The following is a 51,504-nucleotide window of genomic DNA, read 5'->3' on the forward strand; positions in this document are numbered from 1 at the left end:
GCCGGGACGGCCCTGGGCGCCCTGACCAGCCGCCCGATCCTGCCCTCCCCCGCCGTCTCGATGCTCGTCCTGTTCGGCGGCTACGTCGCGCTCCTGCTGATCAGCCTCACCCCGGTGGGCCGCCTCGCGGTGCCGATCATGCCCTGGATGCGCGCCGCCAACTCCGGTCTGCTCGGCACCGCCCTGCTGCCCATCTCCGCCGCCACCCTCTTCTGGACCGCCGCGGGCCTCGCCCTGTACACGCGCCTCCGCCGCCTGAACCCCTGAGCGACCCCTCGGCGCCCGACACGGACGCCGAGGGGGCCGTCGACCTGCCGTGAACGGATCGGCCAGGCGCTCACCGGTGCGGGGCAGCGACCTCCCACAGGGCGCTTACCGGCATCGCGCGCATCCGGTCGCCGAACGGGAGCGTCCGCGTTCCCGTGTAGAGGACGATCCCTACCGCGAAGTCGTCGCCGAGGCGGGCCGCCAGATGCCGCAATCCCTTGAAGTCGTCCGGCCGCACCGTCGACGACGCCTTCACCTCTATGCCGACCACCAGCCCCCGACGGTTCTCCAGGACGGCGTCGACCTCCACCCGGTCCTTGGTCCGGTAGTGGAACAGTTCCACGCGCTCGTCCGACCAGGTGAGTTGGCGAGCCAGCTCCATCAGGACGAAGCCCTCCAGAAGCGGACCGAAGACACCCTCGGGACGCACCAGACTTCTGGCGTCGGCTGCCAGGAGGTTGGCCGCGATCCCGGAATCGAACGAATGCCATCGTGGACGTCCCGATCGCACGCCCCCCCAGATTGCGCGACCAGGCGGGGATTCGTTTGATCAGGAAGACCTCCTCCAGCAGCCCCAGGTATCGATGGATCGTGCTCACGGAGAGCCCGATCCCGTCGCTCAGGGATCCCGGGACCAGCAGCCGGGCAGAGCGTCGGGAAGCGTTCGGAGCCCGAGTGCGCGCGCCGATCCTGTCAGCAGGTAGCGGCCGGGCCTCGGATCGCTGTCCACCTGCTCCTTGATGGCGAGCAGCAACTCCGGGACCCGCTGGATCTCGTCGATGACCATGAGTTCGGGGAACTCCACGAAACCGGTGGGGTCGGTGATCGCGGCCTGACGGACGGCGGGGGCGTCGAGGTTGCGCCACTCTCCCGCGCGCTCTTTGGCCAGAAGCCGGACCAGGGTGCTCTTGCCGCACTGGCGTGCCCCCCGTCACGAGGGTGACGCGAGTGTCGGCCAGAGCCTCCTCGACGGCCTTTTCCGCACGTCGTGGAACCACCTTCCCGAGAGGCGTCCGTGAGTCGCTGACCATGGGGTCGGCATGACACACCATGGCTTTGCTGACAGGATGGCCGCCGAAGCGCTGACACAATGGCCGCGGGTTGGCTGACAGAACAGTCGCTCTCCGGACGATTCTCCGGCCGTCATGTCACCGAGGACATGGTCACGAACGCGCTCCGAGATTCCCCCTGTCGCGCGACCCGATATCCTGCCTTACAGGATATGGTGTTCCCATGAGCCAACGGACGATGACGGAACCGGCGTTCCTCGTCCTCACCGCGCTGGTCGACGCTCCACGCCACGGTTACGGGATCGTGCAGGAGGTCGGGAAGCTCTCGGGAGGGCGGGTGGAGCTGAAGATCGGCACGCTGTACGGGGTGCTGGACCGGCTGGCCGCCGAGGAGCTGGTCGCGCTGGACCGCGAGGAGGCCCAGCAGGGGCGGCTACGCCGCTACTACCGGCTCACCGAGTCCGGGGCGCGCGCCCTGGAGGCGGAGGCCACCCGGCTGGCGGAGAACGTCGAGAGCGCGCGCGAACGGCTGCGCGTCCGGCACGCGGGGGGTGTGGCGTGAGCCTTCTGGAGGACCGCTACCGGCGCGTGCTTCGCCTGCTGCCCGCCTCCTACCGCGCCGGGCGGGAGGAGGAGATGGTCTGCGCCTTCATGGAGGGATCGCCCGATCTCACCGACGCCGACGACCCCCGGCCACGCTGGTCGGAGATCGCCAGCGTGGCCGCCCTGTCGCTGCGGGTACGGCTGGGCGGCACGGGCGCGGCACCGCGCTTCCTCGCCTGGGGCCGGGCCGTCCGCCTGGTGGCCGTGCTCGGGTTGCTCTTCCACGCGACGGTGAGCTGCGCCTGGTTCCTGGACATCGTGAGGCGCTCCCTGAGCACCGGCCAGCCCGCCGTCCTCGGCGAGATCGGGTCCGCGCGGTGGTTGTACGACATCTCGGTGATGCTCGGCTACCTGCTGTGGATCGCGGTCTTCGGCACGCTCGTGCGCGGCCACCTCCGCACCGCGAAGATCCTCGCGCTGCTCGCCCTGGTGTCGTTCTACGGCCCGCTCGTCCAGGGCGGGCCCCAGACGGGCGACTCCCTCGTGTACGGCCTGCTGTTCTCGGTCCCCGTCCTGGCTCTGGTGGCCGGGTTCCACCGCGACGCGCCACCCCCGCACCTGCCCCGGTGGGCGGCCGCCCTGCCCGTTCTCGCCGGCGTCCCGCTGCACGTGATCATGAGCGCGCTCGGCTCGCTGGGAATGTCGCAGAACATCGACTGGACCCTCTGGTCGTGGCTGTGGCCGTGGCTGAGCAACTCGGGAATGGCCTGCCTGGCGTTCCTGGTCGCGGGCGCGATCTGCCTGGGAAGACGCCCGAGCGCTCCGGGCGGGCGTGACCCCTCGCTGCCGCTGGCGCTGGCCATCCTGTCCGTGCCGGTGACGCTCGCCCGCGTCACCTTCCTGACCGTCGACGCCGTCGACCCGCCGACCCGCACCATGGCGGCCGTGAACATCGGCCAGCTCGTCGCGGTGCTGCTGTGCGGCCTGGCGCTCGCCCGCGTGGCCATCAGGGCCCTGCCCGCCGTTCCCCCCCTTCCCGAGGCGACCGACGCGCCCCCGTCCCCGCCGCCGTCCTCCGTTTGACGGCCCGGCCAGCCCCCCGATCCGGTTGACGGCCCGTTCGGCCCCCCGACGACCCGACCACCCGGCGGCCCGACCACCCCGCCGCACACGACAGCACGGCCGGACGTGACGGCCGTGAAGACGTCACGGACCCGAAGATCACCCGGCGCCGCGCCGGCCGCTACTCGGCGGCGGCGAGCTGGCCGCAGGCGCCGTCGATCTCGCGACCCCGGGTGTCGCGGACCGTCACCGGCACCCCGTGGAACTCCAGGCGCCGGACGAAGGCCCGCTCGTCCTCCGGACGGGAGGCCGTCCACTTCGAACCCGGGGTCGGGTTGAGCGGGATCAGGTTGACGTGCACCAGCTTGTTCTTGATCAGCTTGCCGAGCAGGTCGGCCCGCCACTCCTGGTCGTTGATGTCCTTGATCAGCGCGTACTCGATGGAGACCCGGCGCTTGGTCCTCGCCGCGTAGTCCCAGGCCGCGTCGAGGACCTCGGCGACCTTCCACCGGGTGTTGATCGGCACCAGGGTGTCGCGCAGCTCGTCGTCGGGGGCGTGCAGCGAGAGCGCCAGCGTGACCGGCAGGCCCTCGGCGGCGAGCTTGCCGATCGCCGGGACCAGGCCGACCGTGGAGACGGTGACGCCGCGGGCGGAGATGCCCAGGCCGTCGGGGGCGGGCTCGACCATCCGCCGGACGGCGCCGATCACCGCCTTGTAGTTGGCCATCGGCTCGCCCATGCCCATGAAGACGACGTTGCTGACCCGCCCCGGCCCCCCCGGGACCTCACCGGCCGCGAGCGCCCGCGCCCCGGCGACGACCTGCTCGACGATCTCGGCGGTGGTCATGTTGCGGGTCAGGCCCGCCTGCCCGGTGGCGCAGAACGGGCAGTTCATGCCGCAGCCGGCCTGCGAGGACACGCACATGGTCGTACGGTCGGTGTAGCGCATCAGGACCGACTCGACCAGCGCCCCGTCGAAGAGCCGCCACAGCGTCTTGCGGGTGGTGCCGGCGTCGGTGGTCATCTCCCGGACCGGGGTCAGCAGCGTGGGGAAGAACGCCGTGGCGAACTTCTCCCTGGCCGCGGCCGGCAGGTCCGTCATCAGCTCGGGATCGCCGGTGAGTTTCTCGAAGTAGTGCCGGGAGAGCTGATCGGCGCGGAAGGGCTTCTCACCCAGCTCGGCCACGGCCGCCCGGCGCTCGGCCATGGTCAGATCGGCCAGGTGGCGGGCGGGCTTGGCCCGGCGCGGCGCCACGAAGGTGAGCTGGCCGGGTACGGGGGTCCCGGGCGGGCTGACACTCGACAAGTCCAACGCCTTCTCTCGACGGTTACGCGAATACTCGGAGCGGCGCCCGACCGTGATCTAGAGTCCGAAGATATGGCGACAAACCGCCCTACGGGAGAGCGGGGAGACGGCGTCGAGGTCATACTCACCGACGTCAATCCCTACGGGAGCCGCACCCTGGTGGTCGAACGCGACGATACTTCCTCGGTAGCTTACCTGTGCGGACCGGGCGGGACGGTGCACGGAGCCGTCTGGCTGGCCAACCACGGCCCGGCACCGGACACGATCGACCCGGCCCGCCTGACCTCCGAGCTGCCCCCGGTCGTCCCCCGGGCCCACACCCGCCACCCCGGCGGCCGAGGCCCCCTGGGCGCGCTGCGGGCCCTGTGGTTCGAGGAGGGCGACGGCGTCGCCCTGTACGAGAACGACGACCTGCTCGCGGTCATTCCGGGCTGGGCGGACATGAGCAGGGGGATGCCCGGCTACGCCCGGGACGCGCTGGGCGAGTCCCCGTTCGCCTGGTCCCTGCAGGAGGCCCACGACGGCCTGGCCCCCCGGATCGCCCAGGCCCGCTCCTACTGGGAGTGGCGCGGCGGCGACGGCGCCTGGGCCACCTTCCAGCAGTTCGTGATGGGCCACCTGGACCGCGCGGTCGGCACCGCCGGCAGGTTCTGGGACGCCGGCGGCCGACGGATGCCCACCGTGGGGATCACCGAACGGCCGCCCGAGCGCGGCAGGGGGCACACGATCCTGTCCACGGTCGGGATGAGCTGCCAGCGGATGCCCACCGTGGAGCAGTACATCGACCGGCCCCACGCCTGCGCACGGGTGGAGCTCGCCGTCGCCACCCCCGGGGACGCCCGCGACGCCGCCCGGCTCTTCCTGTGGCTGGGCCAGTACCCCTGGCACTCGGTCACCTGGCTGGGTCACGGCCACACCGCCCGGTGGTACCACCGGCCCGAGACGTTCCCCCTCGGCCCCGCCTACGGCGGCGTCATCATGCTGAACGGCCTGCCCGGCCTGCCCGACATGTCGGGTTTCTCATTCGGCGGGGACTCTGTCCGGTGGCTCTGGCTCGTCCCCCTCACCCTCGACGAGCTGGACCTGGTCTCGGCGAAGGGCCACCGGGCGGTGCTCCCCGGACTCTCCGCGACCCGGCTCACCGGCCCCGGCTGACCCGTCCCTCCGGCGCGGCCCCGTCCGGGGACCCTCGTCCGGCGCGATCCTCGTCCGGCGCGATCCCCTCCGGGGCCGGAGCCGGGCTCCTCCCGGCGCGGCGCGGTTCAGACCAGCAGCGTGAGCAGGATCCAGACCGGGATCAACGCGGACACCATCGAGTCGAGGCGGTCCATCATCCCGCCGTGACCGGGCAGCACGCTGCCCATGTCCTTGACGCCGAGATCACGCTTGATCACCGACTCGACCAGGTCGCCGAGGGTGGCGAAGACCACCACCACGGCGCCGATCAGGACGCCCTTCCAGATCTCCTCCTGCAGGAGCCACGCCACCAGCCACCCGCCCACCGCCATGCAGGTGAGCGCCGATCCTGCGAAGCCCTCCCAGGTCTTCTTGGGGCTGATCACCCGCGCCATCGGGTGCTTGCCCAGCGAGATCCCGGCGAAGTAGCCGCCGATGTCGCTCGCGGCCGTGGTGGCGATGAAGACCACCACCCGCCCCGGGCCGTCGTCCGGGTCGGCCAGCAGCAGCGCGACGAACCCGGCCAGCAGCGAGGGATAGACGACGACCAGGATCGTCGCGGTGATGTCGCGGACGTAGTTCTCGGTGCCCTTGAACATCCGCCAGATCATCAGCACCAGCACGGCCATCGCGAAGGCGCCGACCAGGAAGGCGGCCCCGCCCCAGGGGGAGCCGGTCAGCTCCGCACCCCAGTACGCGGCGACCAGCATGGCGGCCATGGCGCCCAGCGCCGGGACCAGCGGCACGGTGATGCCCCTGACCTCGAACGACCGGACCAGCTCGGTCACACCGATGCCCACCGCCGCGATCACCACCGCGAGGAAGAGCACCTTTACGAAGTAGAGGGAGAGGATGATGACCGCCGCCAGAGCGAGTCCCACCGCCGCCGCGACGGGAAGATTCCGGCCGGTACGGCTACTGCCCGCCACGGGTTCCACAGGGGTCCTACTTTCCTACACGCACAAAATCCCTGTCCCGCACGGACGCCCGCGCGGGACAAGGATCATGGCTCAGACCTCGAGAAGCTCGGCTTCCTTGTGCTTGAGCAGCTCATCGATCTTGGCGACGTGCTTCTGGGTCAGATCGTCGAGTTCCTTCTCGGCCCGCCGGATCTCGTCCTCGCCGGCCTCGGCGTCCTTGACCATCTTGTCCAGGGTCTCCTTCGCGCTGCGACGGATGTTGCGGACCGAGACCTTGGACTGCTCCGCCTTGTTCCTGGCGACCTTGATGTACTCCTTGCGGCGCTCCTCCGACAGCTCGGGGAAGGCGACCCGGATCACGGCTCCGTCGTTGCCGGGGTTCACCCCCAGGTCGGAGTTGCGGATCGCCTTCTCGATCGCGGCCATCGAGCCCTTGTCGAACGGCTGGATGATGACCATGCGCGCCTCGGGCACGTGGAACGAGGCAAGCTGCTGAATGGGGGTGGGCGTCCCGTAGTACTCAGCGCTGATCTTGTTGAACATCGACGGGGTGACACGGCCCGTACGGATGGCCGCGAAGTCGTCCTTCGCCACCGAAACGGCCTTGTCCATCTTTTCCTCGGCTTCGAGGAGGGTTTCGTCGATCACAGCGGACTCCCTGTCTTCTCGGTCACTCCCCATCCTCACGCACTTCGCGGGACGCCATCACCGCGACGGCCCCGTCCGGGACCTCCACGGCTCGCGTACCACTCCGCTCGCTGCGTCAGGTTCGCATCCTGTCTTCTCGCTCGCTCACCGCTCCGGCGCGCGTCGCTTCCGGCTCCCGCCCGCTCCGCTCGTCCCGGGGGTGCGCTCCCGCTACCGCGCCGGGCTCACCAGCGTCCCGATCTTCTCACCGCGCACCGCCCGCAGGATGTTGCCCTCGCCCATGAGGTCGAAGACCACGATGGGCAGGTTGTTGTCCATGCACAGGCTGATCGCGGTGGCGTCCATGACGCCGAGACCGCGGGTCAGCACCTCACCGTATTCGAGGTGGTCGAACCGGACGGCGTCGGGATTCTTGCGGGGGTCGGCGTCGTAGACGCCGTCCACCTGGGTGCCCTTGAGCAGCGCCTCGGCGCCGATCTCCAGCGCCCGCTGCGCGGCGCAGGTGTCGGTGGAGAAGAACGGCGAACCGAGCCCCGCACCGAAGATGACCACGCGGCCCTTCTCCAGGTGACGGATGGCCCGGCGGGGCAGGAACGGCTCGGCGACCTGCTGCATGGTGATCGCGGTCTGGACGCGGGTGTCGACGCCCCGCTTCTCCAGGAAGTCCTGGAGGGCCAGGCAGTTGATGACCGTGCCGAGCATGCCCATGTAGTCGGCTCGCGCGCGGTCCATCCCGCGCTCGGCCATGGCGGCGCCGCGGAACATGTTCCCGCCGCCCACCACCACCGAGACCTGGACGCCACCGCGTACGGCCTCGGCGATCGAGTCGGCGAGGTGCCCGACGACGCCCGGGTCGATGCCCAGCGGCTCGCCACCGGCGAACGCCTCACCCGACAGCTTCAACATCACCCGCTTCCAGCGGAGCGGGTCCGGATACGAAGAAACCGCCGGCGTAGCGGGTCCTGGATTCTCCTGCACGACGGCGGCCTCCTCGTTCGGTGCTCTGCGAGAGCGGATGTCAGGGACCTGTCGGGGACCTGTGACGGCCCCCCTTGGAACTAGGCCTGGCCGACCTTGAAACGGACGAAGGCCTGGACCTTGACGCCGTTCTCGTCCGCGAACTTCGCCACGGACTTCTTGTTGTCCTTGACGAAGGACTGCTCAAGGAGGGTGAAGTCCTTGTACCAGCCGTTGATCCGGCCGTCGACGATCTTGCCGATGGCGGCCTCGGGCTTGCCCTCGTCGCGCGTCATCTCCTCGAAGAGCGCGCGCTCCTTCTCGACGACGTCGGCCGGGACCTCGGCGGGGCTGAGGTACTTGGGGGCCATCGCGGCGGCGTGCTGCGCGATGTCCTTGGCGACGTCGGCGCCGGCGGTGTCGAGCTGCACGAGCACACCGACCGCCGGGGGAAGCTGGGGGTCGGTCTTGTGCATGTAGGAGCCGATGTAGCCGCCCTCGAGCACGGCGAACCGGCGGACCTCGATCTTCTCACCGAGCGCGGCGTTGGCCTCGTCCAGGTGCGCCTTGACGGACCTGCCGTCGAGGTCGGAGTCGAGCAGGGCGGGGACGTCGACCGGCCGGGCGGCCAGGATGTGCGTCACGACCTGGGCCGCGAGCTCCTGGAAACGCTCGCCCTTGGCGACGAAGTCGGTCTCGCAGTTGAGCTCCAGCAGCGCCGCGGCGGAGTCACCGTCCTGCTTGAGGGCGACCAGGCCGTTGGAGGCGGTGCGGGCCTCACGCTTGCCGACGTCCTTGGCTCCCTTGAGACGAAGGAGCTCGACCGCGCGGTCGAAGTCGCCCTCGGACTCTTCGAGAGCCTTCTTGCAGTCCATCATGCCGGCGGCGGTCAGCTCACGAAGCCGCTTGACGTCGGCCATGTTCACGGAAGCCATTGTCTTTTCCTCGTGGGAATCGTCGTGGATCGAGTGGGTGCCCCGACTGGGCGGCACCCACCCGGAAGGGTCGTGCGGGTCGTACGGCCACCGGGGCCGTACGAGGAGGAACTAGGCCTGCTTCTCGGTCTTCTCGGTGCCCTCGGCGGCCTCGGCGGACTCGGTGCCGTCGGTGTCGCCCTCGGCGGCCGGGGTGGCCTCGGCAGTCTCGGCGGGGGCCTCGTCGGTCTCCGCGGGGGCCTCAGCGGCCGCGGGGGCCTCGGCGGACTCGGTGCTCTCGGCGGTCTCGGCCTCGGCGGCCGGGGCCGTCTCGGCGGGGGCGCTCTCGTCGCTGCGGGTCAGCAGCTCCTGCTCCCACTCGGCCAGCGGCTCGGCGCCACCGGCGACGGCCGGCTTGTCGTCCCCGCCGCGGTTCGCCCCGGCGCGGGCCATCAGACCGGCGGCGACGGCGTCGGCGACGACGCGGGTGAGCAGGCCGACGGCGCGGATGGCGTCGTCGTTACCCGGGATCGGGTAGTCGACCTCGTCGGGGTCGCAGTTGGTGTCGAGGATGGCCACGACCGGGATGTGAAGCTTGCGAGCCTCGCTGATCCCGATGTGCTCCTTCTTGGTGTCGACGATCCACACCGCGCTGGGGATCCGGGACATGTCCCGGATGCCGCCCAGGGTGCGCTCGAGCTTCTCCTTCTCGCGGCGGCGCATGAGGAGCTCCTTCTTCGTGAGCCCCGAGGCGGCCACGTTGTCGAAGTCGAGCTCCTCCAGCTCCTTCAGGCGCTGGAGCCTCTTGTGCACGGTGGAGAAGTTGGTGAGCATGCCACCCAGCCAGCGCTGGTTGACGTACGGCATCCCGACACGGGCGGCCTGCTCGGCGATGGCCTCCTGGGCCTGCTTCTTCGTGCCGATGAACATGATCGTGCCGCCGTGCGCGACGGTCTCCTTGACGAAGTCGTAGGCCCGGTCGATGAAGGCCAGCGACTTCTGAAGGTCGATGATGTAGATGCCGTTGCGCTCGGTGAAGATGAAGCGCTTCATCTTCGGGTTCCAGCGCCGCGTCTGGTGGCCGAAGTGCACGCCGCTCTCGAGCAGCTGTCGCATGGTGACGACGGGGGTGGACATGTGATTGTCCTCCAGGTCGGGGCGCCCATCGCTGGGCGCGGTTCTCGGTTGGACGCGACGGCCAGCGGCCGTCGCCCTGATGCCCCGCACCGGACCCGGCCGGGCTCTCACCCGGACCGAAGGGACCGCGGTTCTCGACGGGGCATGCGAAGTCGGCCCGTGACTCACAGGCCATCAAAAAGTGTACCCGCAACCGGACAGCCCCCTGACCCGCGGCCTCCTGGCCCCCGGGGACACCGGGGACGCCGGGGACGCCGCCCACGCGAGACCGGACCTTCATGGAACGCGGCACGTCGGACCAGGACACCCCCTGGGACATCACCCGCGAGGACGCCCGCTCCGACCGGCGGCCCCGGACGTCTCCGGGCATCGACGAGGAGTGTCCGGCTTCGACCCGATCCGGCCGGACACGCCGAACCCGGGTGCACCTGGACACCGTCCGTGAGGGGGCCCGCTCCGTCCGGGGACGCCGCGCGGCGGACCCGGACGCCTCCGGGCATCACCCTGAGGTGACCGATCCCTTCCGGGACGCCTCCCGGATGGGCCGAGGCATCTCCTGGAGGACCCCGCCGGTCTCCTCGGGCGCCTCGGACATGTCGCGCGGACGGGCTCAGGCGTCCCTGGGGATGCCGTGCGGGCGCCTCCGGGCGCGGGGGAAGAGGCTGACCTGGGCCTCGGCGACCCTGGCACCGGCCGGGGCGTCCGCACGGTCCCTGACCGTGGTCCTGTAGGGGGCGAGCAGCTCGTCGATCCGCTCGTTCAGCCGCTTCAGCTCCTCGGCGTCGACCAGCAGGACGGACCGGTTGAACAACGCCGCCTCCCGCCACTCCCTGGAGTCCCGCTCCAGCGCCTCCAGCCCCCGGGTGGCCTCATCCTCCGCCTGGTCCCGAAAAGCCTTGATCAGGAACTCCTTGGCGGCGCGCACGTCCGGCCCGTCGTCCGGCTCCGGGCTGACGCTCAGGCCCATCGGGCTGGATCGCCACACGCGCTCCCTGCCGTCACCGCGGGCGGGCGCGTCCTCGACGAAGCCGTACTTGGCGAGCATCCGCAGGTGGTAGCTGGCCGCGCTGGGCGTGACCCCGACCACCTCGGCCATCTCGGTCGCGGTGCAGGGCCCCTCGGCCTGGAGCCGGTTCAGGATCGCGAGCCGCGCGGGGTGCGCCAGCGCGCGCATCGCCGTGGGATCGGTGAGGGACTTGCGCTTCGGCACCTCGGTCATGTGCAGACCGTACCCATTCCAGATGTGAAGGATTGCCTTCACATCTGTGAAGGATTACCTTCATAGATGTGAAGCGTATCCTTCAGACCTCTCGCCGGGTTTCCAGGAGCCCGGAGGACCCCGCACCGCCAGCCCTGTCCGTGCCCCCCGCCCCCTCTGCGCCTTCCACGTCCTGCGTGCCTTCCACGTCCTCTGCGACCCCCGCACCCGCCGATCGGCCGGTGCCCCTCAGGAGGCGGCGCGACTACCGGTTGCTGTTCGCCGCCCGCGCCGTCACCGAGACCGGCACCGAGGTATCCCGGCTGGCGGTGCCGCTGACCGCCGCCGCCCTGCTGGGTGCGTCCCCGGCCCAGATGGGCGTGCTCACCGCCGCGACCTCGCTGCCCCACCTGCTGTTCGGCCTCCAGGCCGGAGCCCTCGCCGACCGGCTGAGGCGGCACCGCCCGGTCATGGTCGCCTGTGACGTGGTCTCCGCGCTCGTCATGGCCACCGTTCCGGCGGCCTGGGTCGTGGGTCTGCTGACCGTCCCCTGGCTGGTCGCGGTGGCGTTCGTCGTCGGCACCTGTTCGGCGATCTTCAGGGCGGTCAACTTCCCGCACCTGACCACCGTCGTGCCCGAGAGCCAGCGGCCCGAGGCCCTCGCGGGCTTCCAGTCGGCCTTCGCGGTGGCCACCGTCGGTGGCCCCGGCCTGGCCGGCCTGCTCGTCCAACTGATCACCGCGCCGTTCGCGATCCTGGTCGACGCACTCTCGTTCCTGGCCTCGGCGTTCCTGATCCGGTCGATCGCGGCACCGGAGAACCACGTCCCGGCTCCCCCGCGCGGCATGTGGACCGAGATCCGCGAGGGCCTGAGCGCGGTGGCCCGCAACCCGGTGCTCCGCGCGCTCAGCGGCGCCGGGGTCACGATCAACTTCTTCGGCGGCGCGTTCATGGCACTGTTCGTGATCTACGCCCTCAGCGTGGTCCACCTGCCGGCGGGGCTGGTCGGCGCGGTCACCGCCTGCTTCGGCGTCGGCGGCCTGCTGGGTGCGGCCGTCGTACCGCGCATGACCAGGCGGTTCGGCGAGAACGCCGTCGTGGCCGGTGCCGCGCTGCTCTTCCCGCTCGACTTCGTGATCACCGCCCTGGTCTCGGGCCCGCCCTGGCGCAGCTTCCTGTTCCTGGCCGCCAGCGCGGTGATCTCCGGCGTGGCCGTCGTGGCCTTCTCCGTCTGCCTGGGCACCATCACCCTGCGCGAGGCCCCGGCCGAGCTGCGCGGCCGGGTCAACGCCACGCAGTCGTTCATGATCCAGGGTGTCCTCACCCTGGGCGGTCTCGGCGGTGGTCTCGCCGGTGAACTGCTGGGGATGCGCACGGTCTTCTGGATCTCCGCCGCCGGGGTACTGACGGCGACCGGCTGGATCCTGCTCTCCCCGCTCCGCCACTTCTCGGCCGCGCGCACGCCCTGACCTCCCCGCGTCCCCGGCGGATGGGAGCCGTCCCTTTGCCGCGTCGGGGCAGGCCCGAGGGAAGCGGTGGATCACATCCGTTCACCCCTGCGCGAGCCGGTCCCCTCGAACTCGGCGGACTCGTGGACCCGGGGAGATCACCACCAGGCGGGCGGATGTTCTCCCTGTCGGGGTGGCGGGCTCGACCAGTAGGGCGACCTCCCGCCGACCGTCCCCGGGGGCCGGAGATGGGTGAGGCGGCCGAAGACGCTCTCGGTCTCCTCCAGCAGATCGGTGACGTCCGGCTCCGGTGTGTCCGCGCCGTCGACGCGGCCCAGGCCGTCCAGCCAGTGCGCGGTCCGGGCAAGGGAGAGTTCCACCCGCCAGGAGCCGCCCTCGGCGGACCGGCGGAGCAGCGCGGCCACCGCACCGAAGGCCGCCAGGTGGCCCGTGGCGTGGTCGAGAACCTGGGCGGGCAGCGGACGCGGCCGCGAGCCGTCACCGCCCTCGTGGGCGATACCGCAGGCCATCTGCACCAGGCTGTCGAACCCGCGCCCGCCCGCCCACGGACCCTGCCTCCCGTACGCCGAGACGTCCACGCACACGATGCCCGGCCTGATCGCCGCCAGTTCCCCAGGACCGAACCCGAGCGCCTCCAGCGCCCCCGGCCGGTACGACTGCACGAACACGTCCGCCCCGGCCACCAGGGCACGCAACCCGGCCCTTCCCTCCTCCGTCCTGAGGTCCAGGTGACAGGATCGCTTGCCGAAAGCGGAGCCGATCACCGCTCCGGGCACCTCGGGAAGGTGCTCGGCCCCGACCCTGAGCACCCGGGCCCCGTGCGAGGCGAGCACCCGTGTCGCGTAGGGCCCGGAGAGCACCCTCGTCAGGTCGAGCACCCGGATCCCCTCCAGCGCCCGCCCACCCCCGGCCCCGCCCTTCGCACCGACCCCGCTCCCGACCTCCGCCTCGCCCCCGCCCTTCACCCGGCCCTCGATCCCGTCCCTGACGCGGCCCCCGCTCCCCACAGGGGGCCCGCCTCTCGCGCCGGCCGTCTCCCTCACCCCGACACCTCCGGAGCTCGAGCCGGAGCCGGAGCCGACGAGGTGATCGGATCCGTCGACGCGGGTCAACCGCACGAGGGGTGAGGCGGCCACCGCCCGGAACTGCGGATGCTCCAGCCATCCGGCACGGTCGCGCATGGCCGCGGCGCATCCTCCCGCCCTCGTCACCGCCTCCTCGATCTCGACGGCATCCCGAACGGCGCAGGCATGAGCGACGGCGTCGGGGGCCGCGCCGGCCGGTAGGGCCAGTGCCGCGAGGGCGGCGTCGCGATGATGATCGAAATTGCAGTGCAGCCGGACCCAGCCGTCCGCGGTCCGGTAGTCCCCCGACAGGGGTGCCCACAGATTCACGGCCGTCCCGTCGATCCTGAGATGGCGCTCGTCCCGGAAGGCCACCGCCGCCTCCCGCACGTCGACCGCGGCCTCGCTCCCGTCGCCCCGGAACGCCGCGACCGCCGCGGTGGCGGCTCCGACCGCGACGGCGGCGGCCGTCCCCACCCGGAAGACCGAGGGCAGCACCGGATCGCTCCCGCTCACCCGGAGCGGCGGCACCGTGATCCCCAGTTCGGCGGCCAGCTCACGAACATGATCATCGATCATGCGCTCCTCCTTGCGACAGCCTGTCCACAGAATCGCGTTCGGCGCCATCCTCGCTCCACGGAATGCCCATGCTCACACCCATGAGATCCGTCCACACCATGGGGTTACCGATCCTGCTGTGCCCGCTGGTCCTGGCATCGGCATCGGCATCGGCCGGCGTACACCCACCGTCCGTACGGACCGGCCAGCACACGGCCACCCACGTCGCCGAGCACCGCACGACCGCTCCGATCGGTGCCGTCGAACGAGCGGCCCGCGCACGGACCATCACCGCCCACGACCGGCGCACCGGCACATCCGCCCGCACACCCGATTCGGCAGGAGCGAATGCGGCAGAGACGAACCCGGCAAGGACAAGCCCGGCGGGGACCAGCCGGGCGGGAACGACGCGCCCGGATCGGTGGTCCGCCCCCACCTCACCCTGGAGATGGCCGCTCGCCGGGCGGCCACGGGTGCCGCGCGGATTCGCACCACCGCCGCGACCGTGGCTGGCGGGTCACCGGGGCGTCGATCTCACCGCCTCCCCCGGCGCCGAGGTACGCGCCGCGGGGCCGGGAACGATCGGTTACGCGGGGCAGCTCGCCGGACGGGGAGTGGTGACCGTGCTCCACAGCTCCGGGCTGCGAACGACCTATCTGCCGGTCCGGCCCACGGTCCGGCGCGGGCAGGTGGTCGGCGCGGGAGAGACGATCGGTGTCCTCCAGGACGTCCCGGGCCACTGTGCCGCCGCCTGCCTGCACTGGGGGCTGCTTCGTGACCGGGCCTACCTCGACCCCCTGCTGCTTCTCGGCCACGGCCAGGTCCGCCTTCTACCCCTGCGGCCCGTCCCTCCTGCCGTCCCGTCAGGCGCCTCCGGCGGCACGCCGCTGCCCTGACACCGGAGCCGCCACAGAGACACCGGAGCCACCACGGAACGGCGAAGGCCCCGGACTCTCAGGGAGGAACGTCCCCAAGAGAGAACCGGGCTCTCAGGGAAGGTCGCCCCACAACAGAGGTCCAGGCTCTTGGGGATGGCTGTCCTCTCAAGAGAAATCCAGGCCCTCAGAGAAGGGCACTCTTTTAAGAGAGATCCCAGCTCTCGAAAAAGGGTCGCAGTTCTCCGGTCTCCGGTCTCCGGTCTCCGGTCTCCGGTCTCCGGTCTCCGGTCTCCGGTCTCCGGTCTCCGGAAAGAAGGGTCGCCTCTGAAGAGGGCCCGGGCGCTCGAAGGTGGGTTATCCGCCGGCGGGCCGGTCGGGGCGGAGGCGCCAGCCTCGGGAGACGCGTTCGACGTAGCCCGCGGCGGCCAGGCCGCCGAGACAGGAGAGCGCGGTGTCCAGGTCGACCCCGGCGGCGACCGCGATCGTCGCCGGCCCCACACCGATCCGGGTGGGCATGACCTCCACGACCCGGCGGCTCTCCGGATCGAGCCTGTCGCGGGGAAGCACCGGCCCGCGTGGCTCGGGGGCCAGGTCCGCTCCCATCGCGCCCACGAGCTCGATCACCTCCTCGGGAGAGGTGACGCAGGTAGCCCTGCCCTGACGAATCAGCCGGTGGCACCCGATCGACGCCTCCGAGGTCACCGGGCCGGGGACGGCGGCCAGGTGACGGTTGAGCGCGACCGCGTGCCCGGCGGTGTTGAGGGCCCCGCTGCGCACGGCCGCCTCGACGATCACGGTGCCCCGGGACAGGGCCGCGATGAGACGGTTCCTGACCAGGAACCTCGGCCGGGTCGGATGGGCTCCCAGGGGAGACTCGCTGATCAGCACCCCCTGCGCGCGAACGGCGGCGAAGAGCTGCTGGTGCGCGCTGGGATAGGCGACGTCGGCACCACAGGCGAGCACGGCGACGGTCGGCGCCTCACAGGCGAGGGCGCCTCGGTGAGCCGCGCCGTCGATGCCGTGCGCGCCACCGGATGGTGGTGTACCTGAATGGGGTATGACGGGCGGAGTGTTCAGGTCTGGAGCAAAACCCCTCTTTGCTGATGACATAACTCGGGCGAGCAGCTACGATTCAAGATCCCGTGAGATGCACGTGGCGAGGACTGGGCAGCCGCACCGTTGCCAGCCCACCCGAGGCGGGACACCGGCAACGGTGCGGCCCTCACGGGACGAGCGGGCCACCCCGGCAGGCATAGTGCCGGGGTGGCCCTGCTTTATGAGACGCCTACCCTCAGCCCTTCGAGGCCTCATCGGCGTCTTGGCCGACGATCGGCGGCACCGCGAGCCGGGCCCGGTCCGCGGGAATCACCTCAGGCTCCCCGTCCGGATGCTCCAGCACGAACACGGGCACCCCCGGTGGAAGGTTCCAGCGGGTCCGCTCGGCGGGCGTGGGCATGCGGCCGGTGACCTGGCCGCCCGCCGGCAGCTCGACGACTGCCATCTCCCGGTTTGCGCGCACCCGCGTCCCTGAGCCTCTCGTCGTGACGACCCGACCCTCGGCCCGCAGGACGCTGAGCGCGTCTCTGACGGTGTCGCGGCCGACGTCGTGGATCTGGGCGAGACGCCCCTCGGTGGGGAGCTTCTCACCCGGACCATACTCGCCGCGCTCGATCGCGTCTCTGAGGAGGGCGGCGAGCCGCTCGTAGACGGAGTCGGGCGGGGAGTGGTCGATCACGATCATGAAGGCTAGGGGCAGGGTGCAGCCCTTCAAGTTGTGGCCCTAGGGCCACAACTTCATATGTGAGCAAGCTGTTGTATAAGCGATTTTCCGCCCACACCAGGCATTACGTGCGAACGTCCCTCTTCTCTATCAGGAAACGGGACATTCCCCTTCGGCGCCCCTGCCGCCGGCACCGCCCCCCGGCCAGACATACGAGAGCCCCGGCCCGGGCCAACCAGGTCGGGGCTCTCACGGTTCACGCTACTCGTCGGCCGGCGGCGGGGAGACGAACGTTCCGAGGCCGCGGACGGAGTAGGCGACGCCCTGCTCGCGCAGCCGGGTGAGGACCTTGCGGGCGGTGCCGCGCGCCACGTCGAACTCCTGCACGATCAGGTGCTCGGACGGCAGGGGCGTGTCGACCGGGTAGGTGCCGTCGGCGATCCTGCCCTTGAGGATGTCGGCCACCTGCTCCCACTTGGGGGCGTTGGGCCGCCATTCGATCATCACGGTAGAACGGTAGGCATCACTGATGACCTGCGGATACCCAGGGTGATCTATGAATCACTATGGTGAACCATGGTGACGCTCGCCTACGATGACCCCATGGAGCCGATCCCTCACTCCGCGTACGACGAGATGGTCATCGCCGCCCGCCAAGCACTCAGCCGGGGCCGCGCCCAAGACTTCACCCTGTCGCCGGCCGCGCTCGAGCTCGCCGCCGAGATGGACATCAACCCGGCCGTGGTGCGCACACACTTCCTGCTGCTGGTCTACAAGGAGACGCTCGCCGGCCGCCCCCGCAACCTGTAAAAGGCTTCCGCCGAACGCGCATGCCCGGCGTCACCCGGGGTTCGGCGGAGATGGTGGCCCGCACACCCCTGGAGGGGGGCGGGAGGGCCGCCGAGCACGAAGGGCCCCCACACCGGCGCGGGTGGGGGCCCTCCTCATGAGCGGACGTCACCCCACCCAGAGGATGTCCACCACCCGAACCACCTCAACCGAGTCCAAGACCAGGAACGTCACGAAGCCGCGGCCGCCGCCGAAGTCCGCGCGCCGCACCTGCCGGTCGCCGGTGCCCATCGTGGTCAGCGGATCGTAGGGGTTCTCGCACACATCAGCCATCGCCGCGGCCAGGGCGCCGAGCGCCTCAGTGGGAAAGCCTCCGAGCTGGCCGAGCGCCCGCTCTGACAGGTCGGGGCGGAACGTCACCGGCGGCGGGCCAGCTCGGCGCGCAGCGCCTCCCCCAGCGGCACCGCGGGGCCCGTCTTCGCCTCCTGGATGGCCTCGTAGTAGCCGGGCCGGTTCGCAGCGACCACGACCAGGCTCCACCGGTGCAGCAGCCGCCCCAGATCCCGGTAGCGGCCCATGTCGTCGCGGGCCGCCTCGAGGGCGGCCCGGTACTGGCGGAGGAACTCGGGCCGCTCCCGCTCCGGCAGGCCCTGCAGGATGGTCTGCGGGTCGCACGGGTCGTCCTCGACGGGCTGAGCGCTCATGACAGCACGGTACCTCCGAGGCCGGGCTAACACGGGCCGGGCGCCTCGACCAGTCGCCAGGGCGGGCGGGAACAACCCCTGGCGCGCGACTCCATCGGCACTCTCACGCCACAAGCCGTCACTGCCGGTGAAATCTAGCCTCAGGTGATGGCCAAACGGAAAAGACACAAGGTCACCAGCTACAAGCGAAGGACCCCCAGCGGGGGAACCACCAATGTTCGCTCTCACATGCGGGGCGGCAAAATCGCACTCGTCGCCCTCGCCATCGCAGCCCTGGCAGGAGCGGCGGCCGCCGTCCGCACCCAAGACGCCCCCGCGGAGCCCGCCCCTCCCCTGCCAGCCACCTCAACCGAGTGACCCGTTCACCAGGAGATCCACGCCGCCGTCGCGTCGTCATGCCGCTTCGCGAAGGACGGCCCAGCCCCGCCCTGCTCCTCCCGTCGCACCCAGCGAATCAGTTCCCCAGGACCGTCCGTAGCGGCCGTGTCCACCAGCTGCTCCCAGGCGTGGCCGTACCACTCCATCAGCCGCGTAACGCCATCCGTGAGGAGCAGGGCGCCGCTCACGGTGGAAGCTTCGACCGACCCGCTCAGCGCCTCGTACGCAGCTTCAGGCGCGGCCGCGGCGACCCAGAACCCGCCCGCCCGGTTCCGGCACCGTCGGACCAAGTCGAGGCTGTACGGCCGGCCGCCGGGCAGGTGGTCGGTCCGGTCGTCGTCGACCACGGTGAGCGTGCCGTCCGCGCGCCGGAGCGCGATTGGGGAGTCGCACAGCACCAGGTAATCCACCAGGTCGCCGCACTGCCGCAGGACGGCCACCGTGGACGACGGGGAGTCCGGGTTGGTCAGATCGCAGGTGTCGACGTGGGCCGCCATCGTGGCCCGGATCGCGGCGGCGACGAGATCGGGCAGGCTCTCGCCCGACCGGGTCGCGAGCTGGCGGGCCAACGCGGCGCCGAGCTGCTCCACCAGCCAGGGCACATCGTGCTTGCACCCAGAGTCCACCCCGGCCGGGGCGGTCGCCCCGTCGAGCACGGCCACCCACGTGGGGCCCGCGACGACGTAGTCCTCGTTGCGCGGTCGGCCGGGCGCCGCCGCCGTCTCATAGCTGATACGCACCGGATGTCCTCGTCAGGGATGTGGGGAGGTTGGGTTTGGCGTCTCAAGTTATCCAGTACGGGCCAGCTCGGCGGCGAGGACGACCACCTCGTCCCGGACGGCTTTCTCGCCGAGCTTGTCGCGGGCAGCGGCCATCCACTCGAAGTAGTCGCCCCGGCTGTTGAGGTAGGCGCGGGCGGCCTGGGCTGCGGGTGACGGCTCTTCGGCGATCTGCCGTGGTCGCAGGACACGGGCGGGCCCCTTCTCGCCTCTGCGGACGTGGGCGCCGCCCAGCGCTTCCCGGACGGCGGCGATGGCGGCCTCACGCTCCTCAACCGTCACCGACGGCTCATCAGGGGCCTGGGCCAGGTCCGCCGAAGGAGGCAGTTCGCGGCCGCGGACCGCAGCCAGGACGACGGCGACGGGCGGCGGAGTCGGAGTGGCCTGCAGCCCGCCGGAGCCGCCAGCGCGGAGGTCATCCAGGCGCTGGCGGAAGTCGTCGGCCCCGGCTTGGCTGCGTAGCCACGGGCCGGGAGCCCGGACGCCAGCGCGGCGCGCGTCCTCGATGATGCGAGTGAACTCCGCGGCCGTCGCCCCGGTCGCGGCCATGACATCTCGAGCGAGGCCGTGCGGGACGCCAGGGACGTTCGGCGCCTCGGCCGGACGCTGCTCTGCGGGTTCTTCTTGGTCTTCTTCTGATCGATCTTCTCTCTCCTCCCTCACCTTCCCCGCGGAGGTGCCCGGGCGGGGAGGAGAGTCAGAGAGGAGTTCAGTAAGAGAGTCGGGTCCATCTCGTGGACCGGTTTCTATCCATGTCGTGGACCGGTTTGTGTCCACGCCATGGACCGGTACCTCTGGTGGACCGGTTTGCTCGTCACCTGCATCTACCTGCGCTGTTGTCGCCGCACCCTCGTCACAAGCCGATTCAGGGGCACCGCCAGACCGGTCCATCTCGTGGACCGGTTTCGTGGCGAACCGACCCTTGCCATCCCGGCCGCGCCCCGCAGTCGAAGAAGACAACGCCGCAGACTCATCCGGCGCCTGGAGCTCGTACACCCGGATCTGCTTGTGCCCCGGCCGAGCTCCGATGTCGGTCAGCCAGCCCTTGCCGATGGCCCCGTTTCGCGCCTGGATGGCCGCCCCCTTGGACATGCCGGTGCGCTCCATGAGGCGCGTCGTGGTGACCCAGGCTCGGTCTACGGGGCGCCCGGCGTCACGGGCGTGGTCGGCGTAGCACAAGCAGACGAGACGCTCGTTGGGAGCCAGGAACTTCGACTCCCACACGGCGTCGGCGTAGAGCTGGGCTGGCGTCGGCGGCTTCCTGCTCGCGGTGCTGTCAGCGAGCGGTGATGCGTTCGCCATCAGACGTCGCCGCCTGATGGTGTGCGGGCGTGCCTACGCGCCCGCGATATCGTGACCATCGGGTCTCCTCCTGCTGATACCAGGTGGTGATCAAGGGCCTGTTCGGTGGTTGCACACCGGGCAGGCCCGCCTTATGTAGTTGATCAAGCTTTTTCCGTGTGGAGCATGGGCGGACGTTAGCCCTCGGCTGGGATCGTCTGCCGATACCTCAGCTTGTAGAGATGGCCAGCCTTCACCAGGATCGACACCTCCACCGGTCGTCCCGCATCGCTGTAGATGACGCGAAACTGCTCCAGCACGCTCAAGCCCGAGGGGAGCTCCAGCAGTTCCGCTTCCTCCCGTGAAGCTGACCGGGATGACACCTCATCGACAAACTCCTGCTGCGGATGGCCCAACCCGGCGAGCACCGCCGGCGCCCCGCCCCGGATCTTCCCCCGGCCGGTCAGCGGGGTGCCGGCCGCGAGGCTCAGCGGGTAGTACGACCACGACAGCTCCAGCGGCTCGTCGCCGCGCAGCGTCATTCGGTAGCGCAGGGCGGCGCGGTCCTCGCCAAGCGCTTCGGCAACGTCCGCCGGGGCCGCGAGGTCAGGAACGACGTTCAGCATGCGGTAACTGACTCCACGACTCGCGGGGTCGTAGTAGGCAGATGCGTCCACAACGAACGGGTGTCTGTCGCGAACATAGACACCCTTGCCGGCCTTACCCACCAGGAATCCCTCCTCTTTGAGGATTCTTACGGCGTTCTGGATGGTCGTAGGAACTACGTCGTAGGCAGTCGCCAGCTGGGCGGTGGATGGCAACTGCTCTTCGGGCTTTAAGCGGCCAGCCATGATCTGCTTTCGCAGGTCGGCGGCCACCTGGTGGGAAGGGTGCCGGTCGTCGGGTCTCATGTCGGGCCCTCAATCTGATCACAGGTCTTTGGCCCACCTTACACGCGAGGCAGTAAGGACTCTGTCCTGCTCTCTGCCCGAATAACCTTGTGGCTTCACGCGTGAGGCAGTATTGTCAAGGACAGGCAAGCCGCTCCCGGCTTCACCTAGTCCCCGCCCGCACTATGTCCGATTTGGAGGTGTTTCGTGCGCGTCGACCTGGTCACCCGCCCGAAGCCGCTCATGAAGGTCCCCGAGGTGGCGGCCCTGTTCGATGTCGATCCCGAGACCGTCCGCGTCTGGGTTCGTGAGGGCAAGCTCGCCGCTCGCCGCACGCCGGGCGGCCGTGGCCTGCGCTTCCGCCGGGTCGACGTTGAGGCTCTGCTCATCGACCCCATCAACGAAAACGGGCCCGCCCTGGCGATTGCAGCGCCGGACGAGCCCTAGGCCCCCACACCTGCCACAACAGGAGAGAACCGTGTTGAAGCTTACCCCGGGCGTTGACCCGATCGTGGTCGCCTTCCAGGCCGGCTACGCGTCCTGCGCCCAGACCGCCAGCGACCTCATCGCCTTCACCGGCGCCGACGTCGACGACTGGATGACCGCCAGCCGCAACATCCTCACCCAGACCGAGCTCGCCGAGCTCGCCCACGCCGCCGCCGAGATCCTCGCCCGCCGCAACAGCACGGCGGTGGCCGCGTGAACGCCGCACAGATCGCCGACACGCTCGCCACGCTCACCGCCGCCATGATCCCCGCCCAGCGGCCCGCCATCTCCACCGGCAGCTGCACCACCCCCGGCTGCACCAGCTGCGCGAAGGGCGGCAAGTGATGGAGTTCCACATCATCCTGACCCTGTCCCTGGTGACCAGCAGCGGCGCGCAGCACGCCACGCTCATCCGCACCGTCAAGGCCAACCCGGGCTCGACCCGGGAGGGCTTGCTGAACTGGGCGCTCAAGCAGGCCCCGCAGATGCAGGGCGCCAACATCCTGTTCTTCAGCGCCGAGCCCAACACGCTGCCCTTCCCGGCGGTGGTCTGACATGGGCCGCTACCAGTGCCCGCTCTGCCAGAGCATCCACCGCAGCGAGAACCTGCCGCGCTGCACCAGCCACACCTCCAGCTACGACCCGGCGTGCGGCGGCTGCCGTCACGCGGTCGCGCAAACCCCGTGCGGAGGTGCCCGGTGATCGCCCTGATCGTCGCCGCGCACGACGTCGCCGTCCGCGCCACCGCCTGGCGGCTCCGCCGGGACCTGGCCCGCCTCGACGCCGTGGCCCAGATGTGGGCCGCTGTCCCCTCCAACTGGTGCACGACGTCCGGCTGCTCGCGCTGCTACGGGAGGACCTGATGCCGAGCTTCACGTTCGACACGGACAAGGGCGAGCGCACCGTCCGAACCCCCGACGAGGCCACCGCCCGGACCTACCTCGAGTCGCAGCTCTACCACCCCGACCCCACCAAGACGGACGACCAGCCCTACACCCGGGAGCGGCTCGCCGAGATCACCCAGGAGCGCCGCGCCCGCGCCGCCGCCCTGACCCTCCTGCCGGAGAAGCGGTGACGCCGGCCGAGCGGCTCGCCACCGCCCTCCTCGCGCTCAACCGGCTCGACTCCGCGATGACGGACTCCGAGCCCCGGCCCAGCCAGGACGACCCCGCCCGCACCCAGCCGCCCAGGAGAACGAAATGAGCAGCGAGACCACGTGGCCGGCCGGTGTCATCGCCCGCTACCTCACCGTCGGCGGGGCGACGGTGGATATCACGCTCGACATCTACGACGACGACCGATACGTCGACGCCACCAGCACCTGCACCGGCTGCAAGGACTGGGAGCGCCAGCACCAGAAGCGCACCGCCTCCCAGACCTCCGAGGACGCTCGCCGTCGCGCCGAGAAGGACGCGACCGAGTGGGCCCAGGAGCACGCCGAGCACTGCCGGGCCATGCCCCGCACCTGACCCCATCAGGCCGACCAGCAGACCCCTGGGTGCGAGTCCCAGGCGGCCACGCAGGAGCACCCGCTCCAGCACCACCCAGAACGAGAACGAGGGAGAACGATCGTGAACAAGACCCAGCTGATCGCCGCCGTCGCCGAGCACTCCGGCCTCACCAAGGCACAGACCGCCCAGGCCCTGGACGCCCTCTTCGACGTCGTCCCCATGGCCGTCGCCGCCGGCGAGCAGGTGGAGATCAAGGGGTTCGGCGTGTTCGAGGCGGCGGAGCGGGCCGCCCGCGCCGGCCGGAACCCGAAGACCGGCGAGCCGCTGGAGATCGCGGCGTCCTGGGGGCCGAAGTTCCGGCCCGGCGCGACCTTCAAGAGCCTCGTCAAGGAGAGCCGCCCCCAGGCGCTCACCCCCGCCTGACCGCAGCTGATGTTGCGGGTCCCCGCCCGACCAGTGCGGGCGGGGCGCCCGGAGCAGCAGCTCCACACCGAGGCGAAGGAGATCGACATGGGCTGGTTCAGCAAGAAGGACCCCGCCGAGAAGCGTACGGAAGAGCAGGCGAAGGTCCGCCGGGTCAACCGGGGCAGCGAGCCGTCCAGCATGCGCGAGCGGCGTAGGAACGAGGAGCGCGCCGCGATGTACCGCACCAATGGCCGTCACCCGGAGGACTACTGACGTTGCGGATCGCGCCCGACCAGCTCGGGCGCGTGTCCGGAGCGCCAGCTCCCACCACTGAGAGGAGATCGACATGGCTGAGCCGTCCTGTGGCCGCAACTGCGGTGGCTGCCGCCAGTGCGACATCACCAGGGGCCAGAGCCTCAGCTACCGCCGCCAGCAGACCGAGGCGACCGCCGACGGGCTGAACCGCATCCGCCGCGAGGCCCGCGAGGCCCGTGAGAAGAACCGCGGCTGACACCAGCCGGTCCCGGACCGCGACTCCACCGCGGTCCGGGACCTCGACCCCGCACCACCCGATGAAGAGCAGGAGAAGGATCATGGAGCACGCTACGGAAACGGCCCCGGCCGCGCCAGAGCGCGCCGAGCCGAGGCGGCTGTGGCGCTCCCGCGCCGAACGCCGCGCCGACGCCGCCCGCGCCCGCATCGACGAGCAGCGCGCCCGCCAGCAGGCCGAGCGCGAGCGCCTCGAAACCGAAGCCGAGCACGCCCGCCTCCGCGCCCAACTCGACGAGCAGACCACCACAGCCGCAACCAAGCGCCGCAACCAACGCCGCACCCTACGCCAACGCGTCAGCCTCGCCGTCGTCCTGGCCGCCGCCAACGTAGGCGTCAACGGCGCCGCCGTCCTCGGCCAGATCCTCGCCCTCATGTACGGCCTGGACTGGAAGTGGTGGCAGGCCGTCCCCCTGGCCGTCGTCGTCGAGTCGGTCGCGGTGAACGTCGGCTACCTCGCCCACGACAAGATGATCAAAGGGTTCAGCGCGTACGGCCTACGCCTGCTGTCCTACGCCATCGGCATCGGCGTCGGCATCTTCAACTACAGCCACAACTCCGGCCTCACCGAGACCAAGGACTTCGCCGGCGTGTTCGGCGCCGCCTCCGTCCTGTCCCCGGTGCTGTGGCAGATCTACTCCCAGTGGCGGCACTGGGAGACGATGCGCGAGCAGGGCCTGCTGGAGCAGAGACCGCTCCGCTTCCCGCTGCTGCGGTGGGTCATCCCGTCCCTGCGCGCCGAGACCTGGGCCGCGTTCAAGTACGGCGTCGCCGAGGACATCCGCTCCCCGCAGGTCGCCCTGGCCGAGATTCGGGCGATGAGCGCGACGGACGCCGCATGGCGGGGCATCGGGGACGTCCGGGCCGGACTGGTCGAAGCCCAGGGCGACGTCCTCACGGTCACGCAACTGGTCATCGCGGAGATGGACGCGAAGCGCGACGCCGTGAACACCTCGGCGCCGATCGAAGCGCCGCCGATCGTCACCCGCGAGATCACTCAGGCGGTCACCGAACCGGTCGCCGTCGAGGCCGCTCCCGGCAACGATGAAGTGAACACCCCGGCGACGATCGAATGCACACCCGAGGCCCCCGCCGCCGACCCGGCGGCGGTCACCGACGCGGTCACTTCGGACGCTGGTGACGATGACCAGGACAGTGACCGGGTTCGCCCTGATGAGCAGGACAATCGCGATGCCGAGAAGTGGATCAGGGAGCGCATCCGCAAGGGCCGCACCCCGACCTACGGCGACGTCGCCGAGCGGTACAAGTTCAGCCGCGGTTGGGCTCGGCTCCGTGTACAGGCGGCGCGCACCGAGATGACCGCCAAGGGGTACCGGTTCCTGCCCGGGAACGTCGTCCAGGCGCCCACCAAGCCGGTCACCGCGAACGGCTCGCGAAGTGAACACGCCGACGACATCGAGATGACCACGGTCGGCCCGGCGGGCGGTGGCGAGCGATGACCGCAACCACCATGCACGTCTGCCCGTGGGCCGCCGGTGTCCCCGCGGGCACCCCGACCACCCCGATCCAGATCACGATCACGAGCTTCGGCTACAACCACGGCCCGGCACCGACCGCCGACATCACCGTCGACGCCCGCCGCCTCCACATCCCCACCGACCGGCCCGGCATGAGCCGCCGCACCGGCCGCTCCGCGAAGATCCGCCGCACCATCCTGGTCACCCCCGGCGCCCGGGAGCTCGTCCACCACGCCGCGGCAGGAGCCCTGGACCTGATGGTCATCACCGGCCGACGCGTCACCATCGCAGCGGGCTGCGCCACAGGCCGCCACGCCAGCGTGGTCCTGGCCCGGGAGATCGGCCGGCTGATCCGCGCCGACGACATCACCGTCCGGGTCGAGCACCGCGACATCGACAAGCCCGCCCTGCTCTCCTCCCGCGAAGGCGGTGCCTGATGGACGCCACCCACGACCTCGCCGGCGTCCGCGCCGAACTCGCCCGCGCCGACAGCAAAGCCACAACGCTCCTCGGCCTGGCCGGAACCGCCGTCAGCGTCGCCCTGGCCGCCGCCGCGCTCGGCGCCACCCGGCTGCCCGCCGTCACCCAGGTGACGATCTGGGCCGCAGTCGCGCTCTTGGCCGCCGCCGTCGCGGTGCTCCTGCTCACCGTCCGCCCCGCCCTGCCCCGGCCCGGCGCCGGGGTCGGCTGGATCGCCTACGCCTACAGCAGCCCCGCCGAACTCGCCGCCACCCCGGCCGCCATTCACGAGCGCGACCAGCTGGCCGAGCTGATCCGGCTGTCGCTGCTCGCCCGCACTAAGTACGTCCGAATCAGGCTCGCCGGGGACCTGCTGCTGGGCGCACTCGTCGTCGGCCCGCTCCTGTTCATCACCGCCCTGATCATCGCGGGAGGTGCGTGATGACCACCACCGTCCAGACACCCGGGGCCGGTCACGGACCGTGCCGGAGCCCGACCCGGCGAGCGCGACGGGCCGACGGCGACCAGATTCGCCCTCTACGCGCGGATGCGCAGCGCTGCGCGCACGGCCGCGCTGCGCGCGCGTGATTTTAACCCACCACGTCAAATATCACTCTCCGCAGTTGAGGAGGAGCCGTGCCCGAGAAGCGCACCAGCCCGCAGACCCGCCGCACGTTCCACATGGACCGCATCCGCGGCGCCAAAAACGGCGTCACGCGGTTCTTCCTGGCAGCGGCGTGGGTCGCGAGCGAGCTGAAGGCGTTCGCCCGGCGCGACGCGGCAAAGGCGCACGAGCAGGGATGGGCCCTCGCCGACCAGCTCGTCACCTTCGCCGCCCGCCTCAACGACGACCACCACACCCACCTGATGACGCAGAGAGGAGGTAGGGCCCGTGCCAACGCCTGACCTGTTCCGCCTGAACCTGCCCAACAGTGAGCAGCTTCCCGCAGCCGACACCGAGCCGGTCGCCGATGCTGCGCCCGAAAGCGGCGCGGTCGTGCGGTTCCCCGGCACCGAGGTCCTGCCCGCCGATCCGGGGCAGCCGGCCGCGCTGGAGCGCATCCAGTCGGCCGCCGGGGTCTCCGTGGAGCGGTTCGCCGCCGGATGGCGGGCCGCCTGGATCGGCGACGGCGTCCTGGGCATGCGTCCCCGCCCGGTCGCGGACCTGGCCCGCCAGTTCTGGACCGCGCCGCCGCCCTACATCCAGGACGCGCTGATCCTGCGCATCCCCTACGCCCTCTACGGCGTGGTGGCCGTCCCGCTCAGCGCCGCCGCCCACCTGCTGCTGCTGATCATCAGCTACCCCTCACTCCTCGCCGCGGCGCTGACCCTGGCCCTGTTCATCCACCTGTTCCTCTGAAAGGACCCACCATGATCGCAATCGTGTTCGGGGGGCTGCTCGCCACCGCCGTCTTCCTCTACCCCGCCCTGCAGCTCAAGCGGCGCGGCAAGTGGTCCATCATCATGGGCCTCCTCATGCTGCTCGCCGGTCTCGGCCTGGTCGGCATCACCCTGTGGCTGACCCGCCTGCTGACCGGCAGCGTCCCGCTGGCCCTCATCGTCGGCGGCATCGCCCTGGTGCTCCTGGCCGGATTCGTCGTCGCCATGATCGCCGACATCAGCGACGGCCGTGTCGACAAGCCCTGGTTCATCTTCATGCTGCCGTCGCTGGTCGCCGTCGTCCTGCTCACCGGCAGCCAGACCATCTCCTACGTCGGCACCCAGATCGAGTCGAACGTGTCCACGATCAGCTCGCAGATGGGTGCGCGATGAGCCTGCTCATCCTCTCCCTGATCATCGCCGCGATCGTCTGCGGAATCCTGTGGCGCCGCCCGGACGCGCGCGCCGCCGCGTCCGGCGCGTGGAGCGCCGGCCGGGCGCAGGCGGCCCGCGAGTTCCGGGAGGGCTACCAGTTCGCCCAAGAGCGTCTGCGCCGCGGCGACCCGTCGTGGAAGAACCCGCGCCGGTGGGCGTCCTGGGGACTGGCCAGCGGCTACGGCGCCGCTAAGACGCTCATCGCGGGCGGGCGAATCTGCCGCGCCGCCTGGCAGGGAGCGCGCGAGCGGTACGCCGAGTGGAAAGCCGCCCAGCCGATCGACGCCGAAGTCATCGAGGTCGTCGTCGAACCCGACCCGCAGCAGGACGCCCCGGAGCCGGAGCCGGAGCCTGCTGCGGAGCCCGACCCCGCTGAACCCGAAGCCGAAGCGGACGCCCCCCCTCCGCCGGACGCCTCCGAACCCACCGACTCCGACCCGAACCCGGGATCGGAAACCCAACAGGAAGAGCCCACCATGCAGACCGAAGCCACAGGCCTGACCAGCTACGCAGCCGCCCACGCCCAGTTCGCCAACGAACTGCGAGGCCAGATGAGCGGCAGCGAGAACCTCGCCTCCTCCATGAAGGACGTCCTGGCAGAGCACTCCGACCTGATCGGCGACACCGCCGTCCTGCAGGACCTGCTCAACCAGGCCGCCGGAATCGCCGACCGCATCGCTGAGCGCGCCATCGCCGTCGCAAGCAACTGAAAAAGGGAGATCACCGTCATGTCCAGCCACGTCACGGCACCCGCCGACACCATCAGCCCCGCCGCAGCCCCGGCCGCCGACGCGGTCGAAGAGAAGTGGGCGAGCGGCCAGGCCACGGCGATGCGGCGCGCCGCGCGCCGAGCCGCCCACCACGAGCGGGGCAAGATCTTGCTGCTGCAGCCCGTGGCGTGGCTGGCCACCCTCCACCTCACAACCTGGGCGGCCGACACCGCCGACGTTCACCCGCTCATCCGCGCCGGCGTCGGCGCCGCCACGGCGGTCGCCGTACTGGGGCACGCGGAGCGGCGCGGCCAGGACCTGCCCGTCATCCCGGTCGCCGCCGGCGTGCTGTGGGTGGCCGCCGCCAGCCTGTTCGGCCCGTACGGGTGGCTGGCCCTCCTACTGTGGATCGCCGGCATCGTCCTGTCGGTGCCGTTCTGGCTCAGCGTCCTACGCCGCCCCCGCCCCGCAGCGCAAACCGTGCGACCGACGCCCGTCCTGCCGACCGGGCCTCCCCGCGAGGTGGAACTGTGGGCCACCCGGGTCGCGCCGCACCACCAGGCGTACAAGCTCACCCACCTGGAGCAGGTGGAGCCCGTCCCCGACGGCTACACCGGCATCGTCGTCGGGGAGCGGGGCCCGACCCGGTTCAGCCAGATGACCCTGGCGGCCGCGGTGGAGACGATCGCGTCGGCCAACGGCGTGCACGCCTCGCTGGTGGCGGTGGAAGAATCCGACGACCGCGACGCCTCCCGGGCCCGCGTCACCGTGATCCGCTCCGACGCCAACCTGCAGGCCACGGTGTGGCTGGAGGACTCCGGCGCCGCAATCGACCCGAACACCGGGATCGCGCAGGTCGGCCGCTACTTCGACATGGCACCCGCGCACCGCCAGTTCTGGACCAAGTCCGGCGGCGCGCAGATGTGCGTCATCGCCGGCGACACCGGGTCGGGCAAGTCCAACCACGTCGCCGCGACGCTCGCCCTGGCCCACCGGTGCCCGCTCATCGCCACCGTGCTGCTCGACCCGCAGTCCGGCAGCTCCCAGCCGGACTGGTCGGGCAAAACCCACCTGTACGGGGAGGGCCACGAGGAGACGTTCGACTACCTGCAGCTGCTCGACTTCGTCATGACGCGCCGCGCCGACTTCGTCGCCCACCGGCCGTGGGTCGACGAGCAGGGCCGCGAACGCAACGGCAAGCCGTTCCTCCTGCCGGGCGACCCGGACATGGACGGCATGAGCATGCTGCTGGTGGCCGTAGAGGAGCTGAAGCTGTTCCTCGACGGCCCGTTCGGCAAGCCCGGCTTCGAACTGCTCGGCACCGGGGTCCGCACCTGGCGTAAGGCCGGCGGAGGCCTGCTGGTGGTCAACCAGAACCTGGGCCTGGAGAACTTCGGCAACTCACAGTCGTTCCGCTCCAACCTGCTGTCCGGCGGCAGCCTCACCGCGCTGCGCACCGGCTCCAGCGCCGACCACAACATGGTCGGCCTGCCCGCCGACCCCAGCAAGCTGCCGGAGCGATTCCGCACCAAGGACAAGACGCACGGGCTCGGCTACCTGACAGGCGTCGACTGCCGTCCGGCCGCGACCGCCCGCATGATGCCGGTGCGTGATGCGTTCGGCATCGCCTCCCAGCCCGCCGCCGGCCAGCTCGGTGAGCGGACGCTCGCCTACATCGAGGAGTACCACCACCACCAGGCCCGCGGCCGGACCCCCCGCGAAGTGCAGGCACCCAAGCAGCGAGAGACCCGGCACACCTCCGGTGATGTTCAGGCCGCCGTCGAGAAGGCGCTGCTGATGGCCCCCATGGAGGTCGGCGCCGTGTGCGTCGCGGTCCGCCGGAACCTGGGCGACGACGTCCCGCTGGCCGAGGTTCCCGCGGCGCTGCGCCGCCTGACCGCTGCTGGTGTCGTCGTCCAGAAGGGCGACGTCTACCGCCTCACCCCCGCCTGAACCCGACCATAACGACAGGAGATTGATCATGCCGAAGAAGCTGACCGGCCCCGAACACCTCGACCAGGCCCACGAGCTCCTCGCCGACCTGGCCCAGGCCCGCCAGGACGCCGACTGGCCGCGCGCCGCGGCGCTGGCCGCTGCCGCGCAGGCGCACGTGGAGATGGCCCAACTGTGCTGTGACCTGCTGCGGGCGTCGGCGGCTGGCCTGTCGGATCGGCAGGGTGCGCGCTGGCTGGACGCGGCGGGCGTCGACCGGCCGCGCTGATGTTGCGGGTGCGGGACCGACCTGCGGGGGCCGGTCTCGTGCCCGGAGCAGCAGCTCCACCACAACCACGAGAGGAGCCCGGCATGGGCTGCTTCAAGAACAGAAGCGCCAAGCAGGACACCGAAGCAGACGCCTTTACGACCGCTCAGCAGACCGATGCCGCCGCAACCGCTCGGCGAGCCGCCTACCTCATCAGAGAGTCAGCCGCTGAGCACGTGCGCGGCAACGAGGACCTGTCGGAGGCATACAAGGCAGTCGCGAGAGCCGAGATCGACAAAGCAATCCGTCCCCCCGCGAGGTGATAACCGATGGGCATCTTCTACGGCCGCCACACCGGCAGCCGCTCCTACACCTACTCCGCCGAGCTGGCCGCCAAGCTCACCAAGCGCGGCGCCCGCTCCTCCACCAGCGCGGCCGGCCTGCTGACGTACATGGGCGGCGAGATGCGCGTCGACTCGTGGGAGATGTGCCCCGAGGAGGCCGAGCAGGCGGCCCGCTGCATCGAGCAGGCAGCCAAGAAACTGCACCCGGCCGACCGTCGGATCGCCGAGCAGATCGCCGCCGACGCCTGGGAGGCCGCCAACACCGGCCGCTCCTGGACGGTCAGCTGACCGCCGCTCCACCAATCCCACGAATGGAGAGAGAGCCCCATGCGCTACACCGACGGCCGCCCGCCCGGCCTGGTCATCACCCCCGACACGCACCCCGACCGGTTCACCGCCACAGACCGCGCCTTGTTCAAGCAGGGCGTGTGCGGCCACGTGATCGAGGACGGCAACGGCCGCGGCGCCATCCACTGCCGCGAGAAGTCGGCGCCCGGCGCCGACTTCGGCGACTGCCGACCGCACGCCGAACGCCTGCGCAACGAGGGCGAGACCAACTGGCGCCTCAGCTGGAACGGACGCCTGCGATGACCCTCCAAGAGAACACCCGCCCGAACGCCGGGCCGATCGAGCAGCAGCGGATCCTCGCCGTGTTCGCGTTGCTGCTCGGCGCCCTGGTCCTGTTCAACCGCCCCTTCTTCTCCCACCTGCTGGGCACCTGGGGCCCGCCCACCTGGGTCGTGCCCCTCGCCACCGCGGTCGCGGCGCTGGACTACGCCGCAGGCATGTGGCGCGGCGAGAGCCGGACCGCGTCGGGCGCGATCACTGCCGTAGGTGCGGCGCTGCTCCTGGTGGCCGTGCTCGCCTGGCGGCTGTCGTAGCGGCGCTGCGGGTGCGCGACCGGCCGCCGGTCGGCCGCGTGCCCGGAGCGCCTGCTCCACCACAACCACGAAAGGAAGATCACAATGGCGAAGAACGAAGCACGCGGCACCGACGTCCAGGCCGTCCAGGTCGGGCGCACGCTGGGCAGGAGCCGAGAGGAGATCTTGGCCGAGCGGGCCGCGGCGAAGGCCGAGAGCCTCGCGAAGACCGAAGGTAAGACCCAGAACATCCGGACCGGCAACGCCAAGGTCGGCAAGCAGGCCGACACCATCACCGGCGGGATCCGACTGTGATGGGCGCGACGTACACGCACCCCGACGTGCTCACCCGAGGCATCGAAGAGGGATGGGCCGAGACGGAGACCGACCCCACCCGCATCGACTGGGCCGCCCGCCAAGCCGCCGCCGCGATCCCGTTCCACGTGGTGGACGGCCGCCCCGTCAGCCCCGGCGCGCCGACCGGCATCCGGCACGGCCGCGGCGAACTGGGCCACTGGGGCGAGCGGCAGGCCGCCGACGCCATCGTCTTCGCCCACATCGACGGAAGACGCTGGGTGCTGCTGGTCGAGCGCGACGACGGCCACGGCTGGGCGATCCCCGGCGGGTGCCTCGACCCCGGCGAGGAGGCGCTGGCTGCGGCGATCCGCGAACTGGAGGAGGAGACCGGCCTGCTCCTTCCCGGCGCCTACTGGCAGGTGCACCCGGCGCGGGTCGTGTCGGACCCCCGGGCGACCGACGAGGCGTGGATGGTGACCACCCCCGCCGTGACCGACCTCGGCGACATCGCGCAGCTTCCCGCCGTGGAGGGGGCCGACGATGCGAGACGAGCCGAGTGGGTGCGGGCCGACACCTACACCGTCCTGGCCTCCTACCTCGAGGCGACCTACGGCGGGCAGGTCTTCGCCGCGCACGAGGAGCTGCTGGCCGAGGTGCTCAGCTGATGACGGCACACGACGAGTGGGTGGCTGGCCTCATCACCGCCGAGCAGCGGGCCCAGGCCGCCGAGGCGGTCGCCCGGCTCACCCCCGCAGAGCAGACCCGCGCCCTGGTTGAGGTGTACGCCACCGCGACCATGCACGGCGGCGACCCCGCCCGGATGATCCAGCTCGGCCGAGACGTCGTCGGCACGACGCGGATGCGCGGACTGCCCGGCTACCGGGAGCTGGTCGGCGACCGGGCCGCCCAATTGACAACACCTCAGGGGAGACGACCATGACAGGTTCTATTGCCCAGGTGGCCGAGGACATCGGCGATGCCCTCTACGACCGCGACCTGCCGACGGCCCGCCAGCTCTTCGACCGCGCCGTCCAGGACAACGAGGAAGCGCTGAGCACGCTCCTCAAGCAGCTCGCCAAGAACGTCGAGATCCCGAGAGGGACGGTCGTCTACGGCTTCGGCATCGACGTGTGGGGCAACCCGCACCGCGACGGCTACGCCTGGCGGTGCGGCTCCTGCCGGTGGACCGGCAGCAACTACACCACCGACGGCGGCGCCCAGCGCGCCGCAGAGAAGCACGCGGCCGAGCACAAGGGTTCGAAGCCGAAGGTTCAGGACTACGCCGAGGCGTTCGCCGCCTGACCCCCGCGGCCCCGGCGTCCCCCTCGGCGCCGGGGCCGTCCCGTCGGGGGACGTGTTGAGAATCGACCCCTTGCCAACAAGATCGCCACGAGACACTCGACATCTCTCCCCGATCTCAACCGAGCGTCCTAAATCGTGTTGAGAAGTCACGTGTATAACAACTCCGAAAGAGACCTTTCTTGTACACGCAGACCCCGCACCCGGCCCCCGGAGCCCTCGTTGGCCTCGCCCGCGTCTCCACCGACGAGCAAGACCTCCAGCTCCAACTCGATGCACTGAACGCTGCCGGGTGCATCCGCATCTTCGAGGAGAAGATCTCCACTCGGAAGGCCGACCGTCCCGGCCTGGCCGCGGCCCTCAACTACCTGCGCCCTGGCGACACCCTCGTCATCTGGAAGCTCGACCGGCTCGGCCGCTCCGTCAAGGACCTGCTGACGCTCGCCGACGACCTCCACGAAAAGGGCATCGGCATCCGCATCCTCACCGGCCGCCTGTCCGGCGTCTACTCGCCGACCGGTGAGGGAAAGTTCTTCTTCACGATGATGGCAGCGTTCGCCGAGCTGGAGCGGGACATCATCCGCGAGCGCACGATCGCGGGCGTCCAAGCCGCCCGGGCGAAAGGGAAGCAGCTCGGCCGGCCGCCCGCGATGACGCCGGAGATGGTGGAGGACGCGCGGCATCTGCTGACCGCGCCGAACGCGACGGTGTCCGCGGTGGCCAAGCGTCTGGGTGTGTCCCGGGCAACGATCTACAGGTACGTGCCGGAGCTCACCGAGGGCGCGGAGTCGGGATCCCCTGCGGCCAATCACCGCCCCGGGCGAGCATGACCTCACGACCTCACCTTCACCGTGACCCGCCCGCCAATATCATCGGTCGCCTCGCGCCACCGCAGGGGCCGACATCCCCGCTTTACACACGGAAGAGGAATCATGCATCGCAGCCCGTATGAGACTTGGACTGAAATCGAGTTCATGGACGAGTTCATCGTGCTTCCCGAGCACATCGCCCTCTTGCGTCGAGGTAACACTTCGTGGACGGGGGACGACCGGGGTGGCGCCCCCGGCCTGTCACATAAGCGGCCGTTCGGCAACAACGATGTCTATGACGACATTGCCGCCATCGTGGACGGTCGCACCACCGGGGAGCACAGCAACGCCGACAAGGCCCGCTACGACCGGTTGTTCGCCGAGTGCACGATGGCCCTGCAGATCGTGCTTCAGACTGGCCTGTTCGAGCCGGGCCGCTACGTGTTGCACGGCACCCCTTCCAGGTGGAAGCGCGCTTAGGTCGGGTCGTACGTCGCGCGGGACCAGGCGCCGAAACCGAGCCGCTATGTGAGCCGAAGCCCGCTGTGGGATCGCGCCGACGTTGACGCCTGGCTAGCCCGATAGCCGTACGACACGAGAAGCCCCTGCTCTCCCCGAGCGGGGGCGTCGTCATGCCGGTCGGGTATGGCCGGTAACCCTTGAGGCGGGTGGGGCGATGGGTGATCGTTGGTCCCGGCTCCGGCGAGGGGAGCCGGGACCCATTCAACGACACGCCGCACGACAACCTGGCTGAGCCGAGCATCGTCGCCTAGCGTGGCTGCTGTGTAAAAGTGGTTCTGACGTGGGAACACGCCAGGCCGGATGTCACTGAGAGAATGCCCCGCGTGACAAGCTTGGTCGGCGAATGGCGCGGGGCACTCAGATGCGTGAAGCGTCGCCCTCACCGCGAAGAGCGCCTGCCATCCCGAAGACCGGACAGTGCGTCCACGTGCTCACTCCCGGGCCGCCGCCTGGAGCGCCTTCCACGCGGCATACCGGTCCTGCCGCTGCCGGTCCTGGCCCCACCACGGGTGCCGGTTCAGAGCCTCCAACGCGAGCAGGCGCTCCTCGCGCACCCGGGCCAGCTCTTCCCCCTGCTCCTCTGTCTGAGCGCCTTCCAGGACTTCCTGCGGCGACGGCAGAGCATCAGTCACTTCCTGCACGCGGGCATCCGCGGCCCAGTAGGCGCGCTGCGCGTCGAGCAGGTCGTCGGGAAACTCGTAGTCGGCCATCGGTCATCTCCCCCAGGTCACGCGATACCGGGGCGATCCTACGAGCCGACTCCCCCAACGACGACAACGCCCCGCCCTCCCGGAGGAAGGCGGGGCGTCTCATGATCGAGGTGTGGGGCCCCGTCGGTACGGCCGCACGTCAGAGACCCCACCAGCCCAGTATGCCCGGGCCAAGCGCGCGAAGAAGCCCCCGCCGCCCCGAAGGGCAGCGAGGGCTTCCATGCGCTCTCGACCGGATTCGAACCGGTGTCACCGAGTCCCTTGGCAGAACGGGGGTGCTCGGCATCCTGGGCCACTGAACGACAAGAACGCAGAGGCGAGGCTACCGGAGCGATCCGACGGCCTCACCTCGAGTTCGCGCGGCTCTTACGGCTGCGGCTCGACCGGGGCCTCCGGGTCCTGCGGCGCGGCCACCGGGTACTCCGCGTCCAGCCCCTCCAGGCCCGCCACACGAGCCTCCAGGGCGGACAGGTCCACCTCCGGGTGCTCGGCCTTGATGGCCTCGATGTCCGAGCGGATGCCGGCCACGGCGGTGTCGATACGGCCGACGATGGCGTTCAGGTCGTCCTGCTTACCCATGATCAGATCTACCTTTCGGTGTAGACGAGACTGCCCCTGCTCGATGCGAGACAGCCGTTCGTGGATGCCCTCGAGGGCCTGCGTGAGGTTGAGAAGGAGCCTCCAAAAGCGCACCCAACCCACCCCCTAAGCCGCCAGGTCGAGGGCGTTCTTCGGCTTGCTGGTCTGCCGGACGAACGCCGCGACCATGAGACCGACGAAGGTCGTGATCGCCACGGTCTGCTCCGGGCGGACCTCCCAGCCGAACGTGATCGCAAGCGACAGCGCCGCCTGCACCGCGCCGAGGATCGCGGCCTTGATGGATCCGCCGTTGTCGGTGCTCTTGGTGGTGAGCGCGACCCACACGCCCGCGAGGGCGAGGATGAGGGCGTTGACCACGGCGACGTGAGCGTCCGACCACGGCAGGAAGAACGCGGCGGCCAGCTGCACGCCGGAGGCGGCGAGGCTGGCCCACAGAGCCGGTTCGCCGGTGAGTTCGTTGTTCATGGGCCCCTCCTGGGGGACGCCCGCCACGGCGGCGGGAAGTTGGGACGCCCGGACGAGGGCATGAAAAAACCCCGGCCGGCGGGCTCGGGGTGGTGGAGGGTCCCGCCGCGGCGGCGGGTCCAGGGAGCGGTCAACCAGGAGCTCCGGGCGGTGTGGGTCGGTGCGTCTCATCAGCAGCTCCAGCAGCGCCGCCTCGATCACGCCGACTTCTCAGGCGGCGGCGTCCACGACCACGTCATCGCCCAGGTGGCCTTGTCCACGGTGTCACCGGCGGGCAGGCCGGTCGCGCGCCGGTAGCCACGGGCCACGTCCGAGGACTGCTCGCCGAACACCCCGTCGACGTCGAGGTTCCAGCCGCGGCGCTTCATCTTGTCCTGCCAGACCCGGACGTCCTCGCCGCGCATCATCGCGCCCTCAACGAGCTTCAGGACCCGGCCGGGCCAGCGGGGAACGTCGCCGTCCCACACCACCTTGACGGGCTTCACGGGCGGCTTGGGCTTCGGCGCGGCCGCCGCGGGGCGGGGGGCGCCGCGCTGGATCCACGCGTACAGCGGGCCGCCCGGGCAGCTGGTCGAGTAGCCGTCGCGGTGGCCCTTGATCTCGGCGCCGGCGCCGTGCTTGCGCAGCAGCTCGATGCCGTCACGGACCGCATGCAACAGGTCGTCGCTGGGCTGGGTGAAGCCCGAGCTGCCGACGAGGGCGAGGATCGCGTAGTGGTCGTCGTTCAGGCCGGGGCCGTTCGCCGCCGACATGACGCCGAAGCCGCGCCCCTCCAGCAGGCGGCGGTGCGGGCACCCCGCCAGGTTGTACGCGAAGTCGCTCCACCCGTTGGCGTCGATGTGCTGACGCTGGAACGTCCTCATCAGCTCCAAGCAGATGTCGTGATCGTTCACGATCTTGGGCGAGACGTAGCCGCCGGTGTAATGCACCTTCACTCCGCGGGCCCGGGGCAGCCGCGTGTAGGAACTGGTCGGGCGTCGGGCGCGCCATCCTGCGCGGGTGACCATCGTCGTCATGGGTTCTCCTCTCGGCGCTGCTCGCGCCACGCCTGCATGATCTTCACGAGCCGATGGCCGAGCACCCACGCGATCGCCGCGAAGAACCCCACCCGAATCCACGGCCAGGACCCGGACTCCGGCGGGCCGATCCACACGCCCAGGACGATCACCCGGCCGGCCCACAGGCCGAGCGCAGCCCCGATGACGACCTGGTACGAGAACAGGTGACGGCCGAGAGAGGTCGCCCACCAGGGGAAGCACGTCCCGTACAGGACGGCCGACCCGACACCGAACACCGCCGACACGATGATCAGGATGTTGCCGATCAGCTGGGTCACGCCGGATCACCTCCTCGCTTCAGCGCGGCCTCGAACATCTCTCTGAACCCGTTGCGCTCCCGGTGAGCCCGCAGACGTGAGGTCACCTCGCGCACCTCCGGCCAGCGGTCGCACACCTCCTGCAAGCGCTCCTGGCTGGACTCCTGGGCTTCGCGGGCCTCGTCGAGCGCCTCCTGCACCTCCGGAGGGGGCGGCGGTGGCGGGTCCGGGCGTCGTCTACGGAGCCAACGCATCGCGCCCCCCTCGGCGACCAAGGGCCCGCAGCACCTGATCGGTCGTCCTGGCGTACTCCAGCAACTCGCCGAGCTGCTCGTTCTGCTGGCGCCGCGCCTCCTCGGCGGCCTGCCACGCCGCCTTGTACGCGTCGGACTCGGTCGTCTTCTCGGTGATGCGCTGCTCCAGCACCTTCACCAAGGCTTCCTGCGAAGGACGTGGGATCAGACCTCCTCGCAAGACCATGCCGACGCCCCACATGATGATCGCCAGGGCCAGAGTGAGTGCGGACCCCTGCACCCAGGGGATCGCAGCGAGCTCCATCAGCCGCCTCTCGAATACGGGTACGGCTCACGCCGGAGGAAGGGGTGCCGCCCGCCGCGGGGGCGCGGACGGCACGAAGAAGGTGGCCGGATCCGGCCAGGGGTAACCCAGACGTGCGGCTCAGACGTCACACACGCACCCCCTTCAGCACACCGGGAGCACGACATGACCCAGCCCTACGGCCAGCAACCGCAGCCCGGCCAGCAGCCACCGCCGGCGGTGTACGTCAACGTCCACCAGAACGCGCAGCAGAGCATGCAGGTCGGCGGACGCTCGCGCGTGCGGTGGACGTTCGGCGAGACCATGCTGGTCGTCTTCACCGCCGGCCTCGCCTGGCCCTACGTGTGGATGCGCCACCGCCGCATCCGCCGGGCACACCGCCGCTGGTGATCAACCCTCCGCGTGCGGCGCAGCAGGCTGCAGTTCGGCGGCCTCGCGCCGGAGCTGGTTAACCGCGGCCGTCAGCAGCGCGTTCTCATGGATCAGGTCGGCCACCCGCTCGCGGTAGACGGCCAGGACCTCGTCCTTATCCACGGTCATTCCGTTCACCTGCGGCTCCTCATCGTGTAGTAGCGGTATGGGCCATCACCGTGCACGTCCACCTCGGTGCGGCGCGGTTCCACGAGCAGCGGCGGCACGTCCTTCCTGATGGCTTTCACCAGCCAGGCGACCCCGCGACCCCGCGGGCCGGTGATGCGGAACCGGCCGCCGGCCGGGTAGGTGGCAGCCACCTCGCCCGGCACGTCGACGCAGGACAGCAGCACCGCCCGCCCGGCCAGTGCGGTGAGCGCCTCGAAGTAGCTGGGCAGCTCGACCACCACCTGGCCGTCCTCGTCGAGCGTCGCGGTGCCCCAGTATTCGACGCCGTTGTGCGGCGACTCGGTGGTGGCATGCACCAGGTACCGATCCGGATACTGCGGATGGTCGATAATAAATGTTTTCACGACAAAATTGATGTCGTTTCTAACGAACTGAATATCGCTGCCGTTCCAGAAACAGCGGAACATTCCATCGCCGGGAGCTGATTGCACCCGGAAATTCAGGGGGCCGCCGCTGCTGCCGGTGAGCCCTGCCCCTATGACGTTGGTGTAGCCGTCGCTGGTGAACCGGAGGCCAGCGACCGAGGTAGTGCCAACTCCATCCGTGAGCCCGATGTAATTGTTGCCGCCAGGCGAGAGAGAAATGACGTACTTGCGATCGGACGCAGTCACACTGCCGATTTGCAAAGTGTTATCGGAGGCATACGCCGTCAGATAATGGTAACTCGTCGCGTCCTCATACATGCGGATCTCCGGATCCGCGCCGAGTATCGGGTTGATGACCAGCCGTTTGGCCGTGTTGTTGACCGTGCTCGTCAGCCGGCCGACGATGTCGACGTCGCCATTCGCAGCGTCGAGCTTGAATGTCTGGCCGCTGCTGGAATAGCCGCGCAGCCCATTCACGTCCAACTCCACGCGGGCGCCTGAGGAGTCCGACCGCAGGGTGAAGGCGCCGGAGGCGTTGAGGTCGACCGTCGTGACCCCGGAGGAGTCGATGGTCCGCAGGCCGCTGGTGCTGAGCTCCACCCGGGCCCCGGACGTGTCTGACCGCAGCGTGAACGACCCGGACGGACTCAGGGCCACGGTGTTGACGCCGTCGTTGTCGTACAGCGACAGCCCGCTGACCGTGCTCAGATCCACCCGGGCCCCGGACGTGCCGGACCGCATGAAGAACACGCCGGTGCCGGCCTCCAGCGCCACCGTCTGCACGCCGCCGGAGTTCCAGACGCCGATGCCGCCCGCGTTGACCTCCACCCGGGCTCCGGACGCGGCCGTCCGCAACGTGAAGCTGCCGTCGTTGAGCAGGCTGACGAGCTCGGTGCCGCCGCCGTTGTAGCCGTGCAAGCCGGTGGCATTGAGCTCCACCCGCTGCCCGGACGACGCGGTGCGGATGCTGGCGCCGATCAGCCAGTTCGAGCTGATCGTGCCCGCGGTCACCTTCGTCACGGTGAGATCGCTGATGTGCGCGGAGTCGACCAACAGCGCCGTCGCCGACGCCGCGGCGCTCGCGGCCGACCGGTTGCCCGCCTGGTCGACGGCGACCACGCGCACCCACCGGACGGTGGTCTCCTCCACCTCCACCGTGCCCACCGCGGCGATCTCCGCCTGCATCATCCCCGCGGTGGCCGCCACCTGCCCCTTGAGCGTCGTCTCGTCCGGGGTGAAGCCCGACGAGTCGCCAACGTGGATCTCCAGGTGCGATAAGTCGAGTTCGAGGTTGAACACCCCGCCGGTCGCCTTGCCGAGCTCGTGCCGCACCTGCAGGGCCAGCGACGACCCGGCCACCACGGGGGCGGCCGGCGTGCTGGGCGGGATCGTGTCCGGGTGCGCGGTCGCCGACTCGGTGACGCTCCACTCGCCCGCGTTGCCCGACAGGTCGACGGCGCGGATCCCGAAGTCGTACAGGACGCCCGGCGACAGGTCGCCGACGACGGCCTGGGTATCGCCCCACGCCGCATACGCCATCCGCCAGGTGGTCGCCGGGCTGACGTCGTAGCGGATCTCGTAGTGGTCGCCGTCGAGGATCGTCGACCCGTCCTCGTTGAGCGGGGTGTCCCAGCTCACCATGATGTTCGCCCGGGTGCCGCCGAGCGCATCCAGGTAGACCGACGTCTCGAACGGCAGCACCCACGCCACCGTGCCGGGCACGGTGGCGTCCGGGGTCGGCCGGGGCCCGACCGGCTCGCCGCCGGAGTTCGTGAGCGCGCGGTTGAGCTCGCCGACGACCACGGAGGTGGCGCCGCTCTCCCACAGCACGTACGGGGTGAGGTCCAGCCAGGTGCCGTCCTGGTGGCGGTAGCCGACCGTCATCCCCTCCGCCACCGGCCACGAGGCCTCGACGGCGCGCAGCCGGATCGGGTTGATCCGCTGGCCCCGGTAGATGACCTCGTAGTCGACGTCGTACAGGCCCGAGTCGGGGTCGTACACCCACACCCAGTCACCCGGGACGAACGCGCCGCGGATGTCGTAGTCCCTCGCCGACAACTGCATGGCGTTGCGGGTGCCGGAGAAGCGGTTGAGCTGCAACTGGGCGCGCGCCTGCGCGTTGGTGGTGGCCGTCCCGGACTCGCTGACCAGGCGGGTGCGTTGCACCGGCTGCCCGCGCAGGTCCTGGTACGGGTTCGACAGGATGTTCACGCCCGCGGTAGCCACCGAGGCGCCTTCGCCCTCGGCGAGCAGCACCACCCGGCTCGTCCAGTCCTCCACGTCCCGGGCGAGCGCCATATCCCCGGGCAGGCCCGTCAGCGCCATGTCCGGGCCGACCGCGCCCTCCCGCACGATGACGCAGGTCGGCGTGACCTTGAACAGGTTGGCGGTGGGGCCGGCGTCGAGGGTGCCGTTGCCGTTGACGCGCCAGTCGCAGCTCATGGTCGAGCACACGTAGTCGATGGCCTTGCGCCGCGACTGCCACTGGTGGCGGCCGGTGTAGGTGCCGGCCGCGCTGTAGAGGGTGCCCTCCACCACGGCCGTCGACGAGCCGAGCAGGGCGCGGACCGCGTTCGGGAAGGTCGCGCCGGTGATCTGGATGGGCGACTCCAGGACCTCGCCCTTGTCGTCGGAGTCGCCGAGCCAGACGGCCATGCCCTGGCCCTTGATGACCTTGCGATGCTCGAACTCGCGGCCGGTGAGCACGCCGACGTAGCGGGCCATGGTGAGCAGCTCGTCCTGGTACTCGGCCACGTTGACCCGGCCTGGGACCAGCGCGACGTGGCCGAAGAACTGCAGCCGGTCGAGGACCTCGCGCGGCGTCTCCCCGCTGAGCTGGACGGCCCAGCCGCCGAGCCCCATCAGCACCTCGGTGACGGCCATCAGAAAATCACCGCAACCCTAATCTCAGTAGTAGTATTATTACTAATATGACCTGTTCTATAGACGACTGTGATCGCCCGTTCTACGGTCGCACCTGGTGCCGCTTGCACTGGGATCGCTGGCGCAGACACGGCGACCCTCTTTTCGTGGCATCTCGCCCTCCAAAGCGACCATGCAAAGTCGATGGCTGCGAAAACAGCTCACGAATCCAAGAGCTGTGCCGTAAGCACTATCAACGGTTAAGGAAGACCGGGGCCCCGGAGGGCGTCCGCACGAAGCCGCTCGAAGAGCGCTTCTGGGCCAAGGTTCGCCGGGGAGCCCCAGACGAGTGCTGGGAGTGGCAAGGGGGACGCTATGAACTGGGCTACGGCCGGTTCGCCCTGCCCGGGAAGCGGCATGGTCGCGCTCATTGCTTCTCGTACGAACTTGCCTACGGCCCCGCCCCTGCTGGCATGTACATCCTGCATTCGTGCGACAACCCGCCATGCGTCAACCCAGCACATCTGTCCGCAGGACCTCAAACCGAGAACATGGCGCAGATGGTCGCTCGTGGACGACGAAAGCGGCGATTCTCCGATGAGGTGCTGGCTGCTGTACGAGACTCTGCCGAACCGCAGAAGAAACTCGCGGAGAGCTTCGGCATGAGTCAGTCTTATGTCTCGCTGATCAAACGCCAGTACCGTGACGGAATGAACCGAAGCTTCACCGCCTAACGGCGGCTGTCGTTTCCGGAAGAGCACCAACATACTGGTCTCGCAGGTGGATGGCTGTGTCGCCGGAGGCCGCCGACCCGCCGCCCGCGACGGTGCCGAGGTAGAAGTCCATCGCCGTGCTCGCGGTCTTCACGAGCCCGCCGTTGGCGTGCGGGTTGAAGTTTCGGGCGGATCCCGCGGTGACCCGGTTGCCGTCGGCGTCGTCGCTGGTGCGTACCACGTACGAGGTGCCGTCCGTCAGCGTCTCCGCGGTGGCCAGGTAGACCGACAGGGTGCCGGAGTCGCCGCGCTGCAGGTACCCCTCCGCGATGCGGGAGCCCCGCCGCAGGGTGAGGTCCAGGACGGTCCGACCGACCGGCACCCGGTGCTCGACCAGCCGGACAATCACCTGCTCCGGGTCGTTGCGCAGCACCGTCGCCGACTCCCACCGCGTCACCTGCGTGCCGCCGACGTCCACCCACCACGCCCGCGGCCGCCACACCCCACCGGTGTACGACGCCACCTCCAGCGAGCCGCCCGCCAGCAGGGGCCGCACCCGCACCAGCCCGTTCCCCAGCTCCCAGCCGTCCGCGTCCACCCGGTAGCCGGTGCCCACCCGCTCCCACCCGGCCGACAGGATCCGGGCCCGGCCGCGCATGTAGTCGCCGACGGCGCACCCCCACCGCGGTGACGCCCCGGCCGGCACGCCGCGGTAGACCGTCATCGGCCCGTCCGTGGTGGCCCGGGTCATCGTGCTCGGCAGGGTTGCGCCGGTGTGCAGCGCGTAGTGGCCGATCGGCGGCGCGTGCCACCGCTCCCCGCTCAACCCGAAGTCGTTGGCGCGCCGGGCCCCGGTCAGGCGGGATTCCAGGTCGACGTCGCTGTCCGCCCCGTGACGGCGCAGCGACAACTTCCAGGTGACCCAGGCCAACCGCTGGCCGAACCGGTCGACGTAGTCCGCAGACGCGTCGGTGACCGTGTAGTAGCCGTCCCGCTCCGACTTCTCCCCCCACCGGGCTGGCACCAGGGCGCCCACCAGGCCGAGCGCGCCTTCCATCCGCTCGAGGAGCTCCGCCCGGGTGATGAGCGGAGCGACCTCCTTGCCCTCCAGGCTCATCACCCGGCCGCCGTCGCCGCTCGCCGTCTCCGACAGGGCGAACGTCTCCCGAAGGGTCAGCCGGCCGAGGATCAGGTCGCTCACGCGTACACCTCCCGATCCAGGTCCCGCAGCCCGTCGCGCAGCTGCACCAGCAGGGTCCGGTAGGCGTCCGGCCGGGACGGGTCGAGGACGCCCTCGACCTGCATCACCAGGTCACCCTGGATCGTCACCCCGCCGCCAGCACCCGCGCCGCCGGCGGCTCCGATGCCCGCCGTGGCGGTGAAGGCGCCCACGTTCGGCGTCATCGTCACGGAACCGCCCAGGTCGAACATCGCGGCGTCAGCGAGCCGCCCGGCAGCCGCTGTCACCAGGCCAGCAGCCCCGTCCATGCCGACCGCGAGACCTGCGGGGAGCTGCTTGCCGATCGCCGCGAAGACCTTCGACGGGGAAGCGATGCCGAGGATGCTGCGCAGCCAGCCGACCATGCCGGAGAACAGGTTCCCCAGCATCCCCATGAACGAGTTCCACGTGTTGACGAACCCGTTCCACAGGCCGATGACCATGTTGTGGCCGATCGTGCCGAGCTGCCCGCCCAGGCTGTTGAAAACGCCCATGATCGTGCCGGGCAGGCTGCGCAGCCAGTCAACCAACTCGCCCGCCTTACGGATCGCGGAGTCCTTCATCTCCCCGAACCAGCCGCCCACCCGACCCGCCATGTCACCCAGGCTGGAGACGGCGTCCATGACCTTGTTCGGCAGGCCACGCAGCCAGTCGATGAGGTCGCCGACCACCTTGACCGCCCGGTCCTTCATGTCGCCGAACCAGGCGGCGACCTTCCCGGGGATCTCCTTGAGGCCGTTGATCGCGTCCATGATCCACTGGACGGCCTTGTTGAACCAATCCTTCAGCGCGTTCGCCAGGTCCGGGATGATCGAGTGGCCGACCAGCACGTCGTAGAGCCACTTGAAGAAGCCGACGACCTGGTCAACCACCCACTTGAACTTCTCGGCCAGCCATTCGATCGCCGGAGTGATCGCTGAAATGATCTTCGCGGCGAGGTCGACAATCCACTGGATCAGCTGGCCCAGCGCCGGGATGACATGCTGCAGCACCGCGGCAACCAGCTGCACCAGCCACTGCACCACCGGCATCAGCGCGACGATCAAATCCGCCGCCACCTGGATGATCGGCATCAGCGCCTGCAGGAGGCCGGAGAACGCCTCGACCACCATCACGACGACCGGCACCAGCGCCTGGATCAGCTGCACCAGCACGGGCAGAATCGCGGTGATCAGCGGCGCGAACGCCACCAGGAGCTGGGCGACGATGCCGACGATCGGCGTGATCGCGGGCAACAGGCTGACGAACGCCTGCAACAGGGTGACCAAGCTCGGCGCCAGCGCGGTCAGCGCCGCGAGCAACGCCGTACCGACCTGCTGCACCACCTGCGCGATGATCGGGAGCAGCGGGGTGATCGCGGCGACCAGCATGGTGATCGCCTGCACCAGGATCTGCCCCATCTGCGCAGCCACCTGCGCCACCAGGGCAACGATCGGCGTGACGACCGGGATGAGGCCGGTCAGCAGGGTCGCGATCTGCAGAATGAACGGCGTCAACACGGTGACCGCCTGCACCAGCACCCCGCCCAGCACCTGCGCGAGCTGCGACAACGGCGCCAGCAACGGCAGCAGCGCCGTCACCAGCTGCGCGAACACCGTCAGCAACGTGGTGCCGATCGACGTCGCCAGCTGCACAACGATCGGAATCAGCGGCATGATCGCGGGCAGCAGCGCACCCACCAGCGACTGAATCAGCTGAGCAACCACCGGCAACAGCGGCGCAATGGCCTGAGCCAGCTGCAGCCACGCCTGGATCAACGCCCCGCCCAGGACGGACACGACCTGGCCGATGACGGGCATCAGCGACGTCAAGGCCGGTAGCAGCGCCTGATTCCACTGCACCAAGACGGCACCGATGGCCGGAATCAGCGGGGTGAGAGCGTCTCCGATCTGCTCGAAGGCCTTTGCCGCGGCGGACGCGAGCGGAGTGAGAAGCGGCGCCAGCTGCTTCAACGCGGTAGACAGCGTTCCGGCGATCAGCACGGCCAAGTCGGCGATGACGGGCAGCACCGGCGACAAGGCTTCAACGAGCTCACCGAACGCACCCACTGCGGTGCCGCCGATCTCCGCACCAATCTCCGCGAGCGCGGGAATCAGCGGCGTAATCGCCGGAAGCAGCGTGTTGACCAGGGTGGCAGCAAGGTTCGCGATGACCGGCAGCAGCGGCGCGAGCGCCTGCAGCCCCTGGCCGATCGCCGCGACGAACGCCCCCAGGGCAGGAGTGACCGCGATAACGCCCTGCGCGAGGGTGGTAGCGATGAGGGCAGCGAGCTGCCCGATCACCGGCAACAACGGTGCGACCGCCGCCATAACCCCCGCGATGGCCTGACCGACCGGCGCCAACGCCGGGGCCAGCAGGGCGAACCCCTGAGCAAACCCGGTGATCATGGCGGCGATCCCCGGCGCCAGCGCGGCAATCGCCGAACCGACCTGACCGGCCAGCGGGATGAGCAGCTGGAACGCGGCGCCGACGGTCTGGCCGAGCATCACCAAACTGGGGCCCACCGCGGAGACAGACCGGGCGATGCCGCCGACAACGGCGGCGACCCCCGGCAGGATCGCGGCGATCGCCGACCCCAGCTGGGCAAACACCGGTGCGAGACTGGCGAGGAGACCGCCGATCGCAGTACTGATCGACACCAAGGCAGGCGCCAGATTGCGGACCCCGGCAGCGACACCGCCGATCGCCGCACCGATACCGGGCAGCAGCGCGGTCACCGCCTGTCCGATGACGGCGAACAGCGGGGCAATCGTTGACAGGGCGGCGCCGACTGCGGCGCCGAGTGGCGCTAAGGCGGGAGCGACTGCGGTGATCGCGGAGCTGACCCCCTGCACCAGGGCGATCAGACCTGGTGCAACCGCCGCCAGCGCAGGCACCAGGCCCTGAACCGCGGCGGTGAGCGCTGGCCCGAACGCTGTAGCGAGCTGGCCGACGATCGGCGCCAGCTGGCCAAGTCCGGACACGACCGCGGTGATCACCGGGATCATCGCCTGCCCGACCTGCGCCAACGATCGAAAGATGTTGACGAGCACCTGCTGGCCGGCCGCCGAGTCGACGAAGGCGTGGGCGGCGTCAAGCAGTTGGCCCAGCACGCCGAGGGCGCCGACGCCGGCGGTCTCCATGGCGCGGCCGAACCCGGCGACAATGCCGCCCAGGTCGGCGAGGATCGCGCCCAGCTGCTTGAACACGGCCAGCGCGTTGTTCATCCATTCCAGCGCCTGGCCGCTGGCCGCGGCGTGGAACATGAACCGGCCGAAGCGCTCGGTGGCCTCGGCGATGCCGGGCGCCAGGCGGGCCAACCAGCCCGCGCCGACCACGCCCAAGTCGCGGAACCCCTCCAAGAGCGGCTGCAGGGCGGGCAGCATGGCGGCGAGCGACTCGCGCAGAGAGATGAAGATCGACTCAATCGCCCACAGCGTCTCGCCCTGCCGCGCGAAGTCGATGAGCTCCAACGCGCCCCGGCTGAACTCGCCGGCCACGCCGACCATGCCCTCCCGGACCGCGCCGATCGCAGGCAGGAGGTTCCACAACTGGCCGATCAACGGCGTGAACAGCGCAGACTGCACGTCGTTCTTCAGGCCCTGGAAAGCACCGCTCATCTGGAACAGCTCGTACGCCACGTGGGAGGCGGCCGGAGTCATCTCAACGACGGCGTCCATGAACTTGTCGAAGTCGCCGCTGATCGCCGCGGCGAAGCCGTCCGCCACCCCGGCCAAGGCGACCTTGAGGGTGCCCATCGCGGCGGCGCCCAGCAGGATGCCGCCCGGCAGAGCCGCGAGCGCACCCGCGGCCGGGGCGAGCGCGGCTACCAGGCTGGCGACGCTCGCGGCGGCGGAGGCGGCTCCGGCGGCGAGCGTCGACATGGCGCCGGCGGCGACCCCCAGTCGGCCGAGGTTGGAGATCAGGCCGCCGACGGCACCGGTCACCCGGCCGAAGCCGCCGACCAGTCCGCCGAGGCGGGGGGTGAGGGCGTCGAGGGCGCGCGCGGCGATGTCGCCAATGCCGCTGAGACGGCTGCCGAACCCTCGGTTGAAACCGTCGCCCGCGGCGTCGCCGAGGTCGCGGCCCTCCCCCTCGAACCGGCCGCGGTCGCCGTTGAACCCTCCGGCGTCGGCGCGCGCGGAACGCCGGAAGCCGTCGGTGAAGCCGTCGCCCGCGGCATCGCCGAGGACCTCGCCCTCGGCGACGAACTGGCCGCGCTCGTCGCGCAGTTTGCCGTTGACGTCCCGCTTGAGGCGGCGCCCGAACTCGTCGGTGAAGCCTGCGCCTGCTGCGTCGCCGAGGACTCGGCCTTCGTCGGCGAACTGGCCGCGCTCGTCGCGGATGCGGCCCTGGGCCTCCCGGTTGAAGGAGCGGCCGAAGTCGTCGCCCGCTCTGCTTCCGGCGTCGTTGAAGCCGCGCCGCACGTCGTCGCGTACGTCGGACGTGTCGGCGCGGACGCGGACGAACGCCTCGGCGAGGGCGACCATGGGACCCCCTCGCCTGGCGTTATGGAGTTATCCGGCGAGCAGCTGGGCGATCACTCGCCTGCGCTCCTCCCGGTCCTGACGGACCGGGGCGGCGGGCGTGAACAGGTCGTCGAACTCGACGTGGGGGTCCGGTTCGGTCTTCTCGAGCGCGCCGGCAAGGGCGAGGAGCGCGGTGGTGCGCAGGGTGTCGGCGCGCCACTCGATCCACAGGGTGTGGACGACGTCGAGGAAGTCCGGCAGCGGCAGGTCGCTCAGCCGTAGGACACCAGCTGAGGCTCCTGCTTCGCCGCCACCTGCTCGACGGTGCCCCGCGAGAAGGAAACGGCCGTCACAGTAGCCGGGGCGGTCTGCGGCCCATCGGAGGAGTCCGAGGGCCTGCCGGTAGGGCGGTCCGCGGCCGCCGAGATCAGGTCCTGCAGGATCGTCACCAGCGTCTCGCCGTCCGTGCCGTGCTTGCGGCAGTGCATGCGGAACCGGTTGTAGACCCGGTCGCCGAGCAGACCCTTGTAGACGTCGGCGAGGATCGCGACGCCCTCGGGGCTTTCGGAGTCGACGCCCTGGGTGGCCAGGCGCGCGTACTCCGACATGTCCATGACGCTGATGTCGCCCTCGCCGACGAAGGTGACGCCGTCGAGCTCGAAGTCGAGCGCCGGGACGTCCTGCTGGCGGCCGGCGGAGGTGTAGGAGCGTCTGCTCATCAGAGCCTCGCCATGTCGAGGATGGCCTTGAACGGGGCGCCACCGTCCAGCGGCTTCTCCAGCTTGAACGAGCAGCTGATGGTGGCCTTCGCCGCACCCTTCTGCCGGCTCATCTCCATGCCGCCGGTCTGCAGGCACTTGCGGTAGATCCACCGCTCGGTGTGGTCCTCGGACTCCCAGCCGAGCATGGTCCGCACCTCCTCACCCAGCGCAGGAGGCTCGAACGTGACGGCGCCGGCGCCAGCGGTGATGGTGCCGCCGTTCAACGCGGTCTTGAGGTTGGTCGCGGTGATCTGCGCCAGCGCGAAGTCGAGGTTCATCTCACGCGAGGTGAGGGCGACCGCGATGGGGTCGAGCTCCTCGGCTACCTCGACGTTCTCGGTGTCCACCGAGTAGTTGAACGTGGAACCTTCGGCGGTGTAGCCGAGCTGGATCCACCCGGCTGACACCGACGCCCACGGGGTGACGAGGTCGTTGTCCGGGATTTCCGGGGTGCCGAGCGGCGCGATGTACAGGGTGCCGGGTCCGAGCGCGAGCGCTCCGGGGTTGCCACGAGGCATCAGGCGTCACCTTCCTTGCTGGTGGCCTGGCCGCTCGCGGTCTCAGGCATGGTGTGGGGGGCGGCAGCGGACGGCTGCTCGGACTCGTCGGGGCGGCGGACCTGCTCGGCCCACCCATATGCCTCGACGTGGTCGGCGGGGACCCGGTCGCCGGCGTTGAAGGCCCGCCCGAACTGGCCGCCGATGAACAGGGGCCGGGTGGCGATGTAGTACGCCGGCGGTCCGGCGGCCGACTCGTCCTCGACCGGCCCAGCGGCGGCGGCCGAGGTGGCGGCCGCGCTGTCGGAGAGGGCGACCTCGCGGACGGACTGCGGCTCACCGTCCGGCGGGGAGGGGGCGGGACGGGAGGCCATCAGGCGATCCTGAACACGCCGACCGTCACCGAGGTGACAGCCGAGTAGGTGATGGCGGCCTGGCCGTCCCCGCCCGCGTACATACGCGTCAGCGGGATCTTCCACCGCTCACCGGCCGGGATGGTGATGGCGCGGTCGGCGATGGCAAGCCCGCCGACGGTGCCCGGGGTGGCGATCGTCACCGTCTTCGACGACGCGTCACCGTTGTTGACTTCCAGGAACACGCCGTCGCCGGGGGTGGCGGTGTCGCCGCCGCCGGACGCGGCGGCGAGGGTGGATGCTGAGCCGCCGGGCACCAGCACCTGCGTGGTCAATGCCGCCATGGGGTTCCTCCAGGTCAGGCGAACAGTGGGTGGGTCAGAACATGAAGAAGGAGGCATCGACCAGGTACTGGTACTGCTCCCGGTCGCTGTCGTGGTTGTCCACGAGCAGCGGGCCGACGATGTCGTCGGCGATCAGGCAGCGCGTCTCACCCATGACCGCGGGGGCGCCGCGGAGGCTCGCGACGGCGTTGGCGTAGGCGACCGCGGCGATCTCGGCCGCCTCGTCGGTGCCGGCAAAGATCGACGCGCTGATGCGGGGGCTGTCGACGGTGTCCTCGGCCACCAGGTCCGCGCCGCGGCCGACCCGGGACAGCAGGGCGTAGGCGCCGTGGCCGGGCGAGCGGGGGTGCTGGCGGAACGCG

The 51,504-nt window shown here is 70.5% G+C and carries 74 protein-coding genes, 1 tRNA gene and 2 pseudogenes (2 of these 77 running past the window's edge); 41 read left to right on the forward strand and 36 right to left on the reverse strand.

Annotation, left to right across the window (positions count from 1 at the left end; translation table 11 throughout):
• Positions 1 to 267, forward strand: the 3' portion of a protein-coding gene (locus ACLQ2R_RS16895) for a hypothetical protein (protein ID WP_425960577.1). 405 nt of this gene lie to the left of the window's left edge; 267 of the gene's 672 nt are visible here — the last part of the coding sequence; its start codon lies beyond the left edge, outside the window; it ends in the stop codon at positions 265 to 267.
• Positions 268 to 337: 70 nt separating this feature from the next.
• Here the strand turns inward: ACLQ2R_RS16895 and ACLQ2R_RS16900 are convergent, their stop codons facing one another.
• The 3 genes and pseudogenes from ACLQ2R_RS16900 to ACLQ2R_RS16910 form a co-directional block, all read right to left on the reverse strand.
• Complete coding sequence (locus tag ACLQ2R_RS16900) at positions 338 to 778, reverse strand: DUF4143 domain-containing protein (RefSeq protein WP_425960578.1); 441 nt, start codon at positions 776 to 778, stop codon at positions 338 to 340.
• A 43-nt stretch (positions 779 to 821) separates the two neighbouring features.
• A pseudogene (locus ACLQ2R_RS16905) lies at positions 822 to 866 on the reverse strand (hypothetical protein); the annotation flags it as partial.
• Between the two features lie 20 nt (positions 867 to 886).
• On the reverse strand, positions 887 to 1,168 hold the full coding sequence (locus ACLQ2R_RS16910; RefSeq protein WP_425961152.1) for an AAA family ATPase: 282 nt from the start codon (positions 1,166 to 1,168) through the stop codon (positions 887 to 889).
• A 332-nt stretch (positions 1,169 to 1,500) separates the two neighbouring features.
• On the opposite strand from ACLQ2R_RS16910, the gene ACLQ2R_RS16915 reads away from it, so the two are divergent.
• Positions 1,501 to 1,839, forward strand: coding sequence for a PadR family transcriptional regulator (locus ACLQ2R_RS16915; RefSeq protein WP_425960580.1), 339 nt, complete (start codon positions 1,501 to 1,503; stop codon positions 1,837 to 1,839).
• Positions 1,836 to 2,903, forward strand: coding sequence for a hypothetical protein (locus tag ACLQ2R_RS16920; RefSeq protein ID WP_425960582.1), 1,068 nt, complete (start codon positions 1,836 to 1,838; stop codon positions 2,901 to 2,903). The genes ACLQ2R_RS16915 and ACLQ2R_RS16920 overlap by 4 nt, the downstream gene beginning before the upstream one ends.
• Positions 2,904 to 3,063: 160 nt before the next feature.
• On the opposite strand, the gene rlmN is transcribed toward ACLQ2R_RS16920, so the two are convergent.
• Positions 3,064 to 4,188, reverse strand: coding sequence for a 23S rRNA (adenine(2503)-C(2))-methyltransferase RlmN (gene rlmN, locus ACLQ2R_RS16925; RefSeq protein ID WP_425960584.1), 1,125 nt, complete (start codon positions 4,186 to 4,188; stop codon positions 3,064 to 3,066).
• 72 nt (positions 4,189 to 4,260) lie between these two features.
• On the opposite strand from rlmN, the gene ACLQ2R_RS16930 reads away from it, so the two are divergent.
• Entirely contained in the window at positions 4,261 to 5,343 is a 1,083-nt protein-coding gene (locus ACLQ2R_RS16930; RefSeq protein WP_425960586.1) for a suppressor of fused domain protein, read from the forward strand.
• Positions 5,344 to 5,450: 107 nt separating this feature from the next.
• On the opposite strand, the gene ACLQ2R_RS16935 is transcribed toward ACLQ2R_RS16930, so the two are convergent.
• From ACLQ2R_RS16935 to ACLQ2R_RS16960, 6 genes are all read right to left on the reverse strand, one after another.
• The gene (locus tag ACLQ2R_RS16935) at positions 5,451 to 6,293 is read right to left on the reverse strand and encodes a phosphatidate cytidylyltransferase (protein WP_425960588.1); all 843 of its coding nucleotides are present in this window, start codon (positions 6,291 to 6,293) and stop codon (positions 5,451 to 5,453) included.
• Between the two features lie 81 nt (positions 6,294 to 6,374).
• A complete protein-coding gene (frr, locus tag ACLQ2R_RS16940; RefSeq protein WP_425960590.1) occupies positions 6,375 to 6,932 on the reverse strand; it encodes a ribosome recycling factor in 558 nt (185 codons plus the stop codon).
• A gap of 210 nt (positions 6,933 to 7,142) precedes the next feature.
• A complete protein-coding gene (gene pyrH / locus ACLQ2R_RS16945) occupies positions 7,143 to 7,910 on the reverse strand; it encodes a UMP kinase (RefSeq protein ID WP_386235216.1) in 768 nt (255 codons plus the stop codon).
• 80 nt (positions 7,911 to 7,990) lie between these two features.
• A complete protein-coding gene (gene tsf, locus ACLQ2R_RS16950) occupies positions 7,991 to 8,824 on the reverse strand; it encodes a translation elongation factor Ts (RefSeq protein WP_425960592.1) in 834 nt (277 codons plus the stop codon).
• Positions 8,825 to 8,935: 111 nt separating this feature from the next.
• The gene (rpsB, locus tag ACLQ2R_RS16955) at positions 8,936 to 9,940 is read right to left on the reverse strand and encodes a 30S ribosomal protein S2 (RefSeq protein WP_425960594.1); all 1,005 of its coding nucleotides are present in this window, start codon (positions 9,938 to 9,940) and stop codon (positions 8,936 to 8,938) included.
• Positions 9,941 to 10,550: 610 nt separating this feature from the next.
• Positions 10,551 to 11,159, reverse strand: a complete 609-nt coding sequence (locus ACLQ2R_RS16960) for an ArsR/SmtB family transcription factor (protein ID WP_425960596.1) — start codon at positions 11,157 to 11,159, stop codon at positions 10,551 to 10,553.
• Positions 11,160 to 11,380: 221 nt separating this feature from the next.
• On the opposite strand from ACLQ2R_RS16960, the gene ACLQ2R_RS16965 reads away from it, so the two are divergent.
• Positions 11,381 to 12,607: an MFS transporter gene (locus tag ACLQ2R_RS16965; RefSeq protein ID WP_425960598.1), complete on the forward strand. Its 1,227-nt coding sequence runs from the start codon at positions 11,381 to 11,383 to the stop codon at positions 12,605 to 12,607.
• A gap of 137 nt (positions 12,608 to 12,744) precedes the next feature.
• Here the strand turns inward: ACLQ2R_RS16965 and ACLQ2R_RS16970 are convergent, their stop codons facing one another.
• On the reverse strand, positions 12,745 to 14,250 hold the full coding sequence (locus ACLQ2R_RS16970) for a CoA transferase (protein ID WP_425960600.1): 1,506 nt from the start codon (positions 14,248 to 14,250) through the stop codon (positions 12,745 to 12,747).
• A gap of 452 nt (positions 14,251 to 14,702) precedes the next feature.
• On the opposite strand from ACLQ2R_RS16970, the gene ACLQ2R_RS16975 reads away from it, so the two are divergent.
• On the forward strand, positions 14,703 to 15,125 hold the full coding sequence (locus ACLQ2R_RS16975) for a murein hydrolase activator EnvC family protein (protein ID WP_425960602.1): 423 nt from the start codon (positions 14,703 to 14,705) through the stop codon (positions 15,123 to 15,125).
• Positions 15,126 to 15,461: 336 nt separating this feature from the next.
• Here the strand turns inward: ACLQ2R_RS16975 and ACLQ2R_RS16980 are convergent, their stop codons facing one another.
• The 3 genes from ACLQ2R_RS16980 to ACLQ2R_RS16990 all read right to left on the reverse strand — a co-directional run bounded on the left by ACLQ2R_RS16980 (position 15,462) and on the right by ACLQ2R_RS16990 (position 17,331).
• A complete protein-coding gene (locus ACLQ2R_RS16980) occupies positions 15,462 to 16,217 on the reverse strand; it encodes a DNA-processing protein DprA (RefSeq protein ID WP_425960604.1) in 756 nt (251 codons plus the stop codon).
• Positions 16,218 to 16,398: 181 nt separating this feature from the next.
• Complete coding sequence (locus tag ACLQ2R_RS16985; RefSeq protein ID WP_425960606.1) at positions 16,399 to 16,848, reverse strand: GntR family transcriptional regulator; 450 nt, start codon at positions 16,846 to 16,848, stop codon at positions 16,399 to 16,401.
• Positions 16,849 to 17,088: 240 nt separating this feature from the next.
• Positions 17,089 to 17,331, reverse strand: a complete 243-nt coding sequence (locus ACLQ2R_RS16990) for a GntR family transcriptional regulator (RefSeq protein WP_425961153.1) — start codon at positions 17,329 to 17,331, stop codon at positions 17,089 to 17,091.
• A gap of 99 nt (positions 17,332 to 17,430) precedes the next feature.
• Between ACLQ2R_RS16990 and ACLQ2R_RS16995 the strand changes: the two genes are divergently transcribed.
• Positions 17,431 to 17,637 carry a hypothetical protein gene (locus tag ACLQ2R_RS16995; RefSeq protein ID WP_425960608.1) on the forward strand — a complete coding sequence of 69 codons (207 nt, stop codon included), beginning with the start codon at positions 17,431 to 17,433 and terminating at the stop codon, positions 17,635 to 17,637.
• A gap of 147 nt (positions 17,638 to 17,784) precedes the next feature.
• Here ACLQ2R_RS16995 and ACLQ2R_RS17000 read toward each other — a convergent pair whose 3' ends face one another.
• From ACLQ2R_RS17000 to ACLQ2R_RS17020, 5 genes are all read right to left on the reverse strand, one after another.
• The gene (locus ACLQ2R_RS17000) at positions 17,785 to 18,036 is read right to left on the reverse strand and encodes a hypothetical protein (RefSeq protein WP_425960610.1); all 252 of its coding nucleotides are present in this window, start codon (positions 18,034 to 18,036) and stop codon (positions 17,785 to 17,787) included.
• Positions 18,033 to 18,320, reverse strand: a complete 288-nt coding sequence (locus ACLQ2R_RS17005) for a DUF6247 family protein (RefSeq protein WP_425960612.1) — start codon at positions 18,318 to 18,320, stop codon at positions 18,033 to 18,035. Before ACLQ2R_RS17005 ends, ACLQ2R_RS17000 begins: the two co-directional genes overlap by 4 nt.
• 362 nt (positions 18,321 to 18,682) lie before the next feature.
• Positions 18,683 to 19,438 carry a protein phosphatase 2C domain-containing protein gene (locus ACLQ2R_RS17010; protein ID WP_425960614.1) on the reverse strand — a complete coding sequence of 252 codons (756 nt, stop codon included), beginning with the start codon at positions 19,436 to 19,438 and terminating at the stop codon, positions 18,683 to 18,685.
• 48 nt (positions 19,439 to 19,486) lie between these two features.
• The gene (locus tag ACLQ2R_RS17015) at positions 19,487 to 19,759 is read right to left on the reverse strand and encodes a hypothetical protein (protein ID WP_425960616.1); all 273 of its coding nucleotides are present in this window, start codon (positions 19,757 to 19,759) and stop codon (positions 19,487 to 19,489) included.
• Positions 19,760 to 20,955: 1,196 nt separating this feature from the next.
• Complete coding sequence (locus tag ACLQ2R_RS17020; protein ID WP_425960618.1) at positions 20,956 to 21,669, reverse strand: GntR family transcriptional regulator; 714 nt, start codon at positions 21,667 to 21,669, stop codon at positions 20,956 to 20,958.
• Between the two features lie 186 nt (positions 21,670 to 21,855).
• Between ACLQ2R_RS17020 and ACLQ2R_RS17025 the strand changes: the two genes are divergently transcribed.
• From ACLQ2R_RS17025 to ACLQ2R_RS17175, 31 genes and pseudogenes are all read left to right on the forward strand, one after another.
• Positions 21,856 to 22,095: a helix-turn-helix domain-containing protein gene (locus tag ACLQ2R_RS17025; protein ID WP_425960620.1), complete on the forward strand. Its 240-nt coding sequence runs from the start codon at positions 21,856 to 21,858 to the stop codon at positions 22,093 to 22,095.
• A 31-nt stretch (positions 22,096 to 22,126) separates the two neighbouring features.
• Positions 22,127 to 22,351 (forward strand): hypothetical protein, encoded by a 225-nt coding sequence (locus ACLQ2R_RS17030; protein ID WP_425960622.1) that lies wholly within the window; start codon positions 22,127 to 22,129, stop codon positions 22,349 to 22,351.
• Positions 22,348 to 22,479, forward strand: a complete 132-nt coding sequence (locus ACLQ2R_RS17035; protein WP_425960624.1) for a hypothetical protein — start codon at positions 22,348 to 22,350, stop codon at positions 22,477 to 22,479. Before ACLQ2R_RS17030 ends, ACLQ2R_RS17035 begins: the two co-directional genes overlap by 4 nt.
• Complete coding sequence (locus ACLQ2R_RS17040; RefSeq protein WP_425960626.1) at positions 22,479 to 22,688, forward strand: hypothetical protein; 210 nt, start codon at positions 22,479 to 22,481, stop codon at positions 22,686 to 22,688. The genes ACLQ2R_RS17035 and ACLQ2R_RS17040 overlap by 1 nt, the downstream gene beginning before the upstream one ends.
• Before the next feature lies 1 nt (position 22,689).
• A complete protein-coding gene (locus ACLQ2R_RS17045) occupies positions 22,690 to 22,836 on the forward strand; it encodes a hypothetical protein (RefSeq protein ID WP_425960628.1) in 147 nt (48 codons plus the stop codon).
• Positions 22,833 to 22,997: a hypothetical protein gene (locus tag ACLQ2R_RS17050; protein ID WP_425960630.1), complete on the forward strand. Its 165-nt coding sequence runs from the start codon at positions 22,833 to 22,835 to the stop codon at positions 22,995 to 22,997. Before ACLQ2R_RS17045 ends, ACLQ2R_RS17050 begins: the two co-directional genes overlap by 4 nt.
• Complete coding sequence (locus ACLQ2R_RS17055; protein ID WP_425960632.1) at positions 22,955 to 23,209, forward strand: hypothetical protein; 255 nt, start codon at positions 22,955 to 22,957, stop codon at positions 23,207 to 23,209. The genes ACLQ2R_RS17050 and ACLQ2R_RS17055 overlap by 43 nt, the downstream gene beginning before the upstream one ends.
• A complete protein-coding gene (locus ACLQ2R_RS17060) occupies positions 23,206 to 23,337 on the forward strand; it encodes a hypothetical protein (protein WP_425960633.1) in 132 nt (43 codons plus the stop codon). The genes ACLQ2R_RS17055 and ACLQ2R_RS17060 overlap by 4 nt, the downstream gene beginning before the upstream one ends.
• Entirely contained in the window at positions 23,334 to 23,603 is a 270-nt protein-coding gene (locus ACLQ2R_RS17065) for a hypothetical protein (protein WP_425960635.1), read from the forward strand. The genes ACLQ2R_RS17060 and ACLQ2R_RS17065 overlap by 4 nt, the downstream gene beginning before the upstream one ends.
• An 81-nt stretch (positions 23,604 to 23,684) precedes the next feature.
• Positions 23,685 to 24,008, forward strand: a pseudogene (locus ACLQ2R_RS17070) (HU family DNA-binding protein); the annotation flags it as partial.
• A gap of 87 nt (positions 24,009 to 24,095) precedes the next feature.
• A complete protein-coding gene (locus ACLQ2R_RS17075; protein ID WP_425960637.1) occupies positions 24,096 to 24,263 on the forward strand; it encodes a hypothetical protein in 168 nt (55 codons plus the stop codon).
• A 73-nt stretch (positions 24,264 to 24,336) separates the two neighbouring features.
• Positions 24,337 to 24,501, forward strand: coding sequence for a hypothetical protein (locus tag ACLQ2R_RS17080; protein ID WP_425960639.1), 165 nt, complete (start codon positions 24,337 to 24,339; stop codon positions 24,499 to 24,501).
• 82 nt (positions 24,502 to 24,583) lie between these two features.
• A complete protein-coding gene (locus ACLQ2R_RS17085) occupies positions 24,584 to 25,999 on the forward strand; it encodes a hypothetical protein (RefSeq protein ID WP_425960641.1) in 1,416 nt (471 codons plus the stop codon).
• Positions 25,996 to 26,454, forward strand: a complete 459-nt coding sequence (locus ACLQ2R_RS17090) for a RapZ C-terminal domain-containing protein (RefSeq protein WP_425960643.1) — start codon at positions 25,996 to 25,998, stop codon at positions 26,452 to 26,454. Before ACLQ2R_RS17085 ends, ACLQ2R_RS17090 begins: the two co-directional genes overlap by 4 nt.
• On the forward strand, positions 26,454 to 26,918 hold the full coding sequence (locus tag ACLQ2R_RS17095; RefSeq protein ID WP_425960645.1) for a Pycsar system effector family protein: 465 nt from the start codon (positions 26,454 to 26,456) through the stop codon (positions 26,916 to 26,918). Before ACLQ2R_RS17090 ends, ACLQ2R_RS17095 begins: the two co-directional genes overlap by 1 nt.
• A 194-nt stretch (positions 26,919 to 27,112) precedes the next feature.
• Positions 27,113 to 27,382, forward strand: a complete 270-nt coding sequence (locus ACLQ2R_RS17100; protein ID WP_425960647.1) for a hypothetical protein — start codon at positions 27,113 to 27,115, stop codon at positions 27,380 to 27,382.
• Positions 27,369 to 27,836: a hypothetical protein gene (locus ACLQ2R_RS17105; protein ID WP_425960649.1), complete on the forward strand. Its 468-nt coding sequence runs from the start codon at positions 27,369 to 27,371 to the stop codon at positions 27,834 to 27,836. The genes ACLQ2R_RS17100 and ACLQ2R_RS17105 overlap by 14 nt, the downstream gene beginning before the upstream one ends.
• An 11-nt stretch (positions 27,837 to 27,847) precedes the next feature.
• Positions 27,848 to 28,249, forward strand: coding sequence for a hypothetical protein (locus tag ACLQ2R_RS17110; RefSeq protein ID WP_425960651.1), 402 nt, complete (start codon positions 27,848 to 27,850; stop codon positions 28,247 to 28,249).
• Positions 28,246 to 29,001 carry a hypothetical protein gene (locus tag ACLQ2R_RS17115; RefSeq protein ID WP_425960653.1) on the forward strand — a complete coding sequence of 252 codons (756 nt, stop codon included), beginning with the start codon at positions 28,246 to 28,248 and terminating at the stop codon, positions 28,999 to 29,001. Before ACLQ2R_RS17110 ends, ACLQ2R_RS17115 begins: the two co-directional genes overlap by 4 nt.
• 18 nt (positions 29,002 to 29,019) lie before the next feature.
• Complete coding sequence (locus tag ACLQ2R_RS17120) at positions 29,020 to 30,954, forward strand: hypothetical protein (RefSeq protein WP_425960655.1); 1,935 nt, start codon at positions 29,020 to 29,022, stop codon at positions 30,952 to 30,954.
• A 28-nt stretch (positions 30,955 to 30,982) separates the two neighbouring features.
• Positions 30,983 to 31,222, forward strand: coding sequence for a hypothetical protein (locus ACLQ2R_RS17125; RefSeq protein ID WP_425960657.1), 240 nt, complete (start codon positions 30,983 to 30,985; stop codon positions 31,220 to 31,222).
• A gap of 83 nt (positions 31,223 to 31,305) precedes the next feature.
• Complete coding sequence (locus ACLQ2R_RS17130) at positions 31,306 to 31,524, forward strand: hypothetical protein (protein WP_425960659.1); 219 nt, start codon at positions 31,306 to 31,308, stop codon at positions 31,522 to 31,524.
• A gap of 6 nt (positions 31,525 to 31,530) precedes the next feature.
• Positions 31,531 to 31,833 carry a hypothetical protein gene (locus tag ACLQ2R_RS17135; protein WP_425960661.1) on the forward strand — a complete coding sequence of 101 codons (303 nt, stop codon included), beginning with the start codon at positions 31,531 to 31,533 and terminating at the stop codon, positions 31,831 to 31,833.
• 39 nt (positions 31,834 to 31,872) lie between these two features.
• A complete protein-coding gene (locus ACLQ2R_RS17140; protein ID WP_425960663.1) occupies positions 31,873 to 32,136 on the forward strand; it encodes a hypothetical protein in 264 nt (87 codons plus the stop codon).
• Positions 32,133 to 32,426, forward strand: a complete 294-nt coding sequence (locus ACLQ2R_RS17145) for a hypothetical protein (RefSeq protein ID WP_425960664.1) — start codon at positions 32,133 to 32,135, stop codon at positions 32,424 to 32,426. Before ACLQ2R_RS17140 ends, ACLQ2R_RS17145 begins: the two co-directional genes overlap by 4 nt.
• An 84-nt stretch (positions 32,427 to 32,510) precedes the next feature.
• Complete coding sequence (locus ACLQ2R_RS17150) at positions 32,511 to 32,720, forward strand: hypothetical protein (RefSeq protein WP_425960666.1); 210 nt, start codon at positions 32,511 to 32,513, stop codon at positions 32,718 to 32,720.
• Entirely contained in the window at positions 32,720 to 33,367 is a 648-nt protein-coding gene (locus ACLQ2R_RS17155) for an NUDIX domain-containing protein (RefSeq protein WP_425960668.1), read from the forward strand. Before ACLQ2R_RS17150 ends, ACLQ2R_RS17155 begins: the two co-directional genes overlap by 1 nt.
• Positions 33,367 to 33,642, forward strand: a complete 276-nt coding sequence (locus ACLQ2R_RS17160) for a hypothetical protein (RefSeq protein ID WP_425960670.1) — start codon at positions 33,367 to 33,369, stop codon at positions 33,640 to 33,642. The genes ACLQ2R_RS17155 and ACLQ2R_RS17160 overlap by 1 nt, the downstream gene beginning before the upstream one ends.
• Positions 33,639 to 34,004: a hypothetical protein gene (locus ACLQ2R_RS17165; RefSeq protein ID WP_425960671.1), complete on the forward strand. Its 366-nt coding sequence runs from the start codon at positions 33,639 to 33,641 to the stop codon at positions 34,002 to 34,004. The genes ACLQ2R_RS17160 and ACLQ2R_RS17165 overlap by 4 nt, the downstream gene beginning before the upstream one ends.
• Before the next feature lie 179 nt (positions 34,005 to 34,183).
• Positions 34,184 to 34,831, forward strand: coding sequence for a recombinase family protein (locus ACLQ2R_RS17170; protein WP_425960672.1), 648 nt, complete (start codon positions 34,184 to 34,186; stop codon positions 34,829 to 34,831).
• 144 nt (positions 34,832 to 34,975) lie between these two features.
• Positions 34,976 to 35,290: a hypothetical protein gene (locus ACLQ2R_RS17175; protein WP_425960674.1), complete on the forward strand. Its 315-nt coding sequence runs from the start codon at positions 34,976 to 34,978 to the stop codon at positions 35,288 to 35,290.
• 473 nt (positions 35,291 to 35,763) lie between these two features.
• On the opposite strand, the gene ACLQ2R_RS17180 is transcribed toward ACLQ2R_RS17175, so the two are convergent.
• The 8 genes from ACLQ2R_RS17180 to ACLQ2R_RS17215 form a co-directional block, all read right to left on the reverse strand.
• Complete coding sequence (locus tag ACLQ2R_RS17180) at positions 35,764 to 36,042, reverse strand: hypothetical protein (protein WP_425960676.1); 279 nt, start codon at positions 36,040 to 36,042, stop codon at positions 35,764 to 35,766.
• 223 nt (positions 36,043 to 36,265) lie between these two features.
• Positions 36,266 to 36,352: transfer RNA gene (locus ACLQ2R_RS17185), tRNA-OTHER, on the reverse strand.
• Between the two features lie 56 nt (positions 36,353 to 36,408).
• Positions 36,409 to 36,621: a hypothetical protein gene (locus tag ACLQ2R_RS17190; RefSeq protein ID WP_425960678.1), complete on the reverse strand. Its 213-nt coding sequence runs from the start codon at positions 36,619 to 36,621 to the stop codon at positions 36,409 to 36,411.
• A gap of 126 nt (positions 36,622 to 36,747) precedes the next feature.
• Positions 36,748 to 37,107 (reverse strand): hypothetical protein, encoded by a 360-nt coding sequence (locus ACLQ2R_RS17195; RefSeq protein ID WP_425960680.1) that lies wholly within the window; start codon positions 37,105 to 37,107, stop codon positions 36,748 to 36,750.
• A 197-nt stretch (positions 37,108 to 37,304) separates the two neighbouring features.
• Entirely contained in the window at positions 37,305 to 38,036 is a 732-nt protein-coding gene (locus ACLQ2R_RS17200; protein ID WP_425960682.1) for a peptidoglycan recognition protein family protein, read from the reverse strand.
• Between the two features lie 83 nt (positions 38,037 to 38,119).
• On the reverse strand, positions 38,120 to 38,443 hold the full coding sequence (locus tag ACLQ2R_RS17205) for a putative phage holin (protein WP_425960684.1): 324 nt from the start codon (positions 38,441 to 38,443) through the stop codon (positions 38,120 to 38,122).
• Positions 38,440 to 38,676 carry a DUF7620 family protein gene (locus ACLQ2R_RS17210; protein ID WP_425960686.1) on the reverse strand — a complete coding sequence of 79 codons (237 nt, stop codon included), beginning with the start codon at positions 38,674 to 38,676 and terminating at the stop codon, positions 38,440 to 38,442. Before ACLQ2R_RS17210 ends, ACLQ2R_RS17205 begins: the two co-directional genes overlap by 4 nt.
• A complete protein-coding gene (locus ACLQ2R_RS17215; RefSeq protein ID WP_425960687.1) occupies positions 38,660 to 38,980 on the reverse strand; it encodes a hypothetical protein in 321 nt (106 codons plus the stop codon). The genes ACLQ2R_RS17210 and ACLQ2R_RS17215 overlap by 17 nt, the downstream gene beginning before the upstream one ends.
• A gap of 165 nt (positions 38,981 to 39,145) precedes the next feature.
• Here ACLQ2R_RS17215 and ACLQ2R_RS17220 point away from each other — a divergent pair, with 165 nt between their 5' ends.
• Entirely contained in the window at positions 39,146 to 39,370 is a 225-nt protein-coding gene (locus tag ACLQ2R_RS17220; RefSeq protein WP_425960689.1) for a hypothetical protein, read from the forward strand.
• Here ACLQ2R_RS17220 and ACLQ2R_RS17225 read toward each other — a convergent pair whose 3' ends face one another.
• Both ACLQ2R_RS17225 and ACLQ2R_RS17230 read right to left on the reverse strand, forming a co-directional pair.
• The gene (locus ACLQ2R_RS17225; RefSeq protein WP_425960690.1) at positions 39,371 to 39,520 is read right to left on the reverse strand and encodes a hypothetical protein; all 150 of its coding nucleotides are present in this window, start codon (positions 39,518 to 39,520) and stop codon (positions 39,371 to 39,373) included.
• Between the two features lie 5 nt (positions 39,521 to 39,525).
• Entirely contained in the window at positions 39,526 to 42,828 is a 3,303-nt protein-coding gene (locus ACLQ2R_RS17230; protein ID WP_425960691.1) for a hypothetical protein, read from the reverse strand.
• Positions 42,829 to 42,875: 47 nt separating this feature from the next.
• Between ACLQ2R_RS17230 and ACLQ2R_RS17235 the strand changes: the two genes are divergently transcribed.
• Complete coding sequence (locus tag ACLQ2R_RS17235) at positions 42,876 to 43,541, forward strand: HNH endonuclease (protein ID WP_425960692.1); 666 nt, start codon at positions 42,876 to 42,878, stop codon at positions 43,539 to 43,541.
• Here the strand turns inward: ACLQ2R_RS17235 and ACLQ2R_RS17240 are convergent.
• On the reverse strand, positions 43,531 to 44,721 hold the full coding sequence (locus ACLQ2R_RS17240; RefSeq protein ID WP_425960693.1) for a hypothetical protein: 1,191 nt from the start codon (positions 44,719 to 44,721) through the stop codon (positions 43,531 to 43,533). The genes ACLQ2R_RS17235 and ACLQ2R_RS17240 overlap by 11 nt on opposite strands.
• On the reverse strand, positions 44,718 to 49,208 hold the full coding sequence (locus ACLQ2R_RS17245; RefSeq protein WP_425960695.1) for a hypothetical protein: 4,491 nt from the start codon (positions 49,206 to 49,208) through the stop codon (positions 44,718 to 44,720). Before ACLQ2R_RS17245 ends, ACLQ2R_RS17240 begins: the two co-directional genes overlap by 4 nt.
• A gap of 21 nt (positions 49,209 to 49,229) precedes the next feature.
• Between ACLQ2R_RS17245 and ACLQ2R_RS17250 the strand changes: the two genes are divergently transcribed.
• Entirely contained in the window at positions 49,230 to 49,469 is a 240-nt protein-coding gene (locus tag ACLQ2R_RS17250) for a hypothetical protein (protein ID WP_425960696.1), read from the forward strand.
• Here the strand turns inward: ACLQ2R_RS17250 and ACLQ2R_RS17255 are convergent.
• The 5 genes in view from ACLQ2R_RS17255 to ACLQ2R_RS17275 are tightly spaced (at most 34 nt apart) and all read right to left on the reverse strand, a layout consistent with a single transcriptional unit that may run on beyond the window.
• Complete coding sequence (locus tag ACLQ2R_RS17255; protein WP_425960697.1) at positions 49,460 to 49,906, reverse strand: hypothetical protein; 447 nt, start codon at positions 49,904 to 49,906, stop codon at positions 49,460 to 49,462. The two genes, ACLQ2R_RS17250 and ACLQ2R_RS17255, sit on opposite strands and share 10 nt — an antisense overlap.
• Positions 49,906 to 50,466, reverse strand: a complete 561-nt coding sequence (locus ACLQ2R_RS17260; protein WP_425960699.1) for a hypothetical protein — start codon at positions 50,464 to 50,466, stop codon at positions 49,906 to 49,908. Before ACLQ2R_RS17260 ends, ACLQ2R_RS17255 begins: the two co-directional genes overlap by 1 nt.
• A complete protein-coding gene (locus tag ACLQ2R_RS17265; protein WP_425960701.1) occupies positions 50,466 to 50,819 on the reverse strand; it encodes a hypothetical protein in 354 nt (117 codons plus the stop codon). The genes ACLQ2R_RS17260 and ACLQ2R_RS17265 overlap by 1 nt, the downstream gene beginning before the upstream one ends.
• Positions 50,819 to 51,142, reverse strand: a complete 324-nt coding sequence (locus ACLQ2R_RS17270; protein ID WP_425960702.1) for a hypothetical protein — start codon at positions 51,140 to 51,142, stop codon at positions 50,819 to 50,821. Before ACLQ2R_RS17270 ends, ACLQ2R_RS17265 begins: the two co-directional genes overlap by 1 nt.
• Before the next feature lie 34 nt (positions 51,143 to 51,176).
• On the reverse strand, positions 51,177 to 51,504 hold the 3' portion of the coding sequence (locus tag ACLQ2R_RS17275) for a hypothetical protein (protein WP_425960704.1). It continues 92 nt past the right edge of the window; 328 of the gene's 420 nt are visible here — the last part of the coding sequence; its start codon lies beyond the right edge, outside the window; the stop codon is at positions 51,177 to 51,179.

Source organism: Streptosporangium sp. DT93, from assembly GCF_049844535.1.
GTDB lineage: Bacteria > Actinomycetota > Actinomycetes > Streptosporangiales > Streptosporangiaceae > Streptosporangium.

Bases quoted from the DNA above. Each gene is read 5' to 3' on its own strand.
- ACLQ2R_RS16915 (WP_425960580.1), top strand. From the start codon at position 1,501: ATGAGCCAACGGACGATGACGGAACCGGCGTTCCTCGTCCTCACCGCG.
- ACLQ2R_RS16930 (WP_425960586.1), top strand. From the start codon at position 4,261: ATGGCGACAAACCGCCCTACGGGAGAGCGGGGAGACGGCGTCGAGGTC.
- tsf (WP_425960592.1), bottom strand. From the start codon at position 8,824: ATGGCTTCCGTGAACATGGCCGACGTCAAGCGGCTTCGTGAGCTGACC.
- rpsB (WP_425960594.1), bottom strand. From the start codon at position 9,940: ATGTCCACCCCCGTCGTCACCATGCGACAGCTGCTCGAGAGCGGCGTG.
- ACLQ2R_RS16960 (WP_425960596.1), bottom strand. From the start codon at position 11,159: ATGACCGAGGTGCCGAAGCGCAAGTCCCTCACCGATCCCACGGCGATG.
- ACLQ2R_RS16970 (WP_425960600.1), bottom strand. From the start codon at position 14,250: ATGATCGATGATCATGTTCGTGAGCTGGCCGCCGAACTGGGGATCACG.
- ACLQ2R_RS16980 (WP_425960604.1), bottom strand. From the start codon at position 16,217: ATGTCATCAGCAAAGAGGGGTTTTGCTCCAGACCTGAACACTCCGCCC.
- ACLQ2R_RS16985 (WP_425960606.1), bottom strand. From the start codon at position 16,848: ATGATCGTGATCGACCACTCCCCGCCCGACTCCGTCTACGAGCGGCTC.
- ACLQ2R_RS16990 (WP_425961153.1), bottom strand. From the start codon at position 17,331: ATGATCGAATGGCGGCCCAACGCCCCCAAGTGGGAGCAGGTGGCCGAC.
- ACLQ2R_RS16995 (WP_425960608.1), top strand. From the start codon at position 17,431: ATGGAGCCGATCCCTCACTCCGCGTACGACGAGATGGTCATCGCCGCC.
- ACLQ2R_RS17005 (WP_425960612.1), bottom strand. From the start codon at position 18,320: ATGAGCGCTCAGCCCGTCGAGGACGACCCGTGCGACCCGCAGACCATC.
- ACLQ2R_RS17020 (WP_425960618.1), bottom strand. From the start codon at position 21,669: ATGAGACCCGACGACCGGCACCCTTCCCACCAGGTGGCCGCCGACCTG.
- ACLQ2R_RS17040 (WP_425960626.1), top strand. From the start codon at position 22,479: ATGGAGTTCCACATCATCCTGACCCTGTCCCTGGTGACCAGCAGCGGC.
- ACLQ2R_RS17045 (WP_425960628.1), top strand. From the start codon at position 22,690: ATGGGCCGCTACCAGTGCCCGCTCTGCCAGAGCATCCACCGCAGCGAG.
- ACLQ2R_RS17065 (WP_425960635.1), top strand. From the start codon at position 23,334: ATGAGCAGCGAGACCACGTGGCCGGCCGGTGTCATCGCCCGCTACCTC.
- ACLQ2R_RS17075 (WP_425960637.1), top strand. From the start codon at position 24,096: ATGGGCTGGTTCAGCAAGAAGGACCCCGCCGAGAAGCGTACGGAAGAG.
- ACLQ2R_RS17080 (WP_425960639.1), top strand. From the start codon at position 24,337: ATGGCTGAGCCGTCCTGTGGCCGCAACTGCGGTGGCTGCCGCCAGTGC.
- ACLQ2R_RS17085 (WP_425960641.1), top strand. From the start codon at position 24,584: ATGGAGCACGCTACGGAAACGGCCCCGGCCGCGCCAGAGCGCGCCGAG.
- ACLQ2R_RS17090 (WP_425960643.1), top strand. From the start codon at position 25,996: ATGACCGCAACCACCATGCACGTCTGCCCGTGGGCCGCCGGTGTCCCC.
- ACLQ2R_RS17095 (WP_425960645.1), top strand. From the start codon at position 26,454: ATGGACGCCACCCACGACCTCGCCGGCGTCCGCGCCGAACTCGCCCGC.
- ACLQ2R_RS17110 (WP_425960651.1), top strand. From the start codon at position 27,848: ATGATCGCAATCGTGTTCGGGGGGCTGCTCGCCACCGCCGTCTTCCTC.
- ACLQ2R_RS17115 (WP_425960653.1), top strand. From the start codon at position 28,246: ATGAGCCTGCTCATCCTCTCCCTGATCATCGCCGCGATCGTCTGCGGA.
- ACLQ2R_RS17120 (WP_425960655.1), top strand. From the start codon at position 29,020: ATGTCCAGCCACGTCACGGCACCCGCCGACACCATCAGCCCCGCCGCA.
- ACLQ2R_RS17125 (WP_425960657.1), top strand. From the start codon at position 30,983: ATGCCGAAGAAGCTGACCGGCCCCGAACACCTCGACCAGGCCCACGAG.
- ACLQ2R_RS17130 (WP_425960659.1), top strand. From the start codon at position 31,306: ATGGGCTGCTTCAAGAACAGAAGCGCCAAGCAGGACACCGAAGCAGAC.
- ACLQ2R_RS17135 (WP_425960661.1), top strand. From the start codon at position 31,531: ATGGGCATCTTCTACGGCCGCCACACCGGCAGCCGCTCCTACACCTAC.
- ACLQ2R_RS17140 (WP_425960663.1), top strand. From the start codon at position 31,873: ATGCGCTACACCGACGGCCGCCCGCCCGGCCTGGTCATCACCCCCGAC.
- ACLQ2R_RS17145 (WP_425960664.1), top strand. From the start codon at position 32,133: ATGACCCTCCAAGAGAACACCCGCCCGAACGCCGGGCCGATCGAGCAG.
- ACLQ2R_RS17150 (WP_425960666.1), top strand. From the start codon at position 32,511: ATGGCGAAGAACGAAGCACGCGGCACCGACGTCCAGGCCGTCCAGGTC.
- ACLQ2R_RS17155 (WP_425960668.1), top strand. From the start codon at position 32,720: ATGGGCGCGACGTACACGCACCCCGACGTGCTCACCCGAGGCATCGAA.
- ACLQ2R_RS17160 (WP_425960670.1), top strand. From the start codon at position 33,367: ATGACGGCACACGACGAGTGGGTGGCTGGCCTCATCACCGCCGAGCAG.
- ACLQ2R_RS17165 (WP_425960671.1), top strand. From the start codon at position 33,639: ATGACAGGTTCTATTGCCCAGGTGGCCGAGGACATCGGCGATGCCCTC.
- ACLQ2R_RS17175 (WP_425960674.1), top strand. From the start codon at position 34,976: ATGGACGAGTTCATCGTGCTTCCCGAGCACATCGCCCTCTTGCGTCGA.
- ACLQ2R_RS17180 (WP_425960676.1), bottom strand. From the start codon at position 36,042: ATGGCCGACTACGAGTTTCCCGACGACCTGCTCGACGCGCAGCGCGCC.
- ACLQ2R_RS17190 (WP_425960678.1), bottom strand. From the start codon at position 36,621: ATGGGTAAGCAGGACGACCTGAACGCCATCGTCGGCCGTATCGACACC.
- ACLQ2R_RS17195 (WP_425960680.1), bottom strand. From the start codon at position 37,107: ATGAACAACGAACTCACCGGCGAACCGGCTCTGTGGGCCAGCCTCGCC.
- ACLQ2R_RS17210 (WP_425960686.1), bottom strand. From the start codon at position 38,676: ATGCGTTGGCTCCGTAGACGACGCCCGGACCCGCCACCGCCGCCCCCT.
- ACLQ2R_RS17215 (WP_425960687.1), bottom strand. From the start codon at position 38,980: ATGGAGCTCGCTGCGATCCCCTGGGTGCAGGGGTCCGCACTCACTCTG.
- ACLQ2R_RS17220 (WP_425960689.1), top strand. From the start codon at position 39,146: ATGACCCAGCCCTACGGCCAGCAACCGCAGCCCGGCCAGCAGCCACCG.
- ACLQ2R_RS17225 (WP_425960690.1), bottom strand. From the start codon at position 39,520: ATGACCGTGGATAAGGACGAGGTCCTGGCCGTCTACCGCGAGCGGGTG.
- ACLQ2R_RS17230 (WP_425960691.1), bottom strand. From the start codon at position 42,828: ATGGCCGTCACCGAGGTGCTGATGGGGCTCGGCGGCTGGGCCGTCCAG.
- ACLQ2R_RS17235 (WP_425960692.1), top strand. From the start codon at position 42,876: ATGACCTGTTCTATAGACGACTGTGATCGCCCGTTCTACGGTCGCACC.
- ACLQ2R_RS17245 (WP_425960695.1), bottom strand. From the start codon at position 49,208: ATGGTCGCCCTCGCCGAGGCGTTCGTCCGCGTCCGCGCCGACACGTCC.
- ACLQ2R_RS17250 (WP_425960696.1), top strand. From the start codon at position 49,230: ATGGAGTTATCCGGCGAGCAGCTGGGCGATCACTCGCCTGCGCTCCTC.
- ACLQ2R_RS17255 (WP_425960697.1), bottom strand. From the start codon at position 49,906: ATGAGCAGACGCTCCTACACCTCCGCCGGCCGCCAGCAGGACGTCCCG.
- ACLQ2R_RS17260 (WP_425960699.1), bottom strand. From the start codon at position 50,466: ATGCCTCGTGGCAACCCCGGAGCGCTCGCGCTCGGACCCGGCACCCTG.
- ACLQ2R_RS17265 (WP_425960701.1), bottom strand. From the start codon at position 50,819: ATGGCCTCCCGTCCCGCCCCCTCCCCGCCGGACGGTGAGCCGCAGTCC.
- ACLQ2R_RS17270 (WP_425960702.1), bottom strand. From the start codon at position 51,142: ATGGCGGCATTGACCACGCAGGTGCTGGTGCCCGGCGGCTCAGCATCC.